Source organism: Paenibacillus sp. FSL F4-0243 (genome assembly GCF_037963295.1).
GTDB lineage: Bacteria > Bacillota > Bacilli > Paenibacillales > Paenibacillaceae > Paenibacillus_AQ.
This window is the reverse complement of the sequence record NZ_CP150151.1, coordinates 1957580-2015250: the sequence shown is the minus strand read 5'-3', so window position 1 is coordinate 2015250 and position 57671 is coordinate 1957580. Positions and strand designations below refer to the sequence as shown.

General features: G+C 42.7%; 41 protein-coding genes (2 of these 41 running past the window's edge). 13 read left to right on the top strand and 28 right to left on the bottom strand.

All coding sequences use genetic code 11. The features are described 5' to 3' along the window. Positions 1–3930: the 5' portion of a pullulanase gene (locus NSS87_RS08910; protein WP_339246385.1), read on the bottom strand. The gene continues 3585 nt to the left of window position 1, outside the view; only the first 3930 of its 7515 coding nucleotides appear in the window; the start codon lies at positions 3928–3930; the stop codon falls past the left edge of the window. Positions 3931–4674: 744 nt separating this feature from the next. Between NSS87_RS08910 and NSS87_RS08905 the strand changes: the two genes are divergently transcribed. The 6 genes from NSS87_RS08905 (at position 4675) to NSS87_RS08880 (ending at position 12945) form a co-directional block, all read left to right on the top strand. Beyond that, positions 4675–5721 (top strand): LacI family DNA-binding transcriptional regulator, encoded by a 1047-nt coding sequence (locus NSS87_RS08905; RefSeq protein ID WP_042186323.1) that lies wholly within the window; start codon positions 4675–4677, stop codon positions 5719–5721. Positions 5722–5944: 223 nt separating this feature from the next. Next, the gene (gene pgmB, locus NSS87_RS08900) at positions 5945–6601 is read left to right on the top strand and encodes a beta-phosphoglucomutase (protein ID WP_042186321.1); all 657 of its coding nucleotides are present in this window, start codon (positions 5945–5947) and stop codon (positions 6599–6601) included. 233 nt (positions 6602–6834) lie between these two features. Continuing rightward, positions 6835–9153, top strand: a complete 2319-nt coding sequence (locus NSS87_RS08895; protein ID WP_339246382.1) for a glycoside hydrolase family 65 protein — start codon at positions 6835–6837, stop codon at positions 9151–9153. A gap of 94 nt (positions 9154–9247) precedes the next feature. Then, positions 9248–10930 (top strand): alpha-glucosidase, encoded by a 1683-nt coding sequence (locus tag NSS87_RS08890; RefSeq protein WP_339246380.1) that lies wholly within the window; start codon positions 9248–9250, stop codon positions 10928–10930. 144 nt (positions 10931–11074) lie between these two features. Then, entirely contained in the window at positions 11075–11938 is an 864-nt protein-coding gene (locus tag NSS87_RS08885) for an AraC family transcriptional regulator (protein WP_188114583.1), read from the top strand. A gap of 155 nt (positions 11939–12093) precedes the next feature. Continuing rightward, entirely contained in the window at positions 12094–12945 is an 852-nt protein-coding gene (locus NSS87_RS08880; protein ID WP_339246375.1) for a DegV family protein, read from the top strand. A gap of 60 nt (positions 12946–13005) precedes the next feature. On the opposite strand, the gene NSS87_RS08875 is transcribed toward NSS87_RS08880, so the two are convergent. The 18 genes from NSS87_RS08875 to NSS87_RS08790 form a co-directional block, all read right to left on the bottom strand. Next, on the bottom strand, positions 13006–14646 hold the full coding sequence (locus tag NSS87_RS08875; RefSeq protein ID WP_339246373.1) for an ATP-binding protein: 1641 nt from the start codon (positions 14644–14646) through the stop codon (positions 13006–13008). A 206-nt stretch (positions 14647–14852) separates the two neighbouring features. Further along, positions 14853–15554 carry an ABC transporter permease gene (locus NSS87_RS08870; protein ID WP_339246370.1) on the bottom strand — a complete coding sequence of 234 codons (702 nt, stop codon included), beginning with the start codon at positions 15552–15554 and terminating at the stop codon, positions 14853–14855. Next, positions 15538–16458, bottom strand: a complete 921-nt coding sequence (locus NSS87_RS08865; RefSeq protein WP_042186309.1) for an ABC transporter ATP-binding protein — start codon at positions 16456–16458, stop codon at positions 15538–15540. The genes NSS87_RS08870 and NSS87_RS08865 overlap by 17 nt, the downstream gene beginning before the upstream one ends. Positions 16459–16575: 117 nt before the next feature. Continuing rightward, entirely contained in the window at positions 16576–17511 is a 936-nt protein-coding gene (locus NSS87_RS08860; RefSeq protein WP_339246367.1) for a sensor histidine kinase, read from the bottom strand. Further along, positions 17511–18224: a response regulator transcription factor gene (locus NSS87_RS08855; RefSeq protein WP_339246365.1), complete on the bottom strand. Its 714-nt coding sequence runs from the start codon at positions 18222–18224 to the stop codon at positions 17511–17513. Before NSS87_RS08855 ends, NSS87_RS08860 begins: the two co-directional genes overlap by 1 nt. Positions 18225–18504: 280 nt before the next feature. Next, positions 18505–19338 (bottom strand): DUF4362 domain-containing protein, encoded by an 834-nt coding sequence (locus NSS87_RS08850; protein WP_339246362.1) that lies wholly within the window; start codon positions 19336–19338, stop codon positions 18505–18507. A 247-nt stretch (positions 19339–19585) separates the two neighbouring features. Continuing rightward, on the bottom strand, positions 19586–20347 hold the full coding sequence (locus tag NSS87_RS08845) for a type II CAAX endopeptidase family protein (protein WP_042186303.1): 762 nt from the start codon (positions 20345–20347) through the stop codon (positions 19586–19588). Between the two features lie 179 nt (positions 20348–20526). Further along, positions 20527–21468, bottom strand: coding sequence for an ROK family protein (locus NSS87_RS08840; RefSeq protein ID WP_339246359.1), 942 nt, complete (start codon positions 21466–21468; stop codon positions 20527–20529). Continuing rightward, positions 21465–23282, bottom strand: a complete 1818-nt coding sequence (locus NSS87_RS08835) for a class I mannose-6-phosphate isomerase (protein ID WP_339246356.1) — start codon at positions 23280–23282, stop codon at positions 21465–21467. Before NSS87_RS08835 ends, NSS87_RS08840 begins: the two co-directional genes overlap by 4 nt. Positions 23283–23335: 53 nt before the next feature. Then, positions 23336–24658 carry a glycoside hydrolase family 125 protein gene (locus NSS87_RS08830; protein ID WP_339246354.1) on the bottom strand — a complete coding sequence of 441 codons (1323 nt, stop codon included), beginning with the start codon at positions 24656–24658 and terminating at the stop codon, positions 23336–23338. A 24-nt stretch (positions 24659–24682) separates the two neighbouring features. Beyond that, positions 24683–26989 (bottom strand): glycoside hydrolase family 3 N-terminal domain-containing protein, encoded by a 2307-nt coding sequence (locus tag NSS87_RS08825; RefSeq protein ID WP_339246352.1) that lies wholly within the window; start codon positions 26987–26989, stop codon positions 24683–24685. Between the two features lie 28 nt (positions 26990–27017). Next, positions 27018–29462: a glycoside hydrolase gene (locus tag NSS87_RS08820; RefSeq protein WP_339246349.1), complete on the bottom strand. Its 2445-nt coding sequence runs from the start codon at positions 29460–29462 to the stop codon at positions 27018–27020. Between the two features lie 53 nt (positions 29463–29515). Continuing rightward, positions 29516–30508 (bottom strand): glycoside hydrolase family 130 protein, encoded by a 993-nt coding sequence (locus NSS87_RS08815; protein WP_042186291.1) that lies wholly within the window; start codon positions 30506–30508, stop codon positions 29516–29518. Positions 30509–30682: 174 nt separating this feature from the next. Then, on the bottom strand, positions 30683–31726 hold the full coding sequence (locus NSS87_RS08810; protein ID WP_339246346.1) for a glycoside hydrolase family 18 protein: 1044 nt from the start codon (positions 31724–31726) through the stop codon (positions 30683–30685). 4 nt (positions 31727–31730) lie between these two features. After that, complete coding sequence (locus tag NSS87_RS08805; RefSeq protein ID WP_339246343.1) at positions 31731–34298, bottom strand: transglutaminase domain-containing protein; 2568 nt, start codon at positions 34296–34298, stop codon at positions 31731–31733. Positions 34299–34304: 6 nt separating this feature from the next. Continuing rightward, positions 34305–35333 carry a carbohydrate-binding family 9-like protein gene (locus NSS87_RS08800; protein WP_339246340.1) on the bottom strand — a complete coding sequence of 343 codons (1029 nt, stop codon included), beginning with the start codon at positions 35331–35333 and terminating at the stop codon, positions 34305–34307. A gap of 29 nt (positions 35334–35362) precedes the next feature. Beyond that, complete coding sequence (locus NSS87_RS08795) at positions 35363–36649, bottom strand: alpha-L-fucosidase (protein ID WP_339246337.1); 1287 nt, start codon at positions 36647–36649, stop codon at positions 35363–35365. A 27-nt stretch (positions 36650–36676) separates the two neighbouring features. Then, on the bottom strand, positions 36677–38065 hold the full coding sequence (locus tag NSS87_RS08790) for an alpha-L-fucosidase (protein WP_339246334.1): 1389 nt from the start codon (positions 38063–38065) through the stop codon (positions 36677–36679). Between the two features lie 213 nt (positions 38066–38278). Here NSS87_RS08790 and NSS87_RS08785 point away from each other — a divergent pair, with 213 nt between their 5' ends. After that, on the top strand, positions 38279–40540 hold the full coding sequence (locus tag NSS87_RS08785; RefSeq protein ID WP_156113082.1) for a helix-turn-helix domain-containing protein: 2262 nt from the start codon (positions 38279–38281) through the stop codon (positions 40538–40540). A gap of 93 nt (positions 40541–40633) precedes the next feature. On the opposite strand, the gene NSS87_RS08780 is transcribed toward NSS87_RS08785, so the two are convergent. Genes NSS87_RS08780 through NSS87_RS08765 form a run of 4 tightly spaced genes read right to left on the bottom strand, consistent with a single transcriptional unit; the run spans position 40634 to position 44441 of the window. Further along, positions 40634–42247 (bottom strand): extracellular solute-binding protein, encoded by a 1614-nt coding sequence (locus NSS87_RS08780; protein ID WP_339246331.1) that lies wholly within the window; start codon positions 42245–42247, stop codon positions 40634–40636. Positions 42248–42282: 35 nt separating this feature from the next. Then, positions 42283–43191 (bottom strand): carbohydrate ABC transporter permease, encoded by a 909-nt coding sequence (locus NSS87_RS08775; protein WP_042186276.1) that lies wholly within the window; start codon positions 43189–43191, stop codon positions 42283–42285. A 16-nt stretch (positions 43192–43207) separates the two neighbouring features. Next, complete coding sequence (locus NSS87_RS08770; RefSeq protein ID WP_339248477.1) at positions 43208–44155, bottom strand: ABC transporter permease subunit; 948 nt, start codon at positions 44153–44155, stop codon at positions 43208–43210. A 16-nt stretch (positions 44156–44171) separates the two neighbouring features. Beyond that, entirely contained in the window at positions 44172–44441 is a 270-nt protein-coding gene (locus NSS87_RS08765; protein ID WP_042186271.1) for a hypothetical protein, read from the bottom strand. A 211-nt stretch (positions 44442–44652) separates the two neighbouring features. Here NSS87_RS08765 and NSS87_RS08760 point away from each other — a divergent pair, with 211 nt between their 5' ends. From NSS87_RS08760 to NSS87_RS08735, 6 genes are all read left to right on the top strand, one after another. After that, positions 44653–45603, top strand: coding sequence for an ABC transporter permease subunit (locus NSS87_RS08760; RefSeq protein WP_042193514.1), 951 nt, complete (start codon positions 44653–44655; stop codon positions 45601–45603). A gap of 11 nt (positions 45604–45614) precedes the next feature. Then, positions 45615–46544: a carbohydrate ABC transporter permease gene (locus NSS87_RS08755; RefSeq protein WP_042186269.1), complete on the top strand. Its 930-nt coding sequence runs from the start codon at positions 45615–45617 to the stop codon at positions 46542–46544. 92 nt (positions 46545–46636) lie between these two features. After that, positions 46637–48133, top strand: coding sequence for an ABC transporter substrate-binding protein (locus NSS87_RS08750; RefSeq protein ID WP_042186267.1), 1497 nt, complete (start codon positions 46637–46639; stop codon positions 48131–48133). A 185-nt stretch (positions 48134–48318) separates the two neighbouring features. Next, complete coding sequence (locus NSS87_RS08745) at positions 48319–50061, top strand: histidine kinase (RefSeq protein ID WP_156113081.1); 1743 nt, start codon at positions 48319–48321, stop codon at positions 50059–50061. A 2-nt stretch (positions 50062–50063) separates the two neighbouring features. Further along, complete coding sequence (locus NSS87_RS08740) at positions 50064–50825, top strand: response regulator (RefSeq protein ID WP_339246326.1); 762 nt, start codon at positions 50064–50066, stop codon at positions 50823–50825. A 40-nt stretch (positions 50826–50865) separates the two neighbouring features. After that, positions 50866–52359, top strand: a complete 1494-nt coding sequence (locus NSS87_RS08735) for an ABC transporter substrate-binding protein (protein ID WP_042186263.1) — start codon at positions 50866–50868, stop codon at positions 52357–52359. A gap of 74 nt (positions 52360–52433) precedes the next feature. On the opposite strand, the gene NSS87_RS08730 is transcribed toward NSS87_RS08735, so the two are convergent. The 5 genes from NSS87_RS08730 to NSS87_RS08710 form a co-directional block, all read right to left on the bottom strand. After that, positions 52434–53924: an MDR family MFS transporter gene (locus tag NSS87_RS08730; RefSeq protein WP_339246321.1), complete on the bottom strand. Its 1491-nt coding sequence runs from the start codon at positions 53922–53924 to the stop codon at positions 52434–52436. Positions 53925–53941: 17 nt separating this feature from the next. Then, entirely contained in the window at positions 53942–54544 is a 603-nt protein-coding gene (locus NSS87_RS08725; protein WP_339246319.1) for a TetR/AcrR family transcriptional regulator, read from the bottom strand. Between the two features lie 215 nt (positions 54545–54759). After that, positions 54760–55662, bottom strand: a complete 903-nt coding sequence (locus tag NSS87_RS08720) for a carbohydrate ABC transporter permease (protein ID WP_339246316.1) — start codon at positions 55660–55662, stop codon at positions 54760–54762. A gap of 28 nt (positions 55663–55690) precedes the next feature. Then, on the bottom strand, positions 55691–56581 hold the full coding sequence (locus NSS87_RS08715; protein WP_231573407.1) for an ABC transporter permease subunit: 891 nt from the start codon (positions 56579–56581) through the stop codon (positions 55691–55693). 122 nt (positions 56582–56703) lie between these two features. Then, positions 56704–57671, bottom strand: partial view of an extracellular solute-binding protein gene (locus NSS87_RS08710; protein ID WP_339246313.1) — the 3' portion only. Its footprint extends 679 nt past the window's final position; the window shows 968 of its 1647 coding nt (coding positions 680–1647); the start codon falls outside the window, past its right edge; the stop codon is at positions 56704–56706.

Genomic DNA, 57671 nt, shown 5'->3' with positions numbered 1-57671 from the left:
ATTACCAATTGCCTTCACTTGACCTTTACTGGTTACTGTAGCCACTTCAGGCTTATTGGAAGTGTAAGTAGCCAATTGCGTAACATTTCTTCTGCTGTTGTCGTCGTACTTCGCAAAAACAGCTGTTTGATGCGTATTGCCTGCTGCCAGCGTGTAGCTTACACTATCGGTCTCTATAGAAGTAAGCGTAGCGGCTTCAGCTTCCATTTTGATAATCACTGCAGTCAAAGGATCTAGCTTGATTGAATTAGCAGTTAAAATGAAACCACTCTGTTGACTAACTGCAGTAACACCAGCTTCATCATTGTCAACAAGCACCTGACCACTCGTCAAATCCTCTGATAAAGTAAGAGTTCTTTCTGTGCTATCGCCATTCATGAAAACATAATAGATACCTGTGCCATCAGTAGCTTTGTTTGAATAGCCAATGACAAGATCATCAGTCTTCATTTCTGGTGCAGGAATTAGTTTAACATTGGAATCAACCAGATCCTTGTCGCCCAATCGGAATGCATCGGTAGACTTTCTCAATTCCATCAGACCTGACGTGTATTTTCTTGTTGTATTCTGTACTGGGAATTGTGATTCATCCGTTGCTTTGGTCCAATCAAACATGTTGACAGCATCCGAAGAATCATACGAATCATGAATAAAATAACCAAAGGATTTGCCTTCACTATCAAACATTTCAGTGTACTTATCCTGAGGAACCGAAGTGCTATTCCATTGCTTGGTACGCCCATATTCCTGGCCTGCATGAATGAAGGCAGTGCCTTGGGAGGTTAGAACAAGCATGTTTCCGAGTCTAATCCGTTTCTGGATTTCAAGCTCATTCTTCTCAATGGCAGGATCTTTCTTGATCGTTTGTGCAATAACATCGTGCAGCGTCAGGTTATCATGCGCTTCGATGTACGGAACGATATCACCTGGATCATCAGCAGGCGTATTTGAGGGCTCCGCCTTAATATTGTTAAAGATTGTCGCTATTGGACGCGCACCACCCGTAATAAATCTAGGTTGACCTTCGGAACCATAACCAGACTTCAATTCATTACGGAATTCATCAGAGAAAACACCGACATTATCCGTTTTATCCATCCAATCCTGATCTGCCCCTTTTCCAGCAAGGGAAGGATCGGCTGCGGCACCACCGAATGTTCTCCAGCCTTCACCGATAAAAAGTGCCTTCGGATTAATTTCTGCCGCGGCATCATAAGCATTCTGAACAGCCTCCGCTGTCGCATCGCCCATCATATCCCAGCGCATTCCATCAATCTTGTACTCTTCAAACCAGTATTTCACGGAATCAACCATCAACTTCTCAGCCATTTTATGGTTAGTGGCCAGATTATTTCCGAAACCTCCGATAAAGTTGCCATTTGCATCTTGGAACGCGTAGTAATTAGGTACGATGTCGTTTAAGAATTCTTTTTTAGCCATATGTGTGTACACTACATCCAGAATGACACCCATTCCAGCTTCATGTACGGCGTCAATCAAACCTTTTAATTCTTTAATCCGTGCCTCAGGATCAGCAGGTTTCTGCGAATAAGCACCATCTGGAGAGAAGTAGTTGTGAGGATCATATCCCCAGTTGTATTCATTGTTTTTAGCGGAATATTCTTTTTCTCTAGTCCCCATCTTCGTCTCATCCCCGTAATACCAAGCCATTACAGGAAGTAATTGAATATGAGTTACACCGAGAGATTTAATATAATCGAGCTTCTTTTCAAAAGCGCTATAAGAGCCCCATCTTTCGCCACTCAGACTATCTTCGATCGATACATCGGATGTAAAGTCTCTGACGTGGACTTCATAAATGATTGCGTCCTCGCGTTTTTCGTAGCCTTTAATATCAGCATAACCAAAGGTATCCGGGTTCGTCAGTCTTAAATCAACGATAGCCGCTTTACCGACTGTATCCCCGCCAGCACCAGCTGCACCTGTGGTATCCATAGTAAATACCGCCATTGATTTAGCATAAGGATCAAGGACCTTATTGGTTACACCGTCATTCGTCACTTCATATTGATAAAAGAATCCTCTTACATCGTTTGTAGTCGTGCCTGTCAAATCAGTCGGCTTCAAATCAACCGACCAGACCCCTTGATCTCCACTCGTTAAGTCAACACTGCCCACAAGCACGTTGGAGTCATTCTTATCGTACACATTTACGACAACCGAGCTAGCTTTAGGAGCCCACAATTTTAACGTGGCTGTTTTGTCAGCGTTGTACGTAGCCCCTAGATCATCTCCTGTATAATTGTACATTTCATCAAGCATTCTCCAACCACTAGCCGCAGAGACCGTTTTGCCTGAATAAGTAACGCTAAGCGGAACTTTATCCAGATCAAAGGCTTTTGTATCAACTTCAATTGAAGTTTTGCTAGTAATGGTTACAGCCGATACAGGAATAGCAACACCGTCTTTATCTTTAACGGTAATCTCATTCTTCAATGCTGCTGCATCCAAGCCGTCAGTTAACGTGAAACCAAGAAGGATTTTGCTCGTCGACAACACTTCAGCAGATACTAAACCGATAGGTGTTTCACCAAATGGTGAAACATATACATTGTTGTCTCCTTCTTTTATCCACAGCTGGTTGTAACGATCCAGTAGAGTAAATCCTTTGTCACCGCCGTCTTTATTATCGCCATTCAACGGGTTCACTACGAGAAACCCAATTTTTTTTGCAGCTTCTTTCAATGGAATATCAATATAAGCACCAAAGCGACCTACTTGATCGGCTTGGAATGGAATTGCATCTTTAGGCCAATCCTTAAGTGAAACTGCTACATCTTCCCACAACCATAATCCATACTGACTTTGATTGGAATCTGATCTCATATAATGGATCCGAACGGTATTTGCCGGAAGCTTAACCGGTTCATAAGGCGTAACTACATCAGAGCCTTCTGTGATCCATACTTCATTAGTTTGTGGAGTATTAATCGAGAAGTTCTTATCTCCTCCATCTTTAGCACCACTTGCACGCTGAAGTGCGATGAATGAGATTTTCTTAGCCCCATCCTTAATCGGCACATCAACATATGCACCATAGGAATCCATTTGTCCATCAGGAAAAGGGGTCGCACCCATAGCCCAATCAACAGAAGGGCTTACAACATCACCCCATAACCACAATCCCTTATCGGTGTAATCACTAGCTTTGTAGTGAACACGAATGTGCCCTGCTGGAACAGGTGTAACCTCTACAGGTTCAGTAGGGATTTTATATTCTGCGGTCACACTGTGATCTGCAGTATTGTACTTGAAGGTTACCTTAAGATCTAACGGTAGGCTCAACGCTAGATCGCTTTCTGGATAAGACATATCCTCTGCTTCTGTGGCTCCTGGAACAGAAACCTTATATGTGTAATCTCCCTGCGGCACAGTAACAACTCTACTGTACACACCATCAAAATCCGGATCTGTTAATGTGGACAACGCCTCTGCTGGCAGGTTTCCTGTCAATTTAGGCGTAATTGGCGTGTAATACGTAGAATCAGCTATTTTATGAGTGATGTCATTATAATAAAAGGTTACAGTCGTTTCTGTTTCTAGCTTGATGTGGATATCGCCTTTATTATTAACTCCATTAGGATTGGTGTAATTTCCGTAGCCATAACTCTCATCAAAACTATCGTTCAGAGCAACCTTATAATTATATTCTCCTGCTGGCAGAGTCCCAGTAAAAGAATACAACCCATTGTCTGAGTAAGTCATTTGGGTGACTACTGATGTCTCATCCCAATCCTTGCCGGGATTTTCCGCCCCAGTAGAAATAAACTGTGATTGCAAATCACCGACCAAAACTACCTTTGTCGTTTCTGCTGAAACCTTAACTGGGTGTAAGCCGAGACTGGAGAACACAAGAGCAACGATCATGAAGATCGCGAACGTCCTCTTACCCCATAAATTTATTTTCATTTTTGTAAAACCTCCCATAATTATGAATTCTCTTTGTGCAAGCGGATACATAATTTCTCAAACCCCGCCAATTATTCTGAGGTTATGAAATCATGCGTCTTCCTTCTGTGGTTGGAGAAGGTCTATGTGTGCGGCTCGTCAAACCGGATTAACAGCATCACCATCCTTATCAAAGTAAAAGAACATCACAAAAATCATGAAATCAGTGCAAACGTTTGCAATAAGTCGTGCACAAACCTAAGTACATAAAATCCATTCCTTAACACAACTGAGATCGATCCAAAATCGCCCAATGTAAACGCTTGCTATATTTTGATTTACATACTAATGCTGTATTTATGGTATTGTCAACCAGTATTTTTATGTGTTTAACGAACTCAAATTATCATAAAAGTAAAAATAAAGAAAAGTGAACCTGATAATCCCATTTAAGATTTATCCGTTTTTTGAATGTCTCTCTAATTCCATTCCTCGAATCAAATTGTTCCAAAAAATTCAAGCCACACGTTTGCATTTACGAAATGCTCCTCTCAAAGAAATTGGGTATCTTTTATACATATTAAGATCCATCTTGCTAAATCATTCATACTTTTTTGGTGAAAACAAACAATTTTACACATAAATTTCTAATACTCTTTCCAAAAGTAGCAATATTGCCCTTCCAAATGACTTTATCTATTTACAATTTAGAACTCTTAGATTAATATTACTGTGTAAAGCAAACGGTTCCATAAGGAGGTTTCTATGACAGTTACCATTAAGGATGTGGCCAAGAAAGCGGGAGTATCTCCCTCCACGGTATCCCGGGTATTGTCCAATCACCCCAGAATCAGCCTGGAAACTTCCCGCAAGGTCAAAGCTATTATGGAAGATATGGGCTATACACCTAACATGATGGCTAAGAGTCTAGTGTCGAAAACTACAAATAGCATATGCTTCAGTCTTCCTAAACCAGCTGAAGAGCTGTTCTCAAATTTATTTTTTATGGAATTAATCCGAGGGATCGTTACACAAGCTAGCCGTTCCGGCTACGACGTGTTAATTAGCTCCGGAGCAAACGAGAAGGAAGAATTGGAAGCCGTTTCAAGACTTCTAAAGGGTCGTCGAGTAGATGGTGTTATTCTGCTTTACTCTCGTACAGATGATGCTGTTATTGATTTTCTAGAGAGTAACGATTATCCATTCGTACTGGTAGGCCGAAGTGATCGATATGAGAATATTTTATCTGTCGATAACGATAATGTGATGGCAGCATATGATGCTACAAACCACCTCATTTCAATGGGTCATGAACGTATTGGCTTCGTAAGTGGACCGCCTAATCTAATTGTTTCTCGCGATCGTCTCGCAGGATACCGTAAAGCACTGCTGAATAGCGGTCTTGAAATGCGTGATGAATGGATTGTAGAAGGTGAATTTCTACAGGATAGCGGATATAGAGCGATGTCTTTTTTCATGAATTTGCCTAATCGGCCTACTGCTCTAGTTGCAGTGGATGATATGGTATCGTTCGGAATTTTACGTGGATTGAATGAGCTGAAATACAAAGTGCCTGACGATCTCGCTATTGTGAGCTTTAACAATATTCCATTATCTGAATTATCCAGCCCTCCGATCAGTAGTATTGATATTGGAATTTATCATCTTGGCTACACTGCATCTCAGGTACTTATTCAGAATATCAAGAGTCCGAATCACGATGCTGGTTATACAAACCGATTTGTTATTCCACATCGCTTGATCGTGAGAGAGTCATCCATGTACTCACATGCTAAGAACAAAACCGAATGAATAAGTGAAGCGATCAACGCTTCATTTATTTTTTGAAAATCTGTACAAACGTTTGCGCTAAATTACTAAAACTTCTTGATCCAGTTCTTTTCAGGGTGAATATTCGAATCTGAGGTTAAGATAAACTTAACATCTTTAGCAAAGCTTATACGAATTGAAAGCAAATTCAGATACGATTACCCAATGGATCACGATACTGTCACAAATTTTAGGAGGTACTACAATGACGGAAATTAAAGCCTGCTTGTTCGATTTGGATGGTGTTATCGTTGATACTGCCAAATACCATTATATCGCATGGAAAGAGCTTGCAGATGGATTAGGGTTTCTCTTCACAGAACAAGATAACGAACGCCTTAAAGGAGTTAGCAGAACTGCCTCGCTAAATATTTTGCTGGAAATCGGCGGACTAACTATCGATGAAGAAGAGAAAGCTAAGCTTGCGGAACAGAAGAATAATCGATATGTCGAATATATTGCGAAAATGGACAGCTCAGAGATTTTGCCAGGTGCGCTTGATTTTCTGAAAGAGTGCCGTGAGAATGGCATCAAAGTTGCCCTCGGTTCTGCTAGTAAGAACGCAATGACGATATTAAATAATACCGGATTGACCCCTTACTTTGATGCAATCATCGATGGCACACACACAAGTGCTGCTAAACCTGATCCGGAAGTTTTTCTTTTAGGAGCTAAAGCACTTGGCGCTGATCCTAAACACTGTGTTGTCTTCGAAGATGCAGAAGCAGGAATTGAAGCTGCGTCGCGTGCTGGAATGTTCAGCGTTGGTATTGGTTCACCGGAAACGCTCAATGCGGCGAACATCGTCGTTCCATCGCTCGCTCATATGAGTGTGTCACAACTCAAAAAATCTTTTGCTTAAAGTCTAACGAACATTAATCAACTGAAAGTGTTAATGTGATTCGCCCTGCTGCATTCCACTTATAAATGAAATATGTATATCTAGAGGTACGCTTGAAGTGGAGATGGTGAAAGGATTGTGTAGAAGCGCTAGCGATCGGAACAACCTTTCGCCAGCGGAGCGACTCACAAGCACCAAAGTAGAGATATAGTTCATTATATATCCCCACAACATATTTAAAGGAGCCGGTTATCGTGAAACAATATTTAACAATTGATGAATGGTCCATTATTGAAGAATCCTTTGATCCACAGACACAAGAAATCTCTGAAAGTGTATTTAGCCTTGGCAACGGATTTATGGGTGGTCGAGCTAATTTTGAAGAGCAATATAGTGGAAGTAGCCTACAAGGCAGCTACATGGCTGGCGTGTACTATCCTGACAAAACACGGGTCGGCTGGTGGAAGAACGGCTATCCTGAATATTTTGCTAAAGTACTGAACAGCACAAACTGGATCGGTATTAACATCGACATTGAAGGAACTCCTTTAGACCTGGCAAAATGTACGGTTTCCGATTTCCGTCGTGTTCTTAACATGAAGGAAGGTACGCTTTCCCGTTGTTTCACTGCCACACTCGAAGATGGTAAGGAAGTTAAAGTTGAGAGTATCCGATTCGTCAGCATGACTCGTCAAGAAATCGGTGCTATTCGTTACTCCATCATTCCTGTGAATTTCTCAGGCAAGATTACGATCACTCCTTATCTCGACGGTGACGTGAAGAACAAGGATTCCAACTACGACGAGAAATTCTGGAATGAAGTTGAGAAGCAAGCAGGCACTGAAGGTGGACACCTCACCCTTAAGACTAAAAAACTCGATTTCCATGTAACCTCTGCTATGGCTTTTGATATCCTTGTCAATGGTGAGAAAGTCAACGCTGATGCTGAAGCTATTGAACAAGAGAAATATGTAGCCAGCAAAATGAATGTATCCGTACAATCTGGCGATCAAGTCGTCATTTATAAATATGTTGCTAACGTAACCTCACGTAATCACGGTCTTGGACAATTGGTCGATGCTGCTCAAACTGCTTTGCAAGCTGCTAAGGAAGCTGGTTTTGTAACCCTTCTGACAGAACAAATAGAAGCTTGGAGAGAGAAATGGAAAGAAAGCGACATCATTATTGAAGGTGACGTTTCGGCACAGCAAGCGATTCGTTTCAATATTTTCCAGCTAAACCAAACCTACAATGGTGAAGATGACCGTCTGAACATCGGACCTAAAGGCTTTACAGGTGAAAAATACGGCGGCAGCACTTACTGGGATACAGAGGCGTATTGCGTTCCCTTCTATCTCAGTACAGCAGACTCCTCTATTGCTCGCAACCTGTTGATCTACCGTTACAAGCATTTGGAAAAGGCTAAGGAAAATGCTCGTAAGCTTGGTTTCGCAAAAGGCGCATTGTACCCAATGGTTACAATGAATGGCGAAGAGTGCCACAATGAGTGGGAAATTACATTTGAAGAAATTCACCGTAACGGTGCTATTGCTTATGCGATTTACAACTATGTAAACTACACAGGAGACAAAGCTTATCTTGGTCAATATGGCCTTGAAGTTCTGGTGGAAATCTCCCGCTTCTGGGAAGAACGTGTTCACTATGCAAATCGTAAAGACAAATACGTGATGCTTGGCGTAACGGGACCTAATGAATATGAAAATAACGTAAATAATAACTGGTACACCAACCGGATGGCTTCCTGGACTATGGAATATACCTTAGAAGCTCTGGATTATCTGAAAAAGAACGAATCCACACGCTATGCAGAACTAGTTGATAAACTAGGACTCCAAGAGAGCGAAACTGCAAAATGGAATGATATCATTGCCAAAATGTATTATCCTGCAGATGAAGAAATGGGTATCTTCTTGCAACAAGATGGCTTCCTAGATAAAGAGATTATTCAAGTCAAGGATCTGGCAGCTGAGAACCTGCCGCTAAACCAAAAATGGTCTTGGGATCGTATCCTTCGTTCTTGCTTTATTAAACAAGCAGACGTTCTGCAGGGATTATATTTCCTAGGGGACCGCTACGATCTGGATACAAAAAAACGGAATTTCGACTTTTACGAGCCGATCACTGTTCATGAGTCCTCCCTATCCCCTTGTATCCACTCTATTCTAGCCAGCGAACTAGGATATAAGGATAAGGCTTATGAAATGTACTTGCGTACTTCAAGACTGGATCTTGATAACTATAACAATGATACCGAAGACGGCTTACACAGCACTAGTATGGCCGGTACTTGGATGTCAATCGTACATGGCTTCGGCGGATTACGTGTTCATGATGGCAGACTGGCTCTAAGCCCATCGAACCCAGGTCACTGGACAGCGTACTCTTTCAAAATCATGTTCCGCGGCTCCCGTCTAAAAGTAAGCGTTTCGGACGCACAGGTTACGGTTACGAATGAAACTGATATTCCAGCTTCTATTACTATCTATGACAAAGAATATACCGTGAACGGACTAAGCAGCATCACTGCTGACAGCAATTCCGTCACAGTATAAACCGACACCACAAGAGACCCTTTGAAGCCAATAGCTTTTTAGGGTCTCTTTATTTTTTTCCTAAATGGATAACTTATATAAGGAGTGATTATTAATGAAAAGAACCTTTTGGAAGGAAGCTGTCGTTTATCAAATCTATCCACGCAGCTTTCAAGATAGTAATGGTGACGGTATTGGAGATCTGCAAGGCATCATTTCACGTCTGGATTATTTGCAGAAGCTCGGTGTCGATGTAGTGTGGTTGTCACCAGTGTATAAATCGCCAAATGATGATAATGGTTATGACATCAGCGATTACGAAGATATTATGGATGAGTTCGGCACGCTAAAAGACTGGGAGGAACTACTGACTGGACTGCATGATCGTGGCATTAAGCTAATGATGGATCTTGTAATCAACCACTCTTCTGATGAACATCAATGGTTCGTAGAGTCCCGTTCGTCAAAAGATAATCCATACCGTGATTACTACATATGGCGTCCAGGTGGACCGAATGGCGAACGTCCAAACAATTGGAGTTCCATATTCAGCGGTCCGGCTTGGGAACTAGATGAGACTACCGGTGAATACTATCTACATCTGTTCTCACGCAAGCAACCGGATCTCAACTGGGACAATCCAAAGCTGCGCGAGGAATTATACAAGATGATTACCTTCTGGCTCGACAAGGGTGTGGATGGATTGCGGATGGACGTCATTAATTTGATTTCTAAAGCAGAAGGGCTACCTTCCTTCCAAATCGAGGGCGAGGCGCCAGAGGAACTTGCTTGGGGTGGCGATTACTTTATGAATGGCCCCCGGGTCCATGAGTTTTTACATGAAATGAACCAAAAAGTTCTTTCAAGCTATGACATTATGACCGTCGGGGAAACGCCAGGGGCTTCAGTAGAGGATGCCGTTCTTTACACTGACGAAGATCGTGAAGAACTTCAAATGGTATTCCAATTCGAGCATATGGACGTAGATTCCGGCCCAGGAGGCAAATGGGATGTAGCCCCATGGACATTAACTAAACTGCGCGGCATACTTCATAAATGGCAGATCGGTTTGGCTGAAAAGGGTTGGAATAGTCTGTACTTAAACAATCATGACCAGCCGCGTATGGTTTCACGATTTGGTGATGATGGGAAGTATCGCGTAATATCTGCCAAAATGCTCGCTACCTTACTACATACACTTAAAGGCACCCCTTATATTTACCAAGGTGAAGAAATTGGGATGACGAATGTAAAATTCACAACGCTGGAAGATTATAAAGACATCGAAATTCTGAATATGTACCGTGAAAAAGTAACTGAGGGTGGCGCAGATCATGAAACGATTCTGAACGCTATCCATGTCAAAGGCCGAGACAATGCCCGTACCCCAATGCAATGGGATGCATCTGCTAATGCCGGATTTTCAGAAGGAGAACCATGGCTCAAAGTAAATCCGATTTACAAGGAAATTAATGTGGAGCAAGCATTGGCGGATTCTGATTCAATCTTCTACTACTACCAGGAATTAATTGCTTTACGCAAAAAAAATCCGATTATGGTATATGGAGAATATAAGCTGCTACTGCCTGATCATGAGAACCTTTATGTTTATACAAGAACTTTAGAGGATGAACAATGGCTGATCCTGCTGAACTTCAACGAGGCCCCTCAAACCGTTGATCTCTCCGCTGAGCTGAGCACCGTTACTGATTTAATCATTGGAAATTACCCGGATGAATCACCAACACGAGAAATTCTGCGTCCTTACGAAGCAAGAGTGTACAGATTACAAAGCTGACTCTCTCCACCTTCCTGAGTTATACTATATAGGATGATTTTGTTAAGATTATTCTTCCATCAGCAACCTGTCATTAGAGAGCAAGGAATAACAGGATTTGCAAATGGTGGCATGTTAGTATGAACTCAAAGGGAGATGGCAGGCTTGGAATGGCTTATCCGCATGAAAGAAGCTTTAGATTATATGGAGAGCAAAATGGAGGAAACCTTTAATATAGAAGATATAGCAAAGGTTGCTTATTCCTCCCCTTTTCACTTCCAGCGTATGTTCTACATGCTCACCGGAGTATCAGTCAAAGACTATATCCGTAAACGCAAACTAACTCTGGCGGCACAGGAACTCGCTATTTCTAAAGTTAAGGTGCTAGATGTCTCATTAAAATACGGATATGACTCTCCCGAGTCGTTTGCCAAAGCATTCCGCAAAGCACATGGAATTACTCCTTCTGCTGCGCGGGAGTCAGGGGTACAGCTCAAAGCCTTCCCTAGACTCTCCTTCCATCTATCACTGAAGGGAGATAAAGAAATGGACTACAGAATTGAGACAAGAGACGCTTTTAATGTTATCGGACTAGTAGAGGAAATGACAACGAAAGATGGGGAGAATTTACGCCGTATCCCCCAGCTGTGGATTGAAGCTAATGAAAATGGTACGTCGGATAAGCTGATTGAGATCGGTGTTGATAAGGACATCCTTGGTATTTGTAAAGATTTCAATCACGAAAAAGAAACCTTCTCCTATTGGATTGCTGTCGAAGCCTCTCCAGAGACGGACGCTCAGGGCTTTGCTTCTACGACGATACCAGCTGCGAGTTGGGCTGTGTTCACCTCAGTAGGGCCAATGCCGAATGCTATTCAGCAAGCATGGTCACGGATCTTTCAGGAGTGGTTCCCTGCAACAGGCTATGAGCATACAGGAGGACCCGAGTTTGAGTTATACCTTCCGGGAAGACCTGATGCAGAGGATTATCGCTGCGAGATCTGGATACCGGTTATGAAAAAAAATTAATACTTACTTAGACTATTCGGAATTCCGGATAGTCTTTCTTTCTTTCAGAATTTCTAGGATTTCATTTTGAGAATCGGCTTAATCTTGGTATAATAAATAGATTATGTGATTCAATAATGACTATTGTCGTCCGATTATCGGTGAAGGAGAAATTCATGTCTACTGTAAAAATATTTTCAGACAGCACTTCCGATTTGCCTCAAGGCTGGAAGGATACTTTTAATATCGGCATCGTTCCCCTTTACGTAGTGTTTGAAGAAGGAACCTACAAAGATGGTGAAGATATCACACCAGAAGAAGTGTATCGCCGTGTCGCAGCAAGCGGAGTATTGCCAAAGACGGCCGCGCCTTCGCCAGCTGACTTTATCGCCGCTTTTCATCCGGTAATTAGCCGTGGAGATGATATTGTATATATCAGTCTCTCCTCATCATTATCCTCTACATATCAGAATGCACTTTTGGCAGCTGGGGAATTCCCAGAGGGGCGTGTACAGGTTATTGATTCACAGACCTTATGTGGAGGCATCGCTCTTCTCGTTATGAAAGCTGTCAGAGCCGCTGAAAAAGGTTACAGTGCCATTGAGATTGCAGCTATGCTGAAGCAGAGTCGTAATCTTGTAGAAACAGAATTCGTGGTAGATACGCTAGATTACTTATATATGGGTGGACGCTGTTCAGGTATGCAGAATTTCATCGGTAGTCTGCTAAAAATTCGTCCTGTTCTTAGACTTGTAGACGGCAGCATCGTACCTACTAGTAAAATTCGTGGCAAAAAAGAAAAAGCCGTGGAACAAATGCTCCAGAACGCCTTGGTTAACGTCGATCGGATGGATAAAGAGCTGCTCATCGTTGTTCATACCTTAGCTGAAGAAGATGCTCACTATCTAGAGACAGCGATACGAGAGAAAACTCAAGTGAATGAGATCGCTATCCTCAACGCAGGTTGTGTTATTGGTAGCCATTGTGGCCCACATACTGTAGGTCTCATGTATATGCTTCAAGATTAATAATCTAACGCAAATCTCCGGCCATTGCTTCGTAAGTCAATGAACCGGGGATTTGTGCGTTTACCCCTCCTGATTTGAAGTTGAATTTAACTCGACCTCTTTTTTTATGAATGGTAACATAAACCGGAATGTTGAACCTTTATTCTCTTCACTTTCTACAAAGATTGTCCCACCCATCAGCTCAACCAGCTGCTTACAAATAGCGAGTCCCAACCCTGTACCGCCATATTTACGGTTGATGATCGGGTGCAGCTGTGAGAAGGATTGAAATAATAAATTGAGTTTATTATCGGCAATCCCAACACCTGTATCACGGACAGAGAATTCCAATAAATATTCTTTTGAATCCGAAAGTGGAATGTTCTTAACCGATAGTGTAACGCTCCCATGTTCAGTGAATTTCAGAGCATTTCCAACCAGATTGACAATAATCTGTCGCAAACGGATCGGATCAGCCAGTAACGTTGTTGGAACACTCGTATCCGCCCACCACCGCAAGGCCAGCTTCTTCTCTTCGGCTTTAGGCGTAAATAAATCAATAATGTCCGATATCATCTCTCGAAGTTCAAACGATTCGGTTTGCAGTGGCATTTTACCCGCTTCCATCTTGCTGAAATCAAGAATGTCATTCAAGATCTGTAAAAGCGTGTAACTACAGCTTCGTAAAATCTCGACATACCCCCGCTGTTCTTCTCCAAGATCAGTTTCAAGTAAAAGATCTGACATCCCTATCATTCCATTCATCGGTGTCCGAATTTCATGACTCATCATCGCTAAGAAATCAGATTTGGCTTGCGCCGCCTGTTCCGCAGATTCTTTAGCGCGAATGATTTCTTTCGCATTCGTAATATCACTAAAAGCAATAACTGCTCCTGAGATCATCCCCCCATCCATAAGAGGCGAGACCCGATAATTGACAAAAAAGCTGGTTCCATCCTTACGCCAGAAGATCTCATCGTCTTTCCTGCGGATAATTCCATCTGCAATTGTAAGACTGATCTGACAATCAGGGGTTGAATAACGTGAGCCATCGCCTTGGATTTGATGAATATATTCCATCAGCTTCAGGCCAACCAATTCTGTAGGCTGGTAACCTAACATATCTGCTCCCTCACGGTTAATAAAGAGCGCTCGCCCTATATTATCTAGTACGAATATTCCAGCTGAGACGGAGTTCAGAATAAGGTTCGCTCGTTTATCTTCGACTTCAGCAACAAAAGTAGATTTGTAGTTTGACTCTAGTTCTACCTTATTCGATAATTTAGCATGAAAAGAATCTGCTAATGCGTTTAGCCAGTCATGTAACCCTTCCGAATAATGATGATAGTTGCTGTTATCCACTTGTATGATCGCGAATACCCCAACAATTCCCTCGTCTATCGTTATAGGAATAAAGTTTCCCTTCACAACGTCCGCTTTGGGATTGTTCAGATCTTGCAATTCAAAGCTAGAGGGATTCCCTTGCAGGGCAGCCTCAAAACTAGCTACATCAACAAGGTATATTCTTTTAAGTGCTGTCAGACCTATATCTTGGAACGATGCTTCTGCACTGGATTCTAGATAGAACGTACGATTCGTTCCTACGCAGTGACCTTGCCGATCCAACACAAATATCAAATTAGGATGATGGTCATATAACGATTTATAAGCGCTCTCTTCCGAAAGCAATCGTGTTAGAATGGACGTCCAGTCTTTATCCACAATTCATTTCACCTCAGGCTCTCTCATCCATTATCATTACCCTAAAATGAGCGGAAATCATCTTAAATTTTAAATTCTTCTATTTTGACCATTATAGCAAATATACTTTAATCGGTCGCAGATAAACACTAAATCCCCCTTTAGAACCCGACCACGATGACTTACACATCGTACTGAGATTCTTAAGAGGGATTTCTATAAATATTTTAGGCTATATCTTTATGGTCAATATTGCGAATCGCCATATAGGCAATACCTGCTCCAATCAAGCCAAGCGAGATCGACACCGCCGCTAAATTACCTAAGCGTGCTTGATCAAATCCACCAGAAATTAGGGACGTAACTAACACCGCCGAGACGATGGTGGCAGGAACTGATTTTTTCTTCATTCCAAAGTACAAAGGAATCAGAGCAATACCCGCTGCGTAAAATGCGTTTGCGCCTAACTTGATCAGCTCTGAAGTGATTATAGGAAGGTTTAACTCACCCGGGATAAGCCCTACAAACGAATTAAATCCTATTAGCATAGCTCCAACTACAATGTCTGACACGATGATGGCAACAAATGTGAAGGCGAACACTATCAATATTTTCGCAGTCATTAGCTTTTTACGGGAGATAGGGTACATGAAGAGAAGAGTAATAGTGTTGTTCTTATACTCATCAATCACCAGCTTGCTAATAATAACGGAAGCGAAAATAATATAAGCAGCCTTAACAAAAACGAACACACCCTCAAACATATCTGCGTAAGAAGCGAACGACGGTTCATTCTCATTTCGATCAACGAATAAAACCATAATCATAAACCCAAGAATAGCGAGATTGACGATTGCTGCCCCTGTAAGAAGAGTCTTTAGCTTATTCTTCCGAATCTCCAAAGATATTAATTTAAGCAACGCCTTCACCCCCAATCAATTGTAAAAAATAATCTTCCAGCGTATGTTGTTTCTTGCTGATGCTCTCAATCTCCACGTCTGCTAGCACTAACGCCTTATTCAGATCACGTTGTGAGATACCACCGTCATAAATTCTTACTGTAATATGATCTAGTACTTTGAAGTTATTGAGGCCAAGCTTGTGCTCCAACACGTACACTGCTTTGTTAATCTCATTCGTAACCACTTCGATATATTCTGTATTTTGACCGCGAATGGAATCCATCGCCACCTCTTCTACCAGAGCACCCTGCCGGATCACACCGATAGTATCAGCAATTTGCTCGATCTCCCCCAGAATATGACTAGATACAAGTAACGTCATACCATATTCACGGCTAAGCATCCGGAACACTTCACGCATCTCTTTGATTCCCACAGGGTCTAGTCCATTAATCGGCTCATCCAGAATGAGCAGCTCCGGTTTCGTCATAAAGGCTCTGGCAATACCAAGGCGCTGCTTCATCCCAAGCGAAAATTGCTTCACCGGCTTTTTATCGATACCCGTAAGCTTTACCAGCTCCAGCGCTTCGCCAATCGCTTGCGGATCATAATAGCCCATATATTCTCCATGCAGGATCAGGTTTTCCTTGGCTGTGAGTTTATCATAGAACACTGGATATTCAATGATGCAGCCCATCCGTTTGAGCATTTCATACGAATGATTTGTCATTTTTTCATTAAAAAATTCAATCTCGCCACTCGTCGGCTTAACGAGGTTTGTGATCATTTTCATGACCGTTGTTTTGCCGGCACCGTTCGGTCCAAGAAAGCCATAAATTTCACCTTGTTTAATATTCATATTCACATTGCTAACGGCTTCTTTGCCTTGGTAGGTTTTCGTTAAATTTCTTGTTCGAAGTATTGTAGTCATTTCCGCGCTCCCCTTTGTTTTCGTCTCGTCTTCCTTAGTTCTTATTGTACACAGCAGAATTTTCTTTTTTATTACTCGATTCTTACAAAAATCTTAAGCTGTACACAATTTCATTCTTTAGAAGCTTAATCTACGAAAAGAAAGGGTAAATACTGTTCTCACAAACGGTTGACTAACCAGTGTAATGGTTCCATTCATCTGCTCCGTTAATCTTTTGGTGATGGTCAGACCCAGACCGCTCCCTTGATATGATCGATTTCTCGAATCCTCCAGTGTATAGAGCCGTTCGAATACTTTATCCTGGTGAACTTCACTAATGCCTTTTCCCCTGTCCCAAACATCTATGTATACTTTGCTCTTATCACTATAGAGTTTCAAGCCTAATACGCCTCCGGCATCGCCGTAAGCAATCGCATTCGATAACAAATTGGTCAATATCCGGTCAAGCGCCTCTTCGTTTCCCATGAAATAAAGCGGGTCATCAGGGATTTCTATCTCCACCTCACTGCCCTTGGCGCTAAGGATATCATAGAAAGAGAGAATATTACGTCTGCACACCTCGCCTGCCTCAACACGTGAAAGATTGATTTCCCGATCCCCTGATTCCAGCTTAGCCAAGTCAAAGAACTTGTTCATCAGATGGATCACTTCATTTGCTTTTTGGTGAATCGTATTCATTATACGTTCCCGTTCCTCGGCTGGCATATGTTCATCCTGAAGAATCGTCTCAATATAACCGAGTACTACCGTTAGCGGAGTCTTAAGATCGTGGGAAATGTTCGACAGCATATTACGCATGGACTTTTCCAGCTTCACGCGCTCAATGCTTCCTTTATGATTAATGTCGAGCAGCCGATTTAGATCAATCAGCACACTTTGCAGCTCCACATTACTACTGAATAACAGCAGTCTTTCGTGTGAACCTTCAGCCATGATGCTACTTAGCTTGTCATGAATATATTTCAGGTCTCTGGAAGCTTTACGCGAATGCTGATATTGCCATACAATGACGACGAGCAGGAGTACAATGACCACACTAAGCGCCATGCTCATTATAGCTGCTCTCCCAACTTATACCCGATCCCCCACAACGTCTTGATGAACTCTGGATGGGAGGGATCATCTTCTATTTTTTCGCGTAATCTTCTCATATGTACATTAATAACGTTCTCATCTCCGAAATAATCATCTGCCCATACGCTAGCATAAATCTGCGCTTTGGTGAAGACCCTGCCCGGATGTGTAACGAACAGCTTAAGAATATGAAATTCCTTAGACGTTAACTTCACTTCTCCCCCGTTCTTTAGCGCAGAGAAATTATCCAAATCCACAGTCAGGCCACCAATGGAAATCTTTTGCTTCGCAGGAATTGGAGCTTCCGGTTGGATGGTGGGGGTAGCATAACCCGCTCTTCGAATCGCAGCCTTCACTCTTGCAGCTAATTCGATCATTGAAAATGGCTTGGTAATATAATCATCTGCCCCAAAGCCAAGTCCAAGCGCTTTATCCACATCGCTGTCCTTGGCTGACATGATCAACACCGGAACTAGACTTGTCGCACGGATCGTCTGGAGAATATCAGTACCGCTGCGCTTGGGCAGCATGAGATCTAATAATACAAGATCAAAAGGATTACTAGTACGGAATGTCCTTTCCGCTACTTCACCATCAAACGCCGTTTCCACTTCATAGCCCTCTTTTACTAAATAGGACCTAACCATTTCACTAATTGCTTCGTCATCTTCAATTAACAATATTCGGTGCATGAATGCTGCCTCCAATGATCTGAGAATAAATATGAATGCTAGATATAGTTAAAGATCAGTCGCAACTGCGGTGAATGTTTGGACTTCCGGTCGCTGTTGTCCCCAGATTTCTTGATTATATACCGTGTTTCACGGTTGAAATCCGGTGAGCCTATTCTTCCGGAGCGAGCTTTCCTACGGAAAGCTTTCAGGCGAACGCTATCGCTCCTACAGTTCAAAATCCCCCTCCGTCACTCCGTTCCCTTTTCCAAAGTTTCAAAATTCAATTTATATAGTGTAATTATTCGTAATACCCCTTAACCTCAGGCAGTTGCTTATAAATGCTTCCGTCCTGCACGATCTTAATGATCGCTTGAGCTAGTTCAGTCATCTGACCATCATCCTCAGTATTCTGGCATTCTGTCCACTGATAATGACGCTCTCCACTATTAATCTGAACCGATAAATCGTAACTTACAGCAGGTTTTCGATTACACTCGGTAGATAACTCTTTTTCACCTAAGTAATTCGCTAGTACCATTTCTTTATAGATTTGTCCACGTTCCTGTTCAGAAAGCTCAAAATCACTAACCTCGACTACTTCCCCATTCTGGAGATCTTTGACCAACTTCTTCTCTATCGTATTAATTTCGTTCTTTTGGTTCACACCATACTTTAAAACCAACTCAAACTTATCTTGTTTCGTTACGTCAAAAGGAATCTGTAGCAGCTCGATCTTTGCTTGTTCGCCCTCGCAGCCCGTTAAGGTATACGACAGAAGTTTATCCGTTTCGTTTCTAACAAGGTTCTGACAAGTGTATGTGGTTACTTGGGGACTACCAAACGTATCTTCGGAATTATCATGCCGCATTTCAATCCCTTGGTCAGTATATTTCAAGTCATTAAAGATCGGATCACCCTCAATTGTGTAATGAACCACACGCTGTTTACCCGCTTTATTTTTGATAAAAGCATCCAGCTTCTTAAGATTCTTAACAATCATTCCATGGCTGTTTATCACATCTTCTTGTTCATTAATGGTAGTTGTGAATTTGTCTTCTCCATTGGATGGCTGGTTAAAGCAACCGGTTACTATAAGCGCTATAAAAATCAGAAGAATACCGCTCGATCTCATCGATCATAACCTCCTTAAACACTCCATAAGTAGAATCATTTGTTAAAGTATACCAATAATAACGGGGGCTGGGTATCCCTCCAGAGGGATATCTGATGATAGAGAGATTGATAGGAATTTAAACTAAATAGCAAAAAAAGCCGATTGGATATCCAATCAGCTGTGCTTCTGTACCTCAGAAATCTCCTCAATATCTATCGCACTATATGCTTAACCTCTTTGTGAGTCTACGGAAATTCTCCGGCTCTTAATGCAAGAAATGCATCAGGAACGGTGCTGCTACTGCGCCACCTAACATACTAGTCCCAAATATTGCCCAGTCATTTAAAATATGTGCAATGATCGACGTCCAGATATTCTTTGTTTTCATGTAAGCAAGCGTTAGAATAATTCGAGCGATTCCGATTCCCAGAATGGCCTGAGCAAAATTAAAATTGTACGTTTTTAAGTGTAGTGCACCAAAAATGAGCGCTGTTACGATTAATGCAATAAACACGGACGCCTTGCGTGACATTTTAAAGCCAATAAAGCAAAGCTGCATAATCGCCAGGAATGGCAAGATCGTTAACAATTCCTCGCCAATTAATTGAAATCCTGAGAAGAACAATGTCCAGAGCTTCTCACCTGTTGAAAGGGTATCCCCATGACCTAGCACCGCATTTACTGTTACAGCTCCCATCGATGAAAGCAGCGCAGCTACCCCCAACGTTACGATGAAATTAATAATAAAGAATAAAATCCCGTATAATACATGACTTACTTCAGGCTTTTTGAAGAGAATTCCCAACTTCCCTTTGGTTGCCCACACTAATGCGATTAACGGAAACAGCGTGAATAGAAAAGGAGCAATCTTGCTCTGCACTTCATTAGGCAGAAAAGGAATCTCTACTGTCATTGTTAAATAGCCTACAACGATACTTGCAAGGATCACTACCCATTTGCCAATAGGCATGAAATACGGCTGTCCATTATACAAAGGATAATCTACGGTTTGTTTTACTTTTGTCATGTTGCACGACCTTCCAACGCTTATTATTATACTGTGAATCCTATCACTGGAATATGAACTATAAATGAACCGACAAGTTCATTTATAATCCCTGATGAAATGCTCAATTTCTGGCCGAAGATGGAGCATAAAAATAACCAGTCACCGACATCGATCGGTAACTGGTTATCTTTGAATTATCAATTGAATCCTAAGGAATCGTCAAATAATCTCGATATTCCGATAAGCGTGTGTTCGAACACATTTTCTGAAGTAAATATACCAATAGATGAATCAGCCAATCCCTTCTGGAGGGCGGGGCTAAATAAATCGATGCTCTTGGCAATCTGTCCGCCAATAACGATGCGGTTTGGCTGATAGTCTATAACATAGGACTTTAGCATCCTAGCCAATCGTGCACCGAATTCTTCAAACACCTTGCAGCACAAGCTATTCCCGTTTCTTGCTTGTTCTGCGAGTTCCTTCACGTCCATTCCTTTTTCTAGAGCTCCCATCTGCTCAGCCAGGCGAAGAATTCCGCGACGTGAGAAGGCGTTATCTATGGTGCTCTCCAGGAAAGGTTTATCAAAAAGCCAACCGTCCTCGGGAACACCTGGTCCTTCGTTCAGAATCGATGCACGATCAATAAATGCGGAGCCTAACCCTGTCCCTAAAGTTAACGAAATATATCGTTCATTTGGAAATAACCTGCTTACGCCTAAGGCAAACAGCTTCGCATCATTCTCAAAGCGAATATCTGCCTGCAGCAGGTGCTTCGCCCATTCCTTATGTTGTAAGGTATTGAACCGGGTATATATTACTTCTCGTACATTCTTACCATACAATGCCTCATATTTACTAAGCCCCTGAATATAACAGATACCTTGCTGATAATCAAAGGGCCCAGGAAAGGCGAGACCGATATTCCAAGTACAGTTTGCCGATTTCCCTAGTGTAACGGTATAAAACTGATATTGATCTTCGAATATAGAAATAAATTGCTCTATAATCACTTCGGCATCTTGATCAGCAAGTGCAGGATGCTGCTTGCAGCTAGCCTGTTGCAATTCTCCATCCACGACTAAACCAGATTTAATAAAGGTTCCTCCCACGTCTAAAGCGATCACGACTTTAGGCTTCAAAGGAGACTCACATCCCATGCCTTGGATACGCCTGCTTTCACAAGCTTACATGGCTTGTTTCCGATATTTATAATTTTATAGGCACTGAACACGGCTGGAAGGATATATGATTCCGCGTATTGTAACTCCACATATATAGATTCATCTGCACAGGATACTATACGAACCTTTTCTCCCTCAACCAAGTTATACATTACCATTTCGTTATTTGTATGGTCCACCCATGTATCATGTAAGTGCACACGATGAACATAAAACAGTAGATCTTCACGCTGTCCAAGAACATACTCCTCGTTAATCCCCTGCTTTTGCAGCAAGCTTGGCTTAGGAATCAAATTGTCCTCTACCCATGCCGTTCTTTTATCGAAATCAATATTGTCAAAGGCATGATCAATATTAATAGGACGTGGCTTGCCATCCATTCCTTTACGAAGGAAATCGTAGATTTTGAACGTAAACCACCATGTCGTAGAGGATATTTCGAGTACTAAGTTGTTCTTTCCAGAGGCATGAACAGTCCCTGTAGGAATTAGGAATAAATCCCCCTTATTCGCTTCATATTGATTAACGAAGTCAGTGATTTGAATAGGTTCACCAGTTTCTTGTGCATGGTGTACCGCATTTAAGAATTCCTCCTTCGTACATTGTTCGGTCAGTCCCAAGAACACAGATGTATTCTCTAAATTCTCCATGATATAGTACGATTCTTGCTGTGCCATAAATTCATTAAATGTCTCACGAATATACTCCTGCTTCGGATGTACCTGGCACGACAAGCTATCTCCGTCGATGGTATCAAGGTAGTCGAAGCGAATCGGAAAATAATCACCAAACAGCCCGACAATACGATTCCCGAGAATGGCCGGATGCTCATAATGCATGACTATGAGGAAGGGGACCTCGATTATTTCGTCGTTGTATTTCAGCAAAATGGAGTTCTCCGGTGCAATCGGTTCAAAGCTCCATGCGCAGTTGGCCCACTCCTTCGGAAGCTCCGCGAATTTCTTCAAATATTGACCGCCCCATATCCCTGGCGCGAAGAACGGCTTCACACGCATAGGGGACTTGGCGATATCTGCAATCATCTGGCGTAGGGTGAAGACCGTCGTTAGCTTGGGACACTCGGGCTCATTCATATCCACGTAATAGTGGATCGAATCCAATACTTCTTTTCGGTAAGTTTCCAGTACTGGCCATTCCACAAATAGACAGATTTTATACTTCTCCACCACATCTCGGTTCCAACTAAAGCCGAAATTCAATAAATGTGCTTTATGTTCCAATTGCTGATACTCACGAGATACATCCAAGAAGTAGGTAATATCGTAGTTGCCGTTCCCGAGCCAATAGGCCCCTGGTCCAAACGTGATGATGAAGGTTGTTTGGTGGGCAGGTAATTGAATCTGTTTTTTGTAGTTGTCTATCTTGTCTTGTGCTTCTAGGACGAAATAATCTGCAATCGTAGCATCCGAAAAATAACCAAATGCACGATTATCTGTAATATTCGCTTCAAAGAACATACGAAGTTCTTCGCTTGTCTTCACAAAACTATTGGTACCGATGAGAACCGTCTTATGCCCTTCTTGCTCCAATACATCTATGATCCTTGCCAGGACGTGCTGATATTGGGCACCATGCGTTCCGTCAATAGCTACATTAATAATACTAGTGGAATTCATTGCAGCTTGTTGTAGAAGCGGGGACAGTATTGCTTCAAAACCTCGCTGGACTCCGGCTTTTGCATATGGCGTAACTGTATCTGGCTTCATTTGTTGAGTGTACCGAATAGGGTTAATAGGTCTTTTCTCGAACATAGTTGTCACTCCTATACAGTTAGTGAGCTCTATCCCGCTCATAGTGATATATTTTAGGGCAATATGCCTGATTCCAATGCCTTCCACACAAGCTGTGCGAACTGGCTGTTCGACCAAGCGAACCACTCACGTGTAAATTGGGTTGAATCATTGACATCAAATCCCTCATGCATAAATCCAGTACCAGCATCTGTCGACTCACAGATTTCAATCATCTCGAGCATTTCTTTAGGATCAACTGCGGTTAATCCCTGCATCGTATAGGCAAGATGCCATACGAATCCCGTGCTAGTATGTGGACTGCCAATGCCGCTCAGCTTCTCGCCTTTGAAGAAATAGGGATTATCCTCACTCAGGGCAAATTTGCGGGTATTCAAATATATTGGATCGTCTGGCGCACAGTAGCCTAGATAGGGTGCTGACATTAAGCTCGGAGTACCTGCATCGTCCATCAATAAATGGTTACCGAAACCATCCGTTTCGAACGCATACATCTTGCCGTATTTGGAATGGTCAATGATTCCATAGAGCTCAATTGCATGCCGGATTTCTTCTTCCATTGCCGACATTCGGGCTACGAGATTTGAATCTCTATATACATATTGAGCAATTTCCTGCAATTGGTGAAGCGTTACAGCGGCAAACATATTCGATGGAATATTGAAGTGAAAGTCACACGCATCGTCGCTGGGGCGGAAGCCTGACCAGATCAGTCCAACATTATTTACCGGCATCCCCAAACCGTTCTTACGTAATGTATCTATCATGATGCCGTTGTGACGTTGAAAGCGGTAGGTTGACTGCTCCTTGTGCTCCTGCTCAATCTGCCATACGTTCAACATCTTCAGTAGTGAAGTTCGGAAAACTTCATCAAAGATCCCGGTGCGTCCGGTTTCTTTCCAATATAGATATGCCAAGCGGAATGAGAAGCACATGGAATCCAGCTCAAATTTACGCTCCCATACCCAAGGCGAGCTGTCTGTCTCATCCGTTGCATTCCAATGCCAATCATTTGCAGACTCGTTAAAAGCATTCGCATAAGGATCGATTTGAATATAAAACATATGACGGCGTATTAAGCCTTCTAGAATCCGCCCAAGCTCAGCATCTTCCTTGGCAAAAGGAACATAATGAATAACCTGCTCAACAGAGTCACGCAGCCACATCGCCGGAATATCGCCAGTTAACACAAATGTTGTTCCGTCATCCAACAGCTTAGTAGTTGTTTCTAATGTATTTGGAAAACAATTCTGGAATAATTGACGCAGCTTCGGACGATGAGCCAGACGTTCACTAGCGTCCTTCATAACTTGCTGAACCGCCTGAGGCAGAGGGAACTTATTAATTTCAATAGTAGGTAAACGATGCTCTTTCATAATTTGGTAACCCTCCCGTGATTACTATCTCAAGTAACGAGGAACAACCTCTAAGCTTGTTGAAATGATATTGCCTACGTTCGATCCAATCATGATCTCAAATTTGCCAGGCTCAACCATCCACTGCAAATCAGAACCGACAAACTGCAGCTCCCGTGGAGTAATATGAAATTGAACGGTACGCATCTCACCAGGCTCAATATAAATCTTCTGAAATCCTTTTAATTCTCGTTCCGGGCGTGTAATTGTGCTAGTGCAATCTTTTATATATAGCTGAACAACCTCATGTCCAGCTACATCGCCAATATTCGTAACCTCCACGGATACAGTACAAGAATCATCCAGCTCTATTTGTGTCTGATCCAAGCGAATATGCTCGTATTGATAGCTTGTATAGCTTAGACCATAACCAAACACATATTGCGGATGAAAGTCCACCTCAAGATAGCGATGACCTCTGGAGCGTTTCTTATTGTAATAAATCGGTAATTGCCCTGGATGCTTTGGAATGGATAGTGTAAGCCGGCCGGATGGATTATAGTCTCCGAACAAAATATCAGCAATCGCATGCCCGCCCTGCTGTCCCGGGTACCAAGCCTCCAGAATGGCATCCGCATGCTCATCTACCCAAGGCTCGACAATGGGACGACCATTGATATAGACAACAATCAGTTTTTTATTCAAGCTGTGCAGCTCCTGCAGCAGATCAAGTTGCACACCGCATAAGTTCAGCTCTGCACGATCGAAGCCTTCTCCACATTCCATATCACTAAGACTAAATTGATCCGTAATGACGGCAGCCCCTGTCTTCAAATCAATCGTACCTTCACCGAAATCACGTGCACTTGATCCCCCGACAACTGCAATAATGGTATCCGCTGCTGACGCCACCTCCATTGCCTTCTCAAAGCCTGCTTTCGATGGATCTTTCACGCGGCAGCCCGGAGCATACAGCACTTCGCTGAGTCCTGCACATTTAGCGCGAACCCCGTCCAAAACGGTAATGATGTGATGACGCTCCTGTGGTGAAGTATAGTCACCCAATTGATTATAAATATTGTTGGCATTCGGCCCAATAACGGCAATCTTACCAAGTGACGGAGAAAGCGGCAGAGCCTCATCATGATTCTTCAAAAGAATGATGCCTTCACGTGCAGCTTGTCGCGCCATCTCTAAATGCAACTGTTGTCCAACGACACGCTGTGCTGTAGCCGGATCAACAAAGGGACGTTCAAACAATCCCAATTCAAACTTCGCACGCAGAATTCGTTCGACTGCGAGATCAATATCGGAAATGTCAATCAACTGCAGCTGTAATGCATTTATTAGATATCTGCCAAATGTTTCACCAGACATCTCCATATCCACACCAGCTTTAAGTGCAAGAGTCGCCGCCTCTTCTTCGGTCTCACAAATCTGGTGACCGTGTTTAAGCTGGCTGATCGCACCACAATCCGTAATGACGAAGCCATCAAAGCCCCATTGCTCACGAAGTACCTCTGTTAATAACTCCTTACTCGAAGTACACGGAACACCGTCAATTTCATTGTAAGCGGTCATAACAGATTTAGCCCCAGCTTCAATTGCCTTCTGGAATGGCAGCAAATCCTTCTCCATTAACTCGCGTTTTCCCATCCGTACGGTGTCCGCATTACGACCACCATCCGAGCTGCCATACGCGACGAAATGCTTTAATGTTGCCAGGATCGTATGGTCTGTATTTAATGAATCACCTTGTAAGCCCATTACCGCAGCTACTGCCATTTCACTATTTAAATATGGATCTTCCCCAAAGCATTCTTCTGTTCGCCCCCAGCGCGGATCACGTACAATATCTAGTACTGGGGAGTAGGTTGCTGCCCCTCCTTGAGCGCGAGTCTCTGCAGCCACTGCTTGACAGATCTGCCGGAATAATTCCCTATTCCATGTGCTTCCGATAGCAAGCGGTACGGGAAAGACGGTGTTGCCAATCGCCATATGACCATGAGAGCACTCCTCACCCAGCAGAATCGGAATACCCAGACGTGTATGCTCAATCGCATATTGCTGGATCAGATTCGTTACTTCTGCGCCTTCCAAAGGTGACAACCCAGTTTCCAATGATACCTCTGTCCAAGGATCTGCACGCAGCACACCATACAAAGAGCCCACGCCACCGCTTGCAATTGCTTCCTTAAATACTTCTGTCAATTGAATCTTGCCTTCTGATTTCTCATACGCCTTCCAGCCGAAGGGCTGGAGGAGCTGCCCGATCTTCTCCTCCAGCGTCATTTGAGCCAATAAATCTATAGCACGCTCATGAATCGGCAAAGATGAATCTTTATATCTCATAGCTTACAATTCCTCCCGTTCACATGAACTAGAATTGTCTCCACGCCAGGATTCCTGCATTCATCCCCCGACACATGTCGAACGATACTTCAGGGTTGTTAAACTTCTCACCCCATGTAATGTAATAGCGGAATTCATAGAAGCCGCCAAGCGTAGCTGCAAAGTTGGTTTCCCAATAGTTATTCATCACCCAGGCGTACAAGTGCGCAGGGTCCTGTTCTAGTCTTGCATCGCCATTAAGTAGACGATATTTATGCTCTAAAGCACCCACTTGAATCAACGGAGTGTCTGGCATCGCAATCACAATACCTTGCTCCTTTGAAATGTATGCAGCACCTTCGCCAACAGCCGTATAATCGGCCAAGCTGCCTGGTAATTGATCCTTGCGCAGACGAGTTAGGGCATCCATCTTATCTACCCACAGCTCCTGCGTAGAGGTTGTCAATGCGCCGCCAAACGGAAGTGAAATATACAAATTCTCAGGCTTCCATACACTTTCCTTATGCATCCGTACCGACACATCGACACGAGGACGATCCGCATACACGGTTAAGAATAAGGAATAATGCTCACAACCGGAGACTTCATAGGTCAATTGAATCATGCTATAAAGCTCTCCCTGTCCAACAATTTCTGCACTTGTCAACACACCTGTAGATACAATCGCATTCGGACCTTTCCGATTACGGCCCATAAGACGACGAACCTCCGTCATTTCGACCACCTTTGTGGCTGGCGTAACATCATATACCGGTGTGAATGCATGATGATTCCGGTCTGCACGTAGCAGCTCCTGTCCAGTCTCCTTATCCTTCCAAGAGGTGATTCCTTCACCCTTCTTCCATTCAATACGTACAAATGGTGTTTCAGCGTATGTGGATGTCACATGGAAGTCCTTTACTTCATGGGTAACATCCAAATCCAATACACGATCCGATGCCACATAATCGTTCATATATGCGGTTTTAATTGTTGGCTTAACCGCTACGATATGAAGCACTTTTTCTTCCTGAGGCTCCAGCATGACCGGAATGGTTACAATAACCCCGCGATGCGCAAGACGCAGTTGAGATGGGAGCACCTCACCTGTATTGAAATCATGCACCTCAAACCCTTCTTTAATCTGCTCGTAATACCAACCCTCAAGAATAAGATGAGCATGATCCTCCTGAACATAGCTGTAAGGATTGCAAATTTTGAACTTCATCGGCCGACCCGGTGCAAGCAGTGCATCTCCCTTGGCTTCAAGGATTTCGTACAATGCGCGATGTGCAGCGGTGCTCGCATTTGCTGCAAATGCCTCCTTACGCAAGCCCAACTCCTGAACAAACGGGTTCCAAGGCTCCGAAATGGAAGAATGATAGCCCCATGTGTGCTCAGCGAACATCGTTAATTGATATTCCATGTCCTTAATAGCTTCCGGGGAAATGATGTCATAATTAGGATCTAGTCTTCTTACCTTCTGGTACACCCGCTGCGCCTCACGGAATACTTGTACATGCTTTGGTGTCGAGCCAACCCCATCCGTCCACCAATCTGGCCAATCTCCTCGATAAACAGGAATATCTTCCGGGTGCTGTGCTGCATGGGCACGGACTTCTGCAAAGAAGTCATCTAGCGTTGCCATTTGAATTAAAATCCGGTCCCCATGCTTGGTGTTCCATTGTTGGATAAACTCTATTGCCGCCGCATTTGGCGGGTTATTATCCGTAGGCAAGCCTGAGAACATCGCCGGAAAGAAATCAAATGCATAGCCATCCTCTGTCAGACGATCGATATAACGCCCGATCCGTTGTTCAGCTATTTCAAAATCCGCGCCCTTACTCATATCGAATTCATCTTTAATCGTATATTTTCCACCCATGCCAGGTACAAGCCCCAGATCATTTCCGAACACATAATGCTCTCCGCTCCACGTCAACAGGCGATCCCCTGAAGGCATCTCCCACCAGAACGGCTGCTGCTTCTTCCAGCAAGGAAACATTCCATGATGCGTATGAATACAGGTGGACAGATTCTGGATCCCAGCATCCAGCAATACCTGACCATACCCCCAGCTGAAACCGTTAATATCTGCTGTCATTGCCGATGTTACAGGAATTTCAATGGACTGTCCGTAATCACACACCCGCGCAATCATCGATTGGAATAGCTCTTTACCAATTAATTCTGTCATATTTAGATAAGTCCCCGACAACCCGATAGCTCCCTGTCTCACGCCCTCAGCGAACTCTATCTTCTCTTGCTCTGTCGCCTGCTTCAGAAAGGTTTCAATCGGCCAAAATGTCTCACAGACCCACTTAAAGCCTTGCCATTCCGGACGACGTCCCGATTTGCTTTCACGTAAAATATGCAAGACCTGGCGAATGAAATTAACATGATACTGCTGAATTTTCTCTTGACGCTCTGTATATCCGATATCTGTATGAGAATGATGGATTGCGTATATTTTCCAAGGTCGTTTGCTGGACATCTCAATCTCTCCCTATAGTTATTTTAACTTGCTATGACACTTCGCTTACTCTACTAATTCTCGAGCGGATACTTATCCATATAGTCGAACAACTCATCCACAGTTGTGAAGGCAACGCCTGTTACGGTATCAGCACAGCCATAGTAAATTGCAATTCGGCCTGTATCGCCATCCGAAAGTGCTGCGCAAGGGAAGGTGACATTCGGCACATCTCCTACACACTCATACAATGTCTCTGGTCCGAGAATATAATTTCGTGAACGTGCTAACACCTTCCATGGCTCATTCAAATCTAATAAAGCAACACCCATCCGATATACGAACCCGTTACACGTATTTATTACGCCATGATAGATCAACAACCATCCGCGATCTGTTTCAATTGGAATCGGCCCTGGACCAATTTTCTTCGATTGCCATGCAGAAGCGTCCGAATTGATCGTACCCATCACGTAACGATGCTTTCCCCAATACGTCAGGTCAGGGCTCTCACTAAAAAAGATATCTCCAAATGGTGTATGCCCCGTATCACTTGGACGGCTTAACATCGCATATTTGCCATTTATTTTGCGCGGAAATAATACACCATTCCGGTTGTATGGCAGGAAAGCGTTTTCTAATTGGTGAAAGGTTTTGAAATCATACGTATATGCGAGACCAATTGTAGGACCATGGTATCCATTACACCAAGAAACATAATATTTATCCTCGATTTTGCAGACGCGTGGATCGTAACGATACTCCCGCTTTGTTACATATTCGTCGCCTTCAAATTGGATCGGATTCTCATTAATCTCCCATTGAAGCCCGTCCTGACTGAAGCCAGCGAATATGTCCATACTTACAGATCTGGAGTCACAACGGAATACCCCTGCATATCCCTCTTCAAAAGGAATAACCGCGGAATTAAAAATACTGTTCGAGTTTAACTGTGCATCTCGCTGAATAATCGGATTATGGGTATATCGCCACACTGGAGCGTTATAGCCACTGGGCTTATCCTGCCAAGGAATATTTGATAGTGCTTCACCAATAATTTTGCTCATTTCATAAACTCCTTCCATGTATACAATTGTGATCTGCAACTACGTTTTCAGTATGTCTAACCCTACTTGCACCCCTACTTTAAATCATAATAAAGCGCATTAAAAGGGAATTTATCCTGAATCTAACGTTTGTTGACTGAAGTATCATGTTTCTTAACTAATTGAACAGGTAGCTCACTTCACGCTCTCATATAAGCCTGCATACAGTGCATCAAGCAACGTGTGTGTCCTATCACAGCTATATTCCCAGAACATGGCACCCGCAAGTTTTTCACGTTTGACATACTCACATTTATGTGCGATCGAATCTACGTCATCATAGGAAATAAACGTGTCTCCATTAAATAAATATGGTGCTTTGGCCTCATCGTCCCAATGCCGTGTGTACCCATTCTGATTGATGTAATTAGCAAACAGCTCTGTATATTCTGGGCCATAGCCACCCGTTGTGCCCGCCATTTGTAGAAATCCATGGTTCTTATCCGGCACCTGCTTCCACATTCGGGAATAGAACGCCACGCCAATGACGATTTTCTCTCGGGGAACGCCTGCCTGAATGAACATATTCACCGATGCCTCTGTACTGATACGATACAAATCTCCTGTCGTATGAAATAAATTCGTATGATGTCCCGTTAGAATCTGGAAACCGCCACGCATATCGTAGGTCATCAGCTGTATAAAATCCAAATATTTCTGTACTTGATCCATCTCGGTGCCATCAATGTAATACTGATCAGCACCTGCCGCAATTGTAAGCAGGTAATGCCTGCTATCCGCTGTACCTTTCACATCCAGTGCATCTCGAATCGCCTTTAATAGCAGTGTGAAATTGCATTTATCATCCGGCGACGATTTAATATCCGCTTCACTGTAACAAGGATATTCCCAATCCAAATCGATTCCATCGAACGGGAAATCCGTTACCACTTGCACAGCCGACGCTGCAAATTTCTGACGTCCTTCTTCGGTAGAGGCAGCCTCAGAGAAGCCCCCATTCCCCCATCCGCCTACGGAGAGCATCAGCGTCAGATTCGGATACATCGCTTTCATCTCTTGTAGCTGGTTCGTGCATTTCAAATGTGCTGTTGTAATTTGATCATCTTTCACATAACCAAATGCAACGTTGAGATGCGTTAACTTCATCAAGTGGTCACCCGATAACTCAGATAGTTTGGAATCACTCACGTAGCCTGCTACAATCATCTGTTGATCCATCCTTTCACAACCTTCTTAAGATTTGAATCGCTTCCTTGCTCGCTGCAATCTTATATCCTGATGACATGTAACGAATCTGATCTTCACGGTCCACAATGATAAGATGCGGGAAGCCCGCTTCACTCGCTTGGGACGATGCAAATAATTCGGGCAATAGATTATTCGTTGAATCACGTACAAACACTGCATTTGCAGGAAGATCTGGATAGTCCTCGGGATGAAACGAAGCTGCACATTGCTTGTCACCAATAATAAGAATGATGGGAGCACCTTGCGCATTGAACTCATACTTCAACTCAGCGAGTTCACGAAGTAAATGCTTTGAAGGCTCTCGTTCCGGCTCCAGCCAAGCGACATAGGCGCCCTTTCCACCAATAATATCTGCGAAAGTCTGTTCTACTCCTACCCATGAGGTCAGCTGCTTGAGTCGTTCCACCTTGCCGTACACTGGAATTTCCAATGTAGATTGACGATATTTCATGACCAGCTTCGTCTCTTCCCCTTCTGCAATATGGAAATAAGTGAACTTTATAAGCACGATGCCATCCTTTAATCGTACGCCTGTCGTCAGACGGTATGCTCCCTGCTCAACCTCAAGTGGTGTATCATATAGGTCATTTGCGCCATGCGGGTAACATAAGGTTTTATAAAAACCGTTCTCCAGCCGAGCTAATGTGAAATTCTCATAGTATGAAGCCGTTGGTTGGACTGTCCCTGCACCCTGATCACGATGAAGTATGAGCGTGCCGTTCGCTAATTCTATCCCGCCTCCAACAACGCCTTTGGTAAATTGAGCATCCACGAAAATATTATCCACTATAAATTGCGGTTTGGATTCAATGGGATGAATTCGCGCTGGGATTCCTAAACTACGACAAATGGATACGAACATGATATCTAGGGAACTGCGATCGCCTACGCGCAATTCAAAGGTACCCACTGCCGTTCCCTTCCCTTTCAGATTCGGAAGGTCTGTCCATATATCCCACGTTTCATCTATGAATTGCACCAGCTTCGTTGGGTCCTTACGGAACAATGCCACTTCATCCGAAGTGAAAGCTTGTTGGAAAAATGTACGATACGGTGTAATCATCTCGTAGTGAACACGAGGACGCAAAATGTAGGGCACGAACACTTCCTCTGTGAGCTCACCACGTACAGCAAGCGCACCAGCCACATGATCTGTAAGGGTAGGAATAAATGTGTCAATTAAATCCTTTTCATTAATACATTCCAATAACCGTAAAGCCCATTCTCCATACGCGGATGTGGCTGCCTCCAGAAATGCGGCTATCTCTACACTGTTACCACGTGCCTTCTGAAGCACTGTCCATACACGATCTTCCGGGAGACCCAGTGTTTCCCCGAGCTTCCTCGCTGCTTCTTCTGTCACAAAAGTCGCTTCATATTTCGCACGGATTGAGATCCCTTCCTCCAAACGTTCATTATGTCGCTGGATACGAATTTCAGACAGTTCCTCTATTACCTCACCTTCACACGCTGGAGGTGGAACCATTTCATAATCGGCCATCGTTCCTGCAGCAGGCTGATTTTCTTGATTCAGTACAAGCTCAACGCATTCACTGTCCGCCACTGAAATTTTCACTTCCCCCCAAGTACCACCCTTTGCCGCACGAATCATGAGGTCACCGAGACCTGTTTTGAAAGTTGCTTCTCCTTGAGCATTGGTAGGAAGGATGGCAATCGGGAAAAATTCCGCCATGTTATACACTTGGAACTGTACTTCTGCATCCTGCACAGACTGTCCGAATTCATCTTTCACATGAATCGTAATTGTCCGCGTGGATGCGTAATTTTCCAACACATTAATTTCAGTGAACCACTCATCTGCAAGCGTAATATCTTCTGGACCTTGATAATTAGCGAGAATACGCGTGTTAATTAACATTGCTCTACGCGCTGGAGGTCCAAACCATCCTTGATTAGGACGGGCTTCCGGCTCACAAGCCCCAATAAAATACCATTCACCGTCTGCCCATGCCTCCACCCATGCGTGGTTATCATCACAATGCGCCCAACGTGGCGTATACACTTGACGTGCAGGTATACCTATACTGCGAAGGGCTGCCACAGCTAGTGTGGATTCTTCACCGCAACGACCGCGTGCATTTCGAATCATCGATAATGGTGAAATCGTCCGCAAATCACTTCCAATATACGTTGCCACCTCATGACACCAGTAATTTGTCTCCAGAATGGCTTCCGTCATGGACAACTTACTAGTTCGCTCTGCTAATTGTTCATGAAGAATTTGGCGGTGTTCTTCAATGTTTTCGGTATTAACACGGTAGGGCAGTACGAAATGTAAAAATATATGATCCGGGACTTGCCATGGCATATTTCGGCGAATCTTTAGTGTCGTTCTCACATGATTCAAGAAAAGCTCACCATTGTAATCCGCCAAATCATTCACTGGCATATACGCATAGAGATACTTAAGTGCAATTATTTCTTCTTCTGTCAAGTCCTGTTCAAAGATTTGAAATAACTGCGTTGCACGTGCCTTGGCCAAACTCTTTTTCTCCTGAAACTTACGTTCAATCTGTTCCATATCTGATTACTCCTTCCAGAGAAACCCGTCCTCGCGAATGTAAAGACGGGACGTCTCATCTGATGTTGATGCAGATATAATAAAAGTTTTAGTCGTCGTTTCAATGTTTGGTTCTATGGTCCATGTATCTTCTTCACACAATGCATTAAAATCGGCTGTGAACATGCCATGTGTTTCGTAATAGTTCCGCTCACGATAATAGAGCTTCCGTAATTCCCATTTGATATGTTCATCCCGAGGGATGTCGAAGTGATATGGACCCGCTTCATTCACGAATACAACATAGCCCCACAGTTCTGGATAATGCATATTTATGACTCCTTGTGGTGACCACACCCAATTATCCTCAGGATAAGGTTTCCCTGTGTCGGGGTTGAGAAGCTTACGATACTTGCCATCGACAACCTCAGTCCGCCATTCAACACGTGAAAAATTAACACGCCAAAATTCCCCAGCGTAAGGTGATCGTCGATCCGTGGCACATTCTTTTAAACTATTCCATGGTATTGCAATTTCAACCGTCCATTTCCGATTGTCAGCGTGCGGGTTATTTAACTCACCTTCGATATGAACAGCCGTCTTCAAGTCTTGGATATCCCAACCGTTAATTGGAGGACCTCCGTCACGATAAGGTTTCACAAGGAGTAAGTCCCATACCGTGTTCAAGGCGTTAATCTCAAACTCGTAATATTGATGGGAATCTCCTGTTGGATCTATAAAAATCTCAAAATCATTATCGTAAAAAATAACGGAATCACGTTCTGTCAGCGTTCCCCAGATCTGATCTTCCATCAGCTCTGCACCAAAGTAAAAATACTCATCATCCCATAGCATTTTTACCCTCGTATCCTTTCCTGGCATCGGACGCAAATCCCCTTCAATATCAACAAACTTTTCTGTCCATGCTGCATGCTGCCAAAAGGGCTTATCTGGCTTCCCATCCAAGACAAGCGACTCCGTCGCTCGTCTACACAGATAATGCTTGGGGGCGTATGAAACAATGTGTGGCTCTGGTACTCCACTTTGATTTACCATACGAATGCTCCTTTATCCGTTAATGTACTTTAGTTGTGCGTTACAACTGCGCCTGAACCGCCGTACATCTCAATTTCTTCATCGAATTCCAATTTAAGTACTGTCACTTGTTCATGCATATCTTCAGGTGTTATCTGAATCCAAGTTGTACCTGGTATGTGGAACCAGGGCACACCACCGTGAATTTCATGGTTGAGCTCCTTGCCTGAGTGAAGCACCGTAATCTTGGTAATGGGATTACACAGCCCTTTGAGGCAAATGTTCTCCTTCGGCGTATCGTAAACGAAGAGATACAAGTTCTTCTTATCGGGAGACAATGTACTACCACCCAGATAGTAGCGTGTCATAATACCCTCTTGTGTTCCATAGATGGCTTCTTCATGTGTACGTATCCAATCACCTAATCCGAGCAAGATCGCTTCCTGCCTAGGATCAATCGTTCCATCCTCCATGGGCCCAATATCTAACAGCATATTGCCGCCCATGCTGATACAGTCACAGAACATTCGGATCATTTGATTCAATGATTTATAATTGTGGTCTGTATGCACATAACCCCATGACGTATTTATCGTCGTACAGAATTCCCACGGACCTTCCGGACGCGTAATGGGAAGACCTTGCTCAGGAGTCTTATAATCCCCATACCCTTGCAAACGTGAGTTTATAATAAGATCAGGATTAAATGATTTTAAATAATCTTTGAATGCTGGCAATCCCCACTGCTCTGCGCTTCGTTCCCAATCTCCATCGAACCATAACAGATCAACCTGACCATAATCCGTTAACACTTCTCCTAGTTGATTACGGTTAAATGCCAGAAATCTCTCCCATCGCTCTGGATCTTGGACACCATCCATCGGACTTGAATAACGATTTATCTGTCTCAAGTCATCTGGTACGACACCATTCTCATAGACTGAAGGATAATCAGGATGAGACCAGTCAATGAGGGAGTAATACATCCCTACGCGAAGACCCTGATCTCGAATCGCCTCAGACCACTCCTTAATAATATCTCTCTTGGCAGGTGTCGCCTTCATAACGCTCAAATCACTGAATTTCGTATCAAATAATGCAACTCCGTCATGATGTTTCGTTGTAAGAACAGAATACTTAGCTCCTGACTTCGCAATCAGATCTGCCCAATACTTCGCATCAAATTTAGAGGCCGTAAAACCATTCAATTGCTTCATATAGTCCTCATAAGACATTCTCCCGTTATAGAAAGACCATGATTCTGCAACTCCTTGTACCGCATAAATTCCATAGTGAATGAAAATTCCTAGCTTTGCATCAGTGAACCATTGTTGCATCTGCTCTTCCTCCCATAGTTCAACTCGTTATTTTATGCGAAATACATGTGCAATTGGGGCAATTCCCGTAAGCTCGCTCTCTGGTAAATGAACGATCAATCCAGTTGTTGTTCGTTCGAATGTTAGATTCTCTTGTCCGCCAACAAGATCTATTTGCGTCACAGCCTGCTCGAGTGAAATACAAATCTCACTGATCACGAGTTCCTGCTCTTTTGAGTACAGATGGATAGCATAGATGACATCGCCTTTTTTCGTGAAATGTGTATTTCCAACGGAGTATGGCGCACATATGCGTGTTCCATAAATCGCCTCACCATGGACTTTGAGCCAACTGCCCATTACTTTCATCCGATCCATCGCTGTTGGTGACAAGCGGCCGTCTGGTTGTGGTGCGACATTAAGTGCCAGGTTACCACCTTTGGCTACAACTTCAACGAGCAAATGAATTAATTGACGTGTCGTCTTGTAATGATCCTCATACCGATAAGAGAACGCAGTCCCCATCGTAATACAGCTTTCCCATGGGATATGCAGGGGACGCGCGGGCAACGTTTGCTCTGGTGTAACGACATTCTCATAAGGTCCGCCAACGGTACGGTCTGCACTTAGTAGCCATGGCTGATGCTGACGTGCCTTCTCCACCACTTCACCCAACCGAATATCCTGTGGATTATTCTTATTCTGTGGACACACCCACCCCGCATCCAACCAGAGCATTTCAATCCGTCCATATTTCGTCATCAATTCCATGATCTGATCATGTGTGTACTGTACGAATTGCTCCCATAGCCAAGGATAATCTTGTGTTGGATACGAAGGACCTCGATTCATGAACGTCCCCGTCTCCATACCTGGAGCCCAGTATGTTGGTGTGTGCCAATCCGCTTTGGAGAAGTAGGCAGAGATCCCAAGTCCCTTGGCCCGAAAAGCATCAAATACGTTCTTACAAATATCCGCGTACTTATGTGCATGGAAAGGACAATCCTTACCCGTGATGCGATAATCTGTTGTCTGCGTATCCCACATACAGAAGCCATCGTGATGCTTCGTTGTGAAATTTAAATATTTGAAGCCACCTTCTGCAGCAACCTCTGCCCACTTCTCAGGCTCAAAACGGAGCGGATTAAAGGTTTTATTCAGCCCGAAGTATTGCCGCTTCAGCTCCGTCGAATCAACCCCCCAATCAATATCGTCCCGTGACCAATCTCCATCTTTATCACTAAGCGCCCACGATTCAACAAGTCCAAGCTGCGAATAAGGTCCCCAGTGCATCATCAAGCCCAGCTTCTGATCCTTGAACCATTCCAGCTGATCTAATAGCTGCGAATCCTCCGGCTTAACGTAATCCTCCTCTGTGCTGTAATTATGAACTCCTTCAACAACAATTTGCTCCTCGACAACATTAGCGTCATTCATTTGCACGACCTCCATGCAGCTCTTCTGAGGCTGCGATTCTATTGATTTAGTATGATATATTTTCAAAAAACATTTGACATAAAAATAAATATCCGCTATAAACATCCTATTATTGAATATAAATAAGTATTCAAGCGCCGATCTATATCATGCTGTATTCATAGCTTGATAGGAACATCTCCATGTATGCTCCACAAAAAGGGGGAAAACAATTTGAACTATAACTATTTCAAATCGAAATTGTTTCTGAAATTCACCGGTTCGTATCTACTTATCCTTCTTATTCCGCTTATATTTGTAATCGTTTTCATTTACCGAAATGCTACCGATAATTTACAAAAGGAGATTGAAAATGCTCACTTTAATCAGCTCACCCAAATTAAAACGGTGGTGGATGGACGCATGAATGATTTAAGAGATATGGCGTCACGGATGTCATACGACGCTCGTCTCGCTCATTATCGCATACTGGATCCTTATGAAAGTCGTGACGCCATAGCGGCACTAGATAGCTACAAATCTTCCAATTCCATTGTGGAGGATATATTTCTGTACTATCATCATGACCCTAATATTTATTCCAACCATGGCATGTATAGCCTGGATGTATTTCGTAGCTCCTATCAGTTTGGAAGCTGGAAGAATGATGAACTTGTGACTGCTTTAAACTCGTCCAAATTTCCATCCATTCGACTTACGAACATGCTGAATCAAAATTCACCACTCGAGCAATCTGTATTAACCTATATCCTGCCGATCATTCCCAACACCTCAGATCCATATGCTTCTGTCATGTACCTCATTAAAGAGAAAGAGTTGGCATATCTGATCGATTCCGTTCTCGGTAACTATCGAGGATTAACGTATATTTTTGATAATCATGGACGTGTTTTATCCTATAGTGGCCATGGAGATACAGCTAGCCAACAGGATATCCAACGGTTATCAGAGCTTCCACCCGGCATACATAATCTATCGATGAACAACGAAGATCATTCGGTTATTTCCGTCACATCGGATGTCAATGGCTGGTCATATGTGACTTTAATGGCGAGTAATCAGTTTTTCAGTAGCGTACTTAATGTTCGGAGCTTCATCATTATTTTATTCATTGTGATCGCCATTGTAGGAACGGCCATCGCTCTATTATTCGCTCGGATGCAATATCTTCCGATTGCTGAGCTCGTTCGCTTCACGAACAAAAAAACAGATACACCGGCCTCTGGAAATGAGCTCGAGTATATACGAACAACATTACAGCAGTATAGCTCCAAGGTTGATCTCCAAGAGCCCTATGCACGCAACCATGTTCTGTCCATGCTATTAAAGCATGGACATGCACAAATGATGACGCATGGAATATTCGATACCTTTCATCTGCACTTCGACCAAAGTCATCATTTTGTCATGATGATGGGCTGGGATGAATTAGAACAGCAGCATCTTCATGCGCGACAAGAAGTACATCGCAAGCTTGCGTTTATTGAATTTCCAGCGCTTGCTACACAAGTATACGGTGTAGAGCTCCCGCAATTGGATCAGCTCGCACTCATTGTGAGCTTACAGCTCGAAGATGATGAGGCACTCGCTGCACAAATCGTTCACATCGTGGATGCGATCCGTGAATATACGTTAGGCATAATGGATATCCACCCGATGATCGGTGTAGGCAAATGTTATGAGAGCCCTCAGCAGCTTAATCAATCCTTTGTTGAGGCTTGCTCCGCCTTCGAATTGCGTAAATCGACCGAGCATGGAACCACCGTGTATTTTGAAAAGCTATCCAGTGCCCATGATCAAACGGTGTTACTCCCTAGTAACGAGCTATTAAAGCTTGCACAAAGCTTGAAGCAGGGCAACTACGAAGTCGCCAAACAAATTATTCACACAGCCATCCATGGCCTTGATAATAAACAACGATCTACCCTGCTGATGCGATGCGTATTGTTCGACCTGCTGAATACCATGCTCAAAACTGCAGTTGAGCTAAAGATGGATAACATGATGCAGTCTGCTTCTCCCCATTTCATGAATGGTCCCGTCCATCTTATAGAGCAGAATTTCTACCGTTTAGCCACTCAGATTTGTACACAGGTAGAGCAGACGCATAAAAAAGAAGAACATTCACTCATGGATCATATCGTTGCTTTTATCGACCAGCACTATGTTGATCATTCACTTAGCCTTGAATCTGTTTCTGCTGCGTTTACGATTTCACCTTCCCATCTCAGTCGTTCATTCAAGGATAAGGTCGGCATCAACTTCGTCCAATATATTTGGCAAAAACGATTAGATAAGGTCAAGGAACAGCTCGTAATAACAAGTGATCCGTTAAAAGATATTATCCAGCGCGTCGGCTACCTCGACACACCAAACTTTATTCGAAAATTCAAAAAGGAAACCGGTTATACCCCGGGCCAGTATCGACAGATGAATAGTAATCATCCCAATACTGAGCCTAACGATACCGTATAATCCTTCCTCGCTTAGGGTTCATCATAACTTCCCGGTCATGCCTAGGATGACCGGGAAGTTTTTCAAAATATGAGAATGTATAAGCTTCACAAATTATTTACTAGCAGCCCATGTATCGTATGCTTGTTGATACGTTGATTCGAGCTTCTCATACCCCATTTTTTTCATTTGAGTGATATATTTGTCCCAATTGGATAATGGCTCTGCGCCTGTAACGAATTTCGCTTCCATTTCCTTCACGTATTTATCCAAATCGGAACGGAGTGTTTTGATTTCCGTCTGTTGGTCTACCGTCAGGAATACCGATGGGAAGGGAGTCTTTGCAATAGGTGTAAGCTTTGTAGCTGTTTCTTTGTCAATCCAGTCATCAAAGCTAGTACGAAGACCTAAAACATAGCTGTTCTCATAGGAACCTGGTGTATTAATCCCGTAGTTTGGCGTGATTGTACCGCGGTATTCTTCACGATCCGTACCATCTGGAACTGGCAGCCATTCTTTCTCGCCTGTTGCTTTATCTTTGTATTTAAATAACGTACCTTCAGGTCCATACGCCCAGAAGGAATACCCTTCTTCGCTAAATTGGTAATCAATCCAGCGCATACTTGCTTCCGGGTTGGGGTTCGTGTTTGAAATCGCGAAACCGCCAATGGTGTTAATACCAGGATGCTTGCCGTATACAGGTGTTCCAGCAATATCACTAGATACAGGCTGCATCATCGGGTTATCTTCACTCGGTTCACCACCAAGCGTGAAGTATGGGAAATAATCGGAGAATAAGGCCACTTGATTGTTTTTCCCTTTTGCTTTCTTCTGCTCATCGGTTTGAGAGAATGTTTCATGATCCAGCAAATTCTCGTTCCATAAGCGATTCAAGAAGGTTAAATATTCTTTGTAGGCTGGTTCAGCTTGTGGAAAGTGTACTTTGTTCTCCTTATCTACGTAGATATCCTCGTTATACATCCCCCAGAATCCGAGGAAGAACATCCGTAAATCATCTAATTTCACAGAGGATAGAGGAACCTCATCGTCTTTACCGTTTCCGTTCGCATCTTCCTCTTTAACCTTCTTCAAATAGTTGTATAGCTCTTCTGTGGTCTGCGGTAATTTGTTTTCCATGCCGAACTTCTTCAAGAACTTCCCGTTATACCACATCGGTCCACGATACCATACCGCAGATGGCTGAATATTGCGTAGTGCATAGATATGTCCATCTGGTGTTGTCATTGATTTGCGAATATCCGGATTTTCATCGAGAATTTTTTTTAAATTAGGTGCGTAGCCCTCATCAATGTATTTTTCTAAAGGCAGCAACAAACCTTGACTTCCGTAGGTAACTTGATCCGATCCTTTTAAATCCGCCGCATAGAAAATATCGGGAAGCGTACCGCTTGCAAATACCAAATTCTTTTTCGTCTCAAAGCTGTCTTGTGGGGCGTTTTGAATCTTTAACTTAATATTCGTCATCTTCTCGTATTCCTGAATAACAGGCATCTTGTTCCAATCCTGACGCCCTACATCCGGTGCCATAATAGAAAGCTCAATCGGATTATCCACGATAGGAAAGCCCGTCTTATGAACCTCTGCGGCTGTGTCTGAGCTTTCTGTGCTTGCCGTCCCCTTATCGTTACTCGATCCACATGCAGTAAAAATAGAAATTGACATGGAAAGACATAACAACATGAGTCCAGTTTTACGATAATTCGTCATACAAAAACCTCCCCTTTTTTACTTGTATCTTAAGATCAACCCTTAACAGAGCCAATCATGACACCTTGCACGAAATAACGTTGCAAGAATGGATAGACAGCAATAATCGGAAGCGTAGATACGATAATGACTCCATACTTCACAAGTGAAGCAATTTCTGCCTTGTTGTTCTGGGCTGCAGCAGCTGTCGCATCGATAATGCCACCTACTTGAGATTGCATTTCCTGAAGAACGAGAATCTGACGAAGCACAAGCTGCAATGGATATTTCGCATCATCATTCAGGTAGATCATGGCGCCGAAATAGCTGTTCCAATGCCCTACCCCGTAGAATAAGGCCATAACTGCGATAATTGGCATCGATAACGGGAGAACAATCCGCAGGAATAAGCGAATATTCGTCGCGCCATCGATTTGAGCCGCATCTTGAAGCTCAGCTGGAATGGAGTTCGCGAAGAAGGTACGAGAGACAATAATATTCCAGATTGACGCTGCGCCAGGAAGTACTAGTGCCCACATCGTGTTGACCATGCCTAGCCCTTTTACCAACATGTATGTAGGGACGAGACCCCCTCCAATGAACATCGTTACCATGAACATCCCCATGAAAAACCCACGGCCTACAAAGTCCTTACGACTGAGTGCATATGCCGCTGGCATCGTAACGACCAAGTTAATCGTTGTGCCTAGCAATGTATACAAAATCGTATTTCCATACCCCGTCCAAATCTTCGAGTTCTGAAATACAATTTCATACCCCTTAAAGGTAATACCTTTTGGAAGAAGCCACATTTCACCGGAAGCAACCATCTTCGGATCACTGATCGATGCGCTAATAATATATAAGATGGGATATGCGACTAACAACAATGCAATTGTCACATACGTATAGGTGCAAATTAGAAATATTCGATCTCGCTTAGATAGCTTTATACCTGATACCATAAATTCCAACCTCCTTCTACCATAGACTGTTCTCGCTCGTACGGCGGACAATTTGATTCACCGTAATAAGCAGGATGCAATTCACAATGGAGTTAAATAAACCAACAGCTGTTGAGAAGCTATATTGCGCATCGACAAGACCAGATCGATAGACAAAGGTTGAAATCACGTCAGAGCTTGACATATTCAATGAATTTTGCAGAAGTAATATTTTCTCAAAACCTACACTTAACAAGCCACCCATATTTAGAATTAATAGAATGGTCATGGTCGGTATAAGCGTTGGAATATTGATGTGGCGAACACGTTGGAAGCGAGAGGCCCCGTCAATGATTGCCGCTTCATGTAAGCCTGGGTCTACACCCGAGAGTGCCGCCAAATAAATAATCGTCCCCCAACCCGCACTCTGCCACACGCCTGAGAATACATACATCGTCTTAAACCAACCAGGACTTGTCAGAAACTGCGGTGCACTAAAGCCTAAACCTTCAATGGCATGAATAATCATACCGTTCGATGGAGACAAGAAGGTAATAATCATCCCCGCCATAACAACGACAGAAATGAAATGAGGTGCATAGGTAACGGTCTGAACAAGTCGCTTGAAGAAGCCATCCTTCACTTCGTTAAACGCAAGCGCCAGAATAATTGGGATTGGGAATCCAATGGCTAATTCATACAAGCTAATACTGAGCGTGTTCCACAGCAAATCCCAGAAATAGTACGAGTTAAAAAATCGAATGAAATGATCAAAGCCTACCCATTCACTGCCAAAATAGCCTTTTGACGGAATGTAGTTCTTAAAAGCAATCTGAATCCCATACATCGGTCCATAGCTGAAAATGAGGAAGTAAAAGAATGCGGGTGCGATAAAAATGTAAAGCTCCCAATTCTGACAAATCTTCTTCCATGTCTCGTTTCTGCCCTTACGCTTTTCTTTCGGTGCTGAATTCACAGTTCGCATATGTACGCTTCCTGTTTCATGCATCGCGACATCCCCTCCTTATAGGTAATGATGAGAACATTCTGATCATCGAGTGAGCATCATTATCTATCGAATTGTTATCAATCGCATTAATGCTAGCGCTTACATTTACACTATATAGAATCGAGCAAATCGTAAATATGTCATTCTCGCTTATCAAGAATTTCGTGTTGTACTGCGGGATGATATACGTTTCACCGCTATGTTGATGTTCTATAAGTGTGTCATTCTTGCGCTTTTCGCCCATAATTGCGTTGTAATACAATACCAAAGCTCCTCACAGAGGCAATGTGTATAAATCTCCATAGCACATGTTTTTTTTGCGCATTTAAAGGGAATTCATCCTGAATCTAACGTTTGTTGACTGAAGTATCATGTTTCTTAACTGGAAGCATCTCACTGTACTTTATAAAATTAATTCAGGGAAAGCGGTTACAAATAGCAGCATGTATGAAACACATGAAGGAGCGGATGATATGAGCACTAAAATTGAACGTAGCAAAATTAGAAAGCGCATACACTGGCGAAAGCAAGATTCCGAGTTAACCCTGCTCGCCTTGCCGACATTCATCTGGTATATCTTATTTTCTTTCTTACCGATGTTCGGTATGATTATTGCCTTTAAAAATTTCAAAATCAGCGGCAACTTTATTAGCAACGTAATAAATAGTTCTTGGGTCGGCTTCAAAAACTTTGAATTCTTATTCAAATCAAATGATGCCTGGATCATTCTTCGTAACACGATAGGGTATAACATCATTTTCATTATTCTTGGCATCGTGTTGCCGGTAATGTTCGCCATTATGATCAGCCTGCTGCATAGCCGCAAAGCAAGCAAGGTTTATCAGACCATGATGTTTCTGCCCTACTTTCTGTCATGGGTAGTCGTATCTGCTGTAGGCTGGGCCTTCTTCAGCTTTGATAAAGGCATCCTCAATCAATTTCTTGTGGGTATTGGGCATGATGCTGTGAATTGGTATATGGAACCGCAATATTGGCCCTACATTCTTATCTTTTTAAACATCTGGAAGAGCATAGGTTATGGCATGATTATTTATCTGGCAACCATCACGGGAATCGACAGCACCTATTATGAGGCTGCAGTTATTGATGGAGCTTCAATCTGGCAGCAGACACGCTTCATTACCTTACCCATGCTAAAGCTGGTCATTGTCATGATGTTCATCCTGTCAGTAGGTCGTATTTTCTACACGGATTTCGGACTGTTCTATCAGGTCACACGCGACTCCAACTCCCTCTACAATGTGGCCACAACAGTTGATGTCCTAGTTTATAAACAGCTAAAAACCGCCACCGTAGGAATGGCATCCGCTGCCGCTTTCGTCCAATCGATGCTGGGCTGTATTACAATCCTGAGTGCTAACTGGATCGTTAAAAAAATCGATTCCGACAGTGCAATGATCTAGGAGGAGAGACAATGGCAAAGACACCCACCTATCAATCTGGCTTGGAGAAATTCAACCGCACAAGTAACGGCATCAATGCTTTGTTCACCCTAATTTTTATTCTGCTGGCAATTGCCTGCGTCGTGCCTGTGATCGTCGTGTTATCCATATCGCTTACCGATGAATCCTATATTCGTGAAACAGGATACAGCATTTTCCCAACCGTTCTATCCGGAGATGCTTACTCTTATATCGCCAAGCAAGGAACGATGATTCTGCGTGCGTTAGGTGTATCCCTACTTGTAACTATCGTAGGTACTGTACTTGGCGTGCTGCTCACCACAACAATGGGATATGTCATTTCACGTCCGGCTTACAAGCTCAAGAACTTCCTCACCTGGGTTGTATTCATCCCGATGGTATTTAACGGGGGGCTAGTCTCCAGTTACTTTATCAACACAAATTTCTTGGGATTAAAGAACAGCGTTTGGGCACTCATCCTGCCGCTCGCAGTATCCTCCTTTAACGTTATTATTTGTAAAACCTTTTTCAGGAGCACGATCCCTGATGGCTTAATCGAATCTGCTGAAATTGACGGGGCTAGTCAGTTTCGCACCTTCTTCTCAATCATTCTCCCAATCTCCTTGCCTGTACTAGCTACGATTGGACTGTTCCTCTGCTTCGGTTACTGGAACGACTGGTTTCAATCGATGCTGTATATCGATAATCAGAATCTCTATTCGCTACAAGCGTTACTTAACAGCTTAATGTCCAATGCCGATGCGCTCGCCCGAAACTCAATAAGCATGGGTATCAGCTTTGCTGAGCTTGTCGCAACAATGCCTAAAGAATCTGCCCGTATGGCTGTTGCTATTCTCATCGTGTTGCCTGTTGCCTGCGCGTATCCCTTCTTCCAGAGATACTTCATTACCGGCCTTACCATTGGCGCAGTCAAAGGCTAGTCCCGAAATAAGCCAAGCCAAGCTTGGTTTATGATATATAACCGTACTTTTACTACGGTACTATTCATCATTCAACACTAGGAGGAGTTAAAGTGAAGAACACCCTAAAGTTCGCCTCAACATTGTGTATTCTCGCATTAATGCTGTCCCTGCTTGCTGCATGTGGCAGCTCGAAGCCAGCGGCGCCCACAGCAACCAATGAAAACGAGAGTGGCACAACTGCTACTGATGCACCAACCACCAAGGAAATCCCTACATTGGTATGGTGGCTGATCGGCGGACAGGTTCCTGAGAATTTTAGTAAAGCCGTTGAGCAAATGAACGAATACACCGCTGAGAAAATCGGTGTCAAAGTGGACATCAAAGTGGCTAGCTGGGGAGAATGGGACACAAAAATCAACACCATTGTGAATACAGGTGAACCCTTTGATATGATGTTTACCAACAACACAAAGTACAGTAAGCAGGTCGCTATGGGAGCGTTCGCGGACATTACGGATCTGGTACAAAGTGAGGCCCCTGAACTTTACAAGTCTATCCCTACCAAAGTATGGGATGGTGTGAAAATTGGTGGAAAAACTTTCGCTGTACCGACGTATAAGGATTCTTCATTAACTCAATATTGGGTATTCGATGACAAGCTTGTACAAAAATATAATATCGATTACCAAAACATTAAAACGATGCAAGATTTAGACAAACCATTCCATGATATGAAAGCTGGTGAAGGCAAAAGCTTCTACCCGTTGCAGTTGATCCAAGGCGAAGGCTTCCCAGGCATTTTAAACAATTATGATGATATGACTTTAGGTTTCAATCCTATTGGAGTAAACGTTGAGGATGCTTCCCGGAAAGTCGTGTCCGTGTTTGAACAACCGGAAGTTATGACTAACTTAAAGCTGCTACATCAGTGGTATAAAGATGGTATTGTTAACCCGGATGCACCAACTAAAACTGAAGGCGACAAATACAGAGCATTCTTCTCCGCACAAGCCTTCCCTGGTGCAGAAGCTGGCTGGCAAATCACCGCAGGTATTGACAAATACGTCATGACTCAAATTTTTGGGCCTTTGTATACAACTAGTACAATTCAAGGCTCGATGAATGTAATCTCGGCAAATTCCAAATACAAAGTGGAAGCTATGAAATATTTGCAATTAGTGAATACAGATCCAAAATTACGAAATATGCTTGCATTTGGTGAATTAGGCGTCGACTATAAGAGCATTGACGGAGAGAAATCAATCGAGCGGATCAGTGATACATGGCCTTTGGCAGCATACTCCCAAGGTACCTTCTTCAATCTTGCGGTTACGAAGGGAGCTCCTCTAGATCAGTGGGAACAAGTGAAAAAATTGAACGAACAAGCGGCATCATCTAGCGTATTAGGCTTCGCACTTGATATTGGCGAGTTGCAGACTGAAGTTGCTAACTGCCAAGCTGTATATGATAAATATAGATATGAATTGCTTACAGGCGCTTCTGATCCTGAGAAGGTAATCCCTAAATTGCTGTCTGAGCTGAAAAATGCTGGAATGGACAAAATCATGCAAGTTGCTCAAGAACAAATCAACAATTACTTTAAGTAAAGCTTATCGAACTCACATGGTATATCAGCGCTGATATACCATGTGTTTTCCTTTCGTACTTTAAAATTTATTTGAACTAAAGCTACGCTTCATATATATTTACAGTGAATTACATGCTCTCACAACCATAGCAGCGAGAGACTTATTCCTCTATATTATGTGTCTGACCTTAGGGGGCATTACAAATGAGGTTTTGGAGGAGTTCTTTTTTTCATATTAAAATATATCGCAATAAATTTTGGGCTTACCTGATCTTCATTGTAACCATCGGGTTAACACTGGGCACTATGACCAGCGTTATTCTTATTAATCAATGGATCGGGAACACACGGATTGAAGCTGCGAATGCCTTTTCCCGTATTGAGAACAACTTTCAGAATGATGCCGATCGGATTGAAGCTTACATGCAAAGATTGTATTCCAATCAGGATCTGATGAAAGACGTCCGTTATTTTATGAGCCCTTCCGTTGAAGGATATCTGACTAAAAGATTGGAGAATAGCCCTTATTCATCACAATCACTGCTCTCTTTTCCTGAGGATACTAAAACATATCTTTACAGCTGGGCCCAGGGAGATATTACTCAAATCAGCGTTCATACCAAGGACTACGGAAATATTATCTATTTTAATAGTTTTGGTATTCCTAGCTTCCAGTTTGGCGTTCCAAATTCTGACGAAATCTTCGATGAAAGTATACAGAAGGGCTTCGTCTCTCGCAAAAAACTAAATCAAAGTGCTACAGAACCAGGGGAAATCCACTTTCAGATCAGTAGCAAGCGAATATTCAGTATCGTAAATAATTATCAACTCGGTAATGCGGCTGTAATCAACCCTTCTACCGGGGAGACATTCATTATTGGTAACAATAAATCCATAATGAAAGAAATCACCCAACAAGCGGTTGCGAATAATAAAAATCATGGCTTTATCGTATATAAAGGATATATTCCCATTTTCTTTGTTACCTTTACATCTACCAAATACAATTATCGATTTATTAGTACAGTAGACTTGGCTGCACTAATAAGTCAGCATAGCACGGTATTGCTCAATATATTTATGATCGTCTTTACCGCTATGATCTGTGTACTCCTGCTCGTAGTCTACAACCTTCGTGATGATTCGCGGTTTCTGCACCGTATTATACAGTCAATCAAACGTGCGAAAACTGCTGACTTCACTCCCAATAAGCCTGCACGTTATCGTATGAATGAATATGGTATGATTGCTCGAGAAGTCGACGATATGATACACCAATTAGACAAATATATTCGAAACGAATACTTGCTTAAATTAAAACAGCAGGAAGCAGAAATGAAAGCGCTTCAACATCAAATCAATCCACATTTTCTTTATAATACCTTGGAGGTTATTCGATCTACTGCATTGGTTCATCAGAATGAGCCTACCGCAGATGCGATTGCAACCTTAGGAGCGTTGTATCGAGAAATTGTTAAGAAAGAAAATATTATTTCAATAGGTAGTGAGCTGGAACTGTTACGAAAATACCTGCAAATTATGGAGTTTAAATATCCTGAGCACTTTTTTTACCAAATTGATGTTGAAGATACTATTCTTGCTCTTTCTACTGTTAAATTCTGGATGCAACCCTTGGCAGAAAATTTCTTCGTCCATGGGTTTAATATAAATAAAGAATTTAATTTATTTATCGTGTCAGGCTGGGAAGATGAAGACTACTATAGACTGGATTTCATTGACAATGGAGTACGAATTGATGAAGAACAGCTAACTGCCATCAGACGGGTCCTTTCAAGTAATAATGACCATGCCACCAATAGCATCGGACTATATAATGTCTATGCCCGGCTACAATTTTTCTATCAAGAGGATTTCTCGATTACCATTGAGAATAATGACGAAGCTGGTGTCAAAATCTCTGTACAGATTTCTAAAAGAGGTGATTAGATATGTACAAACTTTTGATTGTGGATGATGAACCTCAGATTTTGGAAGGTATGAAACGTATTCTGGATTGGGAGCATTACGGATTCAAACAAATAGAAACAAGTGAATCCACTGAAGATGCTGTATTTAAAGCTGTAGATTTAATACCTGACATTGCTATTATCGATGTGTGTATTGGCAAGAATCTAGGGTATGATGCTATCCAAAAGCTAAATGAAGTGAGCCTTCCAACCAAATATATTATTATAAGCGGCTATAGTGACTTTCAATATGCCCAGCAAGCTATTCGTTGCGGAGTAAAGGATTACCTATTAAAGCCTGTGGATCGAATCAAGCTGCAGGAGGTCATTGAAAAAATAATTATCGAAGACTTACATGGCACGATTAGAGATGTGAATGCTGACTCCATGAGTATTGATCCTGTACTTGGAATACATTACGATGCCTTCTCAAAGCTGGTCAATCGTATATTAATTATGATTAAAACAGAATTCGCTCATAATATTTCATTAAAATCCGTTGCTGATCGATTTCAAATGAACAGTACCTATCTTGGACAAATCTTCATTAAAGAAACAAGTATGAAGTTCTCAGAGTATCTAATGAGCTATCGTATGCATCGTGCACAAGAGCTTATCCAAACGACTAATGAGAAAATACACTGGATTGCCCTTTCTGTTGGTTATAACAACCTGAACTATTTTTATACACAATTTCAAAATCATTTTGGTACCTCTCCCTCAAGTTTACGGATGAAAAGTTAAGGCTGGATGTATATTGCAAAGTGATTTAGGGGGCCGTGTCATGAATAGATATAGCTGCTTCATCTGTGGCATTATTCTGCTGTTCATTACATTGTTAACTGGCTGCACCAAGCAGAACTTGAACGCTGCGAACTTTAATGCAGAACCCACGGTAAATCTGATTTATTATACAATCGGTGATCCTGATAAGGATCTGGCCCTTGTTAACAACAAAATTAACGACATATTGATGAAAAAAATTGGAATTACCATAACCTATAATAAAATTGGTTGGCAGGAATATGCTGATCGCATGAACACAATGATCTCCTCTGACAGCCCTTTTGATATTGCTTTTGCTCCGGATTATGCTAAATATGCCAAACGTGGGGTATGGCTGAAGTTAGATGACTATTTGATGAATCTAGCCAAAGAAATGTACCTTGCAATAGACCCCATCTTTTGGAAGGGTGCTGAGATGGATGACGGGTTCATCTACGGCGTCCCCACCAACAAAGAATTGGCTGTACGCGAGAATTGGATGTATCCTGATTCTCTGGTAGAAAAATACAATATTAAAGTTAACCAATATAACACACTGGAATCGCTCGAACCGCTGCTTCGCATGATACAAAAAAATGAACCCGATTATTTGCCCATGGAGCTTGATCGAGACTCACACAATTTTTTTGCTATGTACGGCTACGAATATATAGGGGACAACAGACTCCCATTAATGATCCAATCTCTGGATCCTACTGCTCCTGTGGTCAATATCTTCGAAACCCGTGAAGCCAAACATATATTGGATACGTTAAGACGTTACTATCAATTAGGGTTCATTAATCAAGACGCCGCTTTGCGAGAACCAGGAAGTTTGAAACACGGTGTAAAGGTATTTTGGGAATCTGGTAGTGGCGGTCCACTCTCTGAGAGCGTCTGGAGTAACGATCTGGGGTATAAAATTGTAACCAATCCAGTAACACCCGAGGTGGCAACTACAGAAGCTGTGCGCGGAGGGATGATGGTTGTGAATGCACATACGAAGCATCCTGTGGAGAGCATCAAATTTCTAAACTTATTGAATACCGATCCTGACCTGCGTAACTTATTTCAATACGGCATTGAAGGCGTTCATTATACACTGGATCAGAATGACCAGGTTGTCCTAAGTTCGATAAAAGACAGTCAAGGAAATCCTCTTCCCAAGGCGAACGGTGGCTACACTGGCATACAATACACTCAGGGAAACTGGTTTATCTTAAGTACATTAGGTGGAATCTACCCTGACCCACTAAACAAGTGGGAGCAATTCCGCATCTACAACTCCAAGGTTGTGGAGTCCCAAGTACTGGGCTTTACTCCCGATCTGTCAGAGCTAAATGAGCAAATTGACAACATTGAGATTGTCTGGCGCAAATTTTATCCAAGTCTTATGACAGGCAGTGTCGATGTTGATGCCATTCTCCCCAAATTCAACCATGAACTTCATGAAGCAGGTATTGATAAGGTACGTAAGGAGATCCAGAAGCAATTGGATCTTTGGAGGAAATAGAAAGTCACTGTAAAGAAAAGCCCCCAAGAGAGACACTTTAGATAAAGTGACCTTCTTGGGGGGCTTATTTAAGACTAGTGACCCATCATCATCGCTGGATCTACCTCTTCACCGATATTTTCAGCTTGTTGCAGCTTCGGCTTGCGAAGGATGAGGGACATAACAATACCAACACATACGATACAAGCGGTCAGGAGAAACGTATCTCCAAAGCCGGCTACTAAGGCAGTCTGCGGGTTTCCTGTCTTTCCGATTGTTGCCATATGAGTATTTGTATGAGAAGTCAGATAAGCTGTAAGACCTGTTACTGCGAAGGATACGACAACCTGTTGAGCCGCTGAAGTCAACGGTGTCACACGGCTAACCAAATGACGTGGTGCTGAATTTAATACATGTGTATTAAGAGGCATCATGGTTGACCCCATACCTAACCCCATCACACAAACCGCAACAATAACCATCCAAATCGGTGTATCCACGGTTACCGTCGAGAGAATAAACATCGCGGTGGCGATAACACTCAACCCACAGAACGCTAATGGACGAGCTCCAATTTTATCAAACAACCTACCACTAATCGGCATCATAAGACCGGCGCATAACGCTTGCGGCATCACGATCCAACCGGTATGAAGTGCGGTATAACCTTTAATATTCTGTAGATACAAAGGAATCATCAGTGTAGCTCCGAATAATGCCATCTGTACGATCCAAGTAAGAATAATACCGCGAGTGAAATCAGATGATTTAAATACCTTCAGTTCAAGCAAAGGATACTTCTGTCTAAGCTCCACCACAATGAACAGTATTAATGCGATACCACCGATTGTTAAGCCTGTAATAGCACCCGTTGAAGACCAATCTGTTCCACCTTCGCTTACACCATAAGCAAGCATAGCGAACGCAATCGGTGCAAGACACATCCCGAGAATATCAAGATGTGTTGACTTCTGCGGTTCAGTCTTCGGTAAGTATTTCTTACCCAAAATGAAGGCCACAACACCAATAGGCAAATTGATAATAAAGATCCAGTGCCAACTCACATAATCGACAAGATAACCGGATATTACAGGACCAAAAGCTGGCGCCATCAACATTGGGATTCCAAGAACACCCATAATTGAGCCTCGACGTTCGGGTGGAGCTAATTTGAATACCATTGCCATCCCGATCGGTGCAACCATACCTCCGCCTAGACCTTGAATAATACGGAATAAAATTAGTTGTTCAGGTGATTGCGCTAAGCCGCATAGAACAGACCCTAATGTAAACAGCACAATCGTTACAAGGAAAATACGCTTTGATCCAAATTTATCGGTCATCCAACCAGCAAGTGGAATTACGGCGGATAGTGCTAATGTGTACCCCGTTATTGCCCATTGAATTGTCTTTAGATCAGTATGGAAATATTCCACTAGTTTAGGAACTGCATTGTTAACAACTGTACTGTCCAGAATAACCATAATCATACCGACGATTATCGCAAGCAAAGGTGGCAGAATAGCTTTCAGGGAGAACGTGTCCCCTTCCTGCGTAAGGGGTTTTGTTGTAGTATTTGAAGTCATTGTGATACCTCTGCTTTCTAAATTTTGACTGAATATTTGTGAAAATAATGCTCGAAAAACAAATCAATACTTTCCTCAATCGATATAGGAATATCGAGTAGAGACGATTGAATGCAGTTGTTCGGCTGACATTTAGTAACAGGATTCACTTTGGTGAACAGTGACATAATGGCAGCAAACATATGCTGTGTCATCAACAATATGGTCTTTCGATCGGTTACACCCGTCACTTCTGTCATAACTGTGCTTAATTTCTCGAATCCTTGTTGCTTCATAAAATGTACATATTCGGCTACCGATTCAAACAGTGGATCATGTCCAAGAATCCGCTTGAGCAGATCAGGATAATCTTTAAGAAATAAGGCGTACGTCAAAATAAATTGTTTCAGTCGTTCGATTGGCTGATATTCCATAACATCGAATATATCAAACGCCGAGCGGAATGTTTCCAGGATCATCTTCATTGCTTCATGCATAAGTTTTTCTTTCGACCCGAAATAATAATTAATTAGCGCTACATTAGTACCAGCTTCACTAGCAATCTTCCGAATGGTAACACTATCAATCCCTTCGGACTTAATTAAATGCAGCGTTGCGTCTAAAATCTTCTCCTTCGTCATAGAACTCTCCTTAACTCGTCATGCAATTAAACACTGTTTAAAACAATGTTTAATATACCTTGAAAACTTAATGTGCGTCAATGGAAATTTCAGAAAGTATATTTACTGTTTTCAACAAAGACGGAAACATACGATGCAGTGCTTAGTTTTGAAGAACAAAAATAACCGGCCGAGAATATATCTCGCCGGCTGATTGTGTTTGTTTGTTTGTTCTCCTAGCCCTTTATCGAACCGATCATAACACCTTTTTCAAAATATTTCTGAATAAACGGATACACAATAAGAATCGGTATAGTAGATACAATAATAACTCCATACTTAACCTGGTCAGCAAATTGCTGAGCATACCCGCCTGCACTGCCGCCCGAGCCTCCGCCTTGGGAGAAAACCTGGTTGGATAATAGAATATCACGCAAAATGATTTGTAACGGCTGCAGGTCATTCGAATGAATGTAGATAAGCCCAGTAAAAAAATCATTCCAATGTGCTACCAAATAATACAGCGCAATGACAGATATGACGGACTTAGATAAAGGGATCGCAATATAGAAGAAAAATTTAAAATGAGTACATCCATCCAATGCAGCGGATTCATAAATTTCTTTAGGCAGTGAAGCTTCAAAGAACGTACGTGCAATAATGAGATTAAACACATTCACTGCAAAGGGAAGAATAAAGACCCACATCGAATTGGTCAGAGATAGATCTTTCATCAGGATATACGTTGGAATTAGTCCACCATTAAAAAATAATGTAAAAACGAAGAAAAACATCAAGAACCGGCGTGCACGGAACTCTTGTCTGGATAGTGTATACGCTGCCGGGATCGTAAGAAGCAGATTAAACATTGTTCCCAAAACTGTATAAATAACGGTATTCTTGTAGCCTATCCAAATACGCATATCCTGAAAAATTTGCTCGTAGCCAAAGAAACTGATTCCTCTGGGAAATAGAGTAACCTTGCCGGTGGAGACCAATGTCTGGTCACTGACAGAAGCAATAATAACAAAGTACAAGGGATAAGCGACGATCAGGAAAATTAGAACACATAAGATAATGATCGAAATATCAAATAGAATCTCACCCGTGCTGCGCTTGTGATTAGTTGTTGCCTGCATAAGCATCACCTTTCGATGTTCGTTCCATTTACCAGAGGCTAATATCTGAGTTGCGTTTGGAAATCCAGTTCATGGTAACCAGAAAGAAAAAATTGATGACGGTATTAAATAATCCGATGGCTGACGAATAACTGAATTGATTGGAAAGAATACCGATTTTATAAACATAGGTGGAAATGACCTCTGATACGGGAAGGTTCAATGAATTCTGCATCAAGAATACCTTCTCGAATCCGGTTCCCAGTACATTCCCCATACTCAGAATAAATAATATGATAATTGTCGGAACCAAGGCAGGGATATCGATATGCAGAATCATCTTCCATTTGTTCGCTCCGTCAATTTTGGCAGCATCATAGAGACTTGGACTCACTGTTGATAATGCGGCCAGATAAATAATACTGTTCCATCCAGCATGCTGCCATATATCCGAAATCACAAACACCGGGACGAATGAATTCGTGGAGGCGAGCAAATTAATGTCCGTGTCGCCAAGCTTGGAGATCAGTTGACCAAGGATTCCTGTATTCGGTGACAGGAGAACATTCAGCAATCCAACCATAACTACAATTGAGATAAAATGAGGCATATATACGATGGTCTGCAGCAGCTTCTTAGTGCGAAACCATTTCACTTGATTCAGTATGAGCGCTAGTATGATCGGTGCTGGAAATCCAAGAACGATTGTTGTGATGCTGATAATCACAGTATTTCTCATCAAATCCCAAAACTGATAGTTATTGATGAATTGTGAGAAATAATGCAGACCGCGCCAGGCGCCACCTGCCAATCCACGCGAGAAATCATAATCCCTGAAGGCAAGCTGAATTCCATACATTGGAATATAGTTGAAGATGATAACTACAACGATCGCCGGAATTATCATAATCCATAATTGATAGTCGCGTTTAAGCTCCATTAGATTTCTTCTATGTTTATTGGGAGTTATTGAGGACATCATAAGCCTCCTTTATAAGGAGACAGCTTCTCTTCATCCTGTAAAGAAAAGCCGTCTCCGGATGTTCTATAAATCTTTACAGCTTATTTCTTACTTTTGTAATCATCATAGTATTTCTGCATAGTGGACAAGTTGTTATCCAGCCCCATCTGCTTAATGTTACTCACATAGGAGTCCCATTCCTTGGTAACTCCCCCTTTGGTAACCCACTGCGAGAACTTAGACATCGCCAGATTAATCATATTCGTATTCACTAACACCATGGCATTGTTGTCTTCCGGGTTATATTTAATGAACATGCTTGGTAAAATATCGTTATCCTTGTCAATCCCACTGAGGACCGCCTGCAGCGGCTCTGTCTGTTTGCCAACAGATTGCATATCAGTTCCAAGTGTCAGTTTCAATGAATCGGAGATAAAGGTAGGTCCATTATCCGCCCAGGTTGATGTCCACTTCCATGTGCCTGGGTCCATTTGGCTGTCAGTAGGTGGCAGGACCGCGTAGCTTCCATCTCCATTATCTTTAATGTTCGTACCAAGTGATCCGAATAGTACCTGCATACTAACTGTAGGATTATACAGCTCATTAATAAATTTCATTGCCGCTTCTTTATTCTTGGACTTAGCAGACATGACGACCATGTTACCGCCGAAATTCAATGAGTAACCGTCATAGTCATAGGACTGCTTAATCGTTGAATCCGCCGACACTTTAAGCGGAGCGATCGACTCATATTGTGGAGCCAAGGTGTTGCCAAAGCGGTCCGTTACTTCCCAACCCCATGAAAAGCCGACCTTCGCTTTGTCCCCGCTGCCGCGCGCAACCGATTGGAATTTGGAATAATCCTGCGTGAAGGCTTCCGGGTTAATTAAGCCAGCCTGCCAGCACTTATTCATGAATTCCACGAACTGCTTGTATCGATCATCCACAAAGTAATTTTTAATCTGGCCACCCTCGGTAAAATATCCTTGACCACTACTATCCGTTAATGTAATACCTAAACTGCCAAGCAATATTTGTGGCTGAAAATAACCAAATCCTGTCGTCCCCA

What these genes read in the sequence shown, in the direction of transcription:
- NSS87_RS08905 (WP_042186323.1), top strand. Translation starts at nt 4,675, where the DNA reads ATGACAGTTACCATTAAGGATGTGGCCAAGAAAGCGGGAGTATCTCCC.
- pgmB (WP_042186321.1), top strand. Translation starts at nt 5,945, where the DNA reads ATGACGGAAATTAAAGCCTGCTTGTTCGATTTGGATGGTGTTATCGTT.
- NSS87_RS08890 (WP_339246380.1), top strand. Translation starts at nt 9,248, where the DNA reads ATGAAAAGAACCTTTTGGAAGGAAGCTGTCGTTTATCAAATCTATCCA.
- NSS87_RS08880 (WP_339246375.1), top strand. Translation starts at nt 12,094, where the DNA reads ATGTCTACTGTAAAAATATTTTCAGACAGCACTTCCGATTTGCCTCAA.
- NSS87_RS08865 (WP_042186309.1), bottom strand. Translation starts at nt 16,458, where the DNA reads ATGACTACAATACTTCGAACAAGAAATTTAACGAAAACCTACCAAGGC.
- NSS87_RS08860 (WP_339246367.1), bottom strand. Translation starts at nt 17,511, where the DNA reads ATGAGCATGGCGCTTAGTGTGGTCATTGTACTCCTGCTCGTCGTCATT.
- NSS87_RS08855 (WP_339246365.1), bottom strand. Translation starts at nt 18,224, where the DNA reads ATGCACCGAATATTGTTAATTGAAGATGACGAAGCAATTAGTGAAATG.
- NSS87_RS08850 (WP_339246362.1), bottom strand. Translation starts at nt 19,338, where the DNA reads ATGAGATCGAGCGGTATTCTTCTGATTTTTATAGCGCTTATAGTAACC.
- NSS87_RS08845 (WP_042186303.1), bottom strand. Translation starts at nt 20,347, where the DNA reads ATGACAAAAGTAAAACAAACCGTAGATTATCCTTTGTATAATGGACAG.
- NSS87_RS08835 (WP_339246356.1), bottom strand. Translation starts at nt 23,282, where the DNA reads ATGTTCGAGAAAAGACCTATTAACCCTATTCGGTACACTCAACAAATG.
- NSS87_RS08830 (WP_339246354.1), bottom strand. Translation starts at nt 24,658, where the DNA reads ATGAAAGAGCATCGTTTACCTACTATTGAAATTAATAAGTTCCCTCTG.
- NSS87_RS08825 (WP_339246352.1), bottom strand. Translation starts at nt 26,989, where the DNA reads ATGAGATATAAAGATTCATCTTTGCCGATTCATGAGCGTGCTATAGAT.
- NSS87_RS08820 (WP_339246349.1), bottom strand. Translation starts at nt 29,462, where the DNA reads ATGTCCAGCAAACGACCTTGGAAAATATACGCAATCCATCATTCTCAT.
- NSS87_RS08815 (WP_042186291.1), bottom strand. Translation starts at nt 30,508, where the DNA reads ATGAGCAAAATTATTGGTGAAGCACTATCAAATATTCCTTGGCAGGAT.
- NSS87_RS08810 (WP_339246346.1), bottom strand. Translation starts at nt 31,726, where the DNA reads ATGGATCAACAGATGATTGTAGCAGGCTACGTGAGTGATTCCAAACTA.
- NSS87_RS08805 (WP_339246343.1), bottom strand. Translation starts at nt 34,298, where the DNA reads ATGGAACAGATTGAACGTAAGTTTCAGGAGAAAAAGAGTTTGGCCAAG.
- NSS87_RS08800 (WP_339246340.1), bottom strand. Translation starts at nt 35,333, where the DNA reads ATGGTAAATCAAAGTGGAGTACCAGAGCCACACATTGTTTCATACGCC.
- NSS87_RS08795 (WP_339246337.1), bottom strand. Translation starts at nt 36,649, where the DNA reads ATGCAACAATGGTTCACTGATGCAAAGCTAGGAATTTTCATTCACTAT.
- NSS87_RS08790 (WP_339246334.1), bottom strand. Translation starts at nt 38,065, where the DNA reads ATGAATGACGCTAATGTTGTCGAGGAGCAAATTGTTGTTGAAGGAGTT.
- NSS87_RS08780 (WP_339246331.1), bottom strand. Translation starts at nt 42,247, where the DNA reads ATGACGAATTATCGTAAAACTGGACTCATGTTGTTATGTCTTTCCATG.
- NSS87_RS08775 (WP_042186276.1), bottom strand. Translation starts at nt 43,191, where the DNA reads ATGGTATCAGGTATAAAGCTATCTAAGCGAGATCGAATATTTCTAATT.
- NSS87_RS08770 (WP_339248477.1), bottom strand. Translation starts at nt 44,155, where the DNA reads ATGCGAACTGTGAATTCAGCACCGAAAGAAAAGCGTAAGGGCAGAAAC.
- NSS87_RS08760 (WP_042193514.1), top strand. Translation starts at nt 44,653, where the DNA reads ATGAGCACTAAAATTGAACGTAGCAAAATTAGAAAGCGCATACACTGG.
- NSS87_RS08755 (WP_042186269.1), top strand. Translation starts at nt 45,615, where the DNA reads ATGGCAAAGACACCCACCTATCAATCTGGCTTGGAGAAATTCAACCGC.
- NSS87_RS08745 (WP_156113081.1), top strand. Translation starts at nt 48,319, where the DNA reads ATGAGGTTTTGGAGGAGTTCTTTTTTTCATATTAAAATATATCGCAAT.
- NSS87_RS08740 (WP_339246326.1), top strand. Translation starts at nt 50,064, where the DNA reads ATGTACAAACTTTTGATTGTGGATGATGAACCTCAGATTTTGGAAGGT.
- NSS87_RS08735 (WP_042186263.1), top strand. Translation starts at nt 50,866, where the DNA reads ATGAATAGATATAGCTGCTTCATCTGTGGCATTATTCTGCTGTTCATT.
- NSS87_RS08730 (WP_339246321.1), bottom strand. Translation starts at nt 53,924, where the DNA reads ATGACTTCAAATACTACAACAAAACCCCTTACGCAGGAAGGGGACACG.
- NSS87_RS08725 (WP_339246319.1), bottom strand. Translation starts at nt 54,544, where the DNA reads ATGACGAAGGAGAAGATTTTAGACGCAACGCTGCATTTAATTAAGTCC.
- NSS87_RS08720 (WP_339246316.1), bottom strand. Translation starts at nt 55,662, where the DNA reads ATGCAGGCAACAACTAATCACAAGCGCAGCACGGGTGAGATTCTATTT.
- NSS87_RS08715 (WP_231573407.1), bottom strand. Translation starts at nt 56,581, where the DNA reads ATGGAGCTTAAACGCGACTATCAATTATGGATTATGATAATTCCGGCG.